Source organism: Bradyrhizobium sp. 61, from assembly GCF_023073075.1.
GTDB lineage: Bacteria > Pseudomonadota > Alphaproteobacteria > Rhizobiales > Xanthobacteraceae > Bradyrhizobium > Bradyrhizobium barranii.
This window is the reverse complement of record NZ_JADPIU010000044.1, coordinates 56,781-113,258: the sequence shown is the minus strand read 5'-3', so window position 1 is coordinate 113,258 and position 56,478 is coordinate 56,781. Positions and strand designations below refer to the sequence as shown.

51 protein-coding genes (2 of these 51 running past the window's edge) are annotated in these 56,478 nt (G+C 64.9%); 17 read left to right on the top strand and 34 right to left on the bottom strand.

Annotated elements, in window-relative coordinates:
- Window positions 1-1,423, bottom strand: partial view of an NAD(P)/FAD-dependent oxidoreductase gene (locus IVB46_RS13100; protein WP_247312966.1) — the 5' portion only. Its footprint begins 80 nt before the window's first position; only the first 1,423 of its 1,503 coding nucleotides appear in the window; its start codon is at window positions 1,421-1,423; its stop codon lies beyond the left edge, outside the window.
- Between the two features lie 125 nt (window positions 1,424-1,548).
- Window positions 1,549-2,307, bottom strand: a complete 759-nt coding sequence (locus tag IVB46_RS13095; RefSeq protein WP_247312969.1) for a trypsin-like serine protease — start codon at window positions 2,305-2,307, stop codon at window positions 1,549-1,551.
- Between the two features lie 108 nt (window positions 2,308-2,415).
- Between IVB46_RS13095 and IVB46_RS13090 the strand changes: the two genes are divergently transcribed.
- A complete protein-coding gene (locus IVB46_RS13090) occupies window positions 2,416-3,051 on the top strand; it encodes an HAD-IA family hydrolase (protein WP_247312972.1) in 636 nt (211 codons plus the stop codon).
- Between the two features lie 112 nt (window positions 3,052-3,163).
- Here the strand turns inward: IVB46_RS13090 and mtnA are convergent, their stop codons facing one another.
- From mtnA to IVB46_RS13075, 3 genes are all read right to left on the bottom strand, one after another.
- A complete protein-coding gene (gene mtnA, locus IVB46_RS13085; protein ID WP_247312975.1) occupies window positions 3,164-4,273 on the bottom strand; it encodes an S-methyl-5-thioribose-1-phosphate isomerase in 1,110 nt (369 codons plus the stop codon).
- An 18-nt stretch (window positions 4,274-4,291) separates the two neighbouring features.
- A complete protein-coding gene (locus tag IVB46_RS13080) occupies window positions 4,292-5,167 on the bottom strand; it encodes an S-methyl-5'-thioadenosine phosphorylase (protein ID WP_247312978.1) in 876 nt (291 codons plus the stop codon).
- A gap of 278 nt (window positions 5,168-5,445) precedes the next feature.
- Window positions 5,446-5,718 carry a phosphopantetheine-binding protein gene (locus tag IVB46_RS13075; protein ID WP_014491153.1) on the bottom strand — a complete coding sequence of 91 codons (273 nt, stop codon included), beginning with the start codon at window positions 5,716-5,718 and terminating at the stop codon, window positions 5,446-5,448.
- A gap of 358 nt (window positions 5,719-6,076) precedes the next feature.
- On the opposite strand from IVB46_RS13075, the gene IVB46_RS13070 reads away from it, so the two are divergent.
- The 4 genes from IVB46_RS13070 to IVB46_RS13055 all read left to right on the top strand — a co-directional run bounded on the left by IVB46_RS13070 (window position 6,077) and on the right by IVB46_RS13055 (window position 12,544).
- On the top strand, window positions 6,077-7,294 hold the full coding sequence (locus IVB46_RS13070) for an acyl-CoA dehydrogenase family protein (protein ID WP_247312981.1): 1,218 nt from the start codon (window positions 6,077-6,079) through the stop codon (window positions 7,292-7,294).
- 65 nt (window positions 7,295-7,359) lie between these two features.
- Window positions 7,360-8,340: an amino acid--[acyl-carrier-protein] ligase gene (locus IVB46_RS13065; protein ID WP_247312984.1), complete on the top strand. Its 981-nt coding sequence runs from the start codon at window positions 7,360-7,362 to the stop codon at window positions 8,338-8,340.
- Window positions 8,341-8,435: 95 nt separating this feature from the next.
- Window positions 8,436-9,311, top strand: coding sequence for an acyl-CoA acyltransferase (locus IVB46_RS13060; protein WP_247312987.1), 876 nt, complete (start codon window positions 8,436-8,438; stop codon window positions 9,309-9,311).
- Window positions 9,312-9,676: 365 nt separating this feature from the next.
- Window positions 9,677-12,544: a PAS-domain containing protein gene (locus IVB46_RS13055; protein WP_247312990.1), complete on the top strand. Its 2,868-nt coding sequence runs from the start codon at window positions 9,677-9,679 to the stop codon at window positions 12,542-12,544.
- A 32-nt stretch (window positions 12,545-12,576) separates the two neighbouring features.
- Here IVB46_RS13055 and IVB46_RS13050 read toward each other — a convergent pair whose 3' ends face one another.
- On the bottom strand, window positions 12,577-12,876 hold the full coding sequence (locus IVB46_RS13050; protein WP_038942196.1) for a hypothetical protein: 300 nt from the start codon (window positions 12,874-12,876) through the stop codon (window positions 12,577-12,579).
- 126 nt (window positions 12,877-13,002) lie between these two features.
- Window positions 13,003-13,473, bottom strand: a complete 471-nt coding sequence (locus IVB46_RS13045) for a MarR family winged helix-turn-helix transcriptional regulator (protein ID WP_166347826.1) — start codon at window positions 13,471-13,473, stop codon at window positions 13,003-13,005.
- A 97-nt stretch (window positions 13,474-13,570) separates the two neighbouring features.
- Here IVB46_RS13045 and IVB46_RS13040 point away from each other — a divergent pair, with 97 nt between their 5' ends.
- Window positions 13,571-13,939: an antibiotic biosynthesis monooxygenase family protein gene (locus IVB46_RS13040; RefSeq protein WP_247312993.1), complete on the top strand. Its 369-nt coding sequence runs from the start codon at window positions 13,571-13,573 to the stop codon at window positions 13,937-13,939.
- Window positions 13,940-14,189: 250 nt separating this feature from the next.
- Here IVB46_RS13040 and IVB46_RS13035 read toward each other — a convergent pair whose 3' ends face one another.
- Window positions 14,190-15,884: a bifunctional diguanylate cyclase/phosphodiesterase gene (locus IVB46_RS13035; protein WP_247342912.1), complete on the bottom strand. Its 1,695-nt coding sequence runs from the start codon at window positions 15,882-15,884 to the stop codon at window positions 14,190-14,192.
- Window positions 15,885-16,105: 221 nt separating this feature from the next.
- Between IVB46_RS13035 and IVB46_RS13030 the strand changes: the two genes are divergently transcribed.
- Window positions 16,106-16,366, top strand: coding sequence for a hypothetical protein (locus tag IVB46_RS13030; RefSeq protein WP_247313000.1), 261 nt, complete (start codon window positions 16,106-16,108; stop codon window positions 16,364-16,366).
- Window positions 16,367-16,458: 92 nt separating this feature from the next.
- Here the strand turns inward: IVB46_RS13030 and IVB46_RS13025 are convergent, their stop codons facing one another.
- From IVB46_RS13025 to mtgA, 3 genes are all read right to left on the bottom strand, one after another.
- Window positions 16,459-17,094 carry a hypothetical protein gene (locus tag IVB46_RS13025; RefSeq protein ID WP_247342917.1) on the bottom strand — a complete coding sequence of 212 codons (636 nt, stop codon included), beginning with the start codon at window positions 17,092-17,094 and terminating at the stop codon, window positions 16,459-16,461.
- Between the two features lie 143 nt (window positions 17,095-17,237).
- The gene (rpmF, locus tag IVB46_RS13020) at window positions 17,238-17,420 is read right to left on the bottom strand and encodes a 50S ribosomal protein L32 (RefSeq protein ID WP_028149139.1); all 183 of its coding nucleotides are present in this window, start codon (window positions 17,418-17,420) and stop codon (window positions 17,238-17,240) included.
- A gap of 169 nt (window positions 17,421-17,589) precedes the next feature.
- Window positions 17,590-18,264 carry a monofunctional biosynthetic peptidoglycan transglycosylase gene (gene mtgA / locus IVB46_RS13015; RefSeq protein ID WP_247313003.1) on the bottom strand — a complete coding sequence of 225 codons (675 nt, stop codon included), beginning with the start codon at window positions 18,262-18,264 and terminating at the stop codon, window positions 17,590-17,592.
- A 161-nt stretch (window positions 18,265-18,425) separates the two neighbouring features.
- Between mtgA and IVB46_RS13010 the strand changes: the two genes are divergently transcribed.
- Entirely contained in the window at window positions 18,426-19,349 is a 924-nt protein-coding gene (locus IVB46_RS13010) for a polyprenyl synthetase family protein (RefSeq protein ID WP_063980019.1), read from the top strand.
- 214 nt (window positions 19,350-19,563) lie between these two features.
- Window positions 19,564-20,250, top strand: coding sequence for a DUF1345 domain-containing protein (locus IVB46_RS13005; protein WP_063980020.1), 687 nt, complete (start codon window positions 19,564-19,566; stop codon window positions 20,248-20,250).
- Between the two features lie 16 nt (window positions 20,251-20,266).
- Here the strand turns inward: IVB46_RS13005 and IVB46_RS13000 are convergent, their stop codons facing one another.
- Window positions 20,267-22,099: a caspase family protein gene (locus IVB46_RS13000; protein WP_247342909.1), complete on the bottom strand. Its 1,833-nt coding sequence runs from the start codon at window positions 22,097-22,099 to the stop codon at window positions 20,267-20,269.
- A 172-nt stretch (window positions 22,100-22,271) separates the two neighbouring features.
- Window positions 22,272-22,700 carry a GFA family protein gene (locus IVB46_RS12995; protein ID WP_063980022.1) on the bottom strand — a complete coding sequence of 143 codons (429 nt, stop codon included), beginning with the start codon at window positions 22,698-22,700 and terminating at the stop codon, window positions 22,272-22,274.
- Between the two features lie 94 nt (window positions 22,701-22,794).
- On the opposite strand from IVB46_RS12995, the gene IVB46_RS12990 reads away from it, so the two are divergent.
- The 3 genes from IVB46_RS12990 to IVB46_RS12980 all read left to right on the top strand — a co-directional run bounded on the left by IVB46_RS12990 (window position 22,795) and on the right by IVB46_RS12980 (window position 25,845).
- Window positions 22,795-23,169: a nuclear transport factor 2 family protein gene (locus IVB46_RS12990; protein WP_007598116.1), complete on the top strand. Its 375-nt coding sequence runs from the start codon at window positions 22,795-22,797 to the stop codon at window positions 23,167-23,169.
- Window positions 23,170-23,318: 149 nt separating this feature from the next.
- Entirely contained in the window at window positions 23,319-24,188 is an 870-nt protein-coding gene (gene bla, locus IVB46_RS12985) for a class A beta-lactamase (protein ID WP_247313012.1), read from the top strand.
- A gap of 46 nt (window positions 24,189-24,234) precedes the next feature.
- Complete coding sequence (locus tag IVB46_RS12980; protein ID WP_094184376.1) at window positions 24,235-25,845, top strand: Na+/H+ antiporter; 1,611 nt, start codon at window positions 24,235-24,237, stop codon at window positions 25,843-25,845.
- Between the two features lie 96 nt (window positions 25,846-25,941).
- Here IVB46_RS12980 and IVB46_RS12975 read toward each other — a convergent pair whose 3' ends face one another.
- The 8 genes from IVB46_RS12975 to IVB46_RS12940 all read right to left on the bottom strand — a co-directional run bounded on the left by IVB46_RS12975 (window position 25,942) and on the right by IVB46_RS12940 (window position 34,193).
- Window positions 25,942-26,757, bottom strand: coding sequence for an N-acetylmuramoyl-L-alanine amidase (locus tag IVB46_RS12975; RefSeq protein WP_247313016.1), 816 nt, complete (start codon window positions 26,755-26,757; stop codon window positions 25,942-25,944).
- 3 nt (window positions 26,758-26,760) lie between these two features.
- Window positions 26,761-26,901 (bottom strand): hypothetical protein, encoded by a 141-nt coding sequence (locus IVB46_RS12970; protein ID WP_247313019.1) that lies wholly within the window; start codon window positions 26,899-26,901, stop codon window positions 26,761-26,763.
- 160 nt (window positions 26,902-27,061) lie between these two features.
- Window positions 27,062-27,493 (bottom strand): hypothetical protein, encoded by a 432-nt coding sequence (locus IVB46_RS12965; protein WP_063980026.1) that lies wholly within the window; start codon window positions 27,491-27,493, stop codon window positions 27,062-27,064.
- Between the two features lie 81 nt (window positions 27,494-27,574).
- Entirely contained in the window at window positions 27,575-30,205 is a 2,631-nt protein-coding gene (locus IVB46_RS12960) for an SUMF1/EgtB/PvdO family nonheme iron enzyme (RefSeq protein WP_247313021.1), read from the bottom strand.
- Window positions 30,206-30,342: 137 nt separating this feature from the next.
- The gene (locus tag IVB46_RS12955; RefSeq protein ID WP_247313025.1) at window positions 30,343-31,239 is read right to left on the bottom strand and encodes a TauD/TfdA family dioxygenase; all 897 of its coding nucleotides are present in this window, start codon (window positions 31,237-31,239) and stop codon (window positions 30,343-30,345) included.
- Between the two features lie 175 nt (window positions 31,240-31,414).
- Complete coding sequence (gene ispG, locus IVB46_RS12950; RefSeq protein ID WP_063980029.1) at window positions 31,415-32,698, bottom strand: flavodoxin-dependent (E)-4-hydroxy-3-methylbut-2-enyl-diphosphate synthase; 1,284 nt, start codon at window positions 32,696-32,698, stop codon at window positions 31,415-31,417.
- A 12-nt stretch (window positions 32,699-32,710) separates the two neighbouring features.
- A complete protein-coding gene (locus IVB46_RS12945) occupies window positions 32,711-33,664 on the bottom strand; it encodes a DMT family transporter (RefSeq protein WP_247313206.1) in 954 nt (317 codons plus the stop codon).
- A gap of 34 nt (window positions 33,665-33,698) precedes the next feature.
- Window positions 33,699-34,193 carry a transcriptional repressor gene (locus IVB46_RS12940; protein WP_038943833.1) on the bottom strand — a complete coding sequence of 165 codons (495 nt, stop codon included), beginning with the start codon at window positions 34,191-34,193 and terminating at the stop codon, window positions 33,699-33,701.
- 155 nt (window positions 34,194-34,348) lie between these two features.
- Here IVB46_RS12940 and IVB46_RS12935 point away from each other — a divergent pair, with 155 nt between their 5' ends.
- The 3 genes from IVB46_RS12935 to IVB46_RS12925 are packed head-to-tail and all read left to right on the top strand — an operon-like array spanning window position 34,349 to window position 37,560.
- Complete coding sequence (locus tag IVB46_RS12935; RefSeq protein WP_247313028.1) at window positions 34,349-34,831, top strand: MarR family transcriptional regulator; 483 nt, start codon at window positions 34,349-34,351, stop codon at window positions 34,829-34,831.
- Complete coding sequence (locus IVB46_RS12930; RefSeq protein WP_063980031.1) at window positions 34,824-35,999, top strand: HlyD family secretion protein; 1,176 nt, start codon at window positions 34,824-34,826, stop codon at window positions 35,997-35,999. Before IVB46_RS12935 ends, IVB46_RS12930 begins: the two co-directional genes overlap by 8 nt.
- A 4-nt stretch (window positions 36,000-36,003) precedes the next feature.
- Window positions 36,004-37,560, top strand: coding sequence for an MDR family MFS transporter (locus tag IVB46_RS12925; RefSeq protein ID WP_063980032.1), 1,557 nt, complete (start codon window positions 36,004-36,006; stop codon window positions 37,558-37,560).
- Between the two features lie 132 nt (window positions 37,561-37,692).
- Here the strand turns inward: IVB46_RS12925 and IVB46_RS12920 are convergent, their stop codons facing one another.
- From IVB46_RS12920 to pcaF, 6 genes are all read right to left on the bottom strand, one after another.
- Window positions 37,693-38,781 carry an ecdysteroid 22-kinase family protein gene (locus IVB46_RS12920; RefSeq protein WP_247313209.1) on the bottom strand — a complete coding sequence of 363 codons (1,089 nt, stop codon included), beginning with the start codon at window positions 38,779-38,781 and terminating at the stop codon, window positions 37,693-37,695.
- 48 nt (window positions 38,782-38,829) lie between these two features.
- The gene (locus tag IVB46_RS12915) at window positions 38,830-40,521 is read right to left on the bottom strand and encodes a methyl-accepting chemotaxis protein (RefSeq protein WP_247313031.1); all 1,692 of its coding nucleotides are present in this window, start codon (window positions 40,519-40,521) and stop codon (window positions 38,830-38,832) included.
- Between the two features lie 264 nt (window positions 40,522-40,785).
- Entirely contained in the window at window positions 40,786-41,388 is a 603-nt protein-coding gene (gene pcaG / locus IVB46_RS12910; protein WP_247313034.1) for a protocatechuate 3,4-dioxygenase subunit alpha, read from the bottom strand.
- 1 nt (window position 41,389) lies between these two features.
- Window positions 41,390-42,091 (bottom strand): protocatechuate 3,4-dioxygenase subunit beta, encoded by a 702-nt coding sequence (gene pcaH / locus IVB46_RS12905; protein ID WP_247313038.1) that lies wholly within the window; start codon window positions 42,089-42,091, stop codon window positions 41,390-41,392.
- Window positions 42,092-42,210: 119 nt separating this feature from the next.
- The gene (locus IVB46_RS12900; protein WP_247313041.1) at window positions 42,211-43,104 is read right to left on the bottom strand and encodes a dioxygenase; all 894 of its coding nucleotides are present in this window, start codon (window positions 43,102-43,104) and stop codon (window positions 42,211-42,213) included.
- A gap of 99 nt (window positions 43,105-43,203) precedes the next feature.
- The gene (pcaF, locus tag IVB46_RS12895; RefSeq protein ID WP_247313044.1) at window positions 43,204-44,412 is read right to left on the bottom strand and encodes a 3-oxoadipyl-CoA thiolase; all 1,209 of its coding nucleotides are present in this window, start codon (window positions 44,410-44,412) and stop codon (window positions 43,204-43,206) included.
- 216 nt (window positions 44,413-44,628) lie between these two features.
- Between pcaF and mutS the strand changes: the two genes are divergently transcribed.
- Window positions 44,629-47,367, top strand: a complete 2,739-nt coding sequence (gene mutS, locus IVB46_RS12890) for a DNA mismatch repair protein MutS (RefSeq protein WP_247342905.1) — start codon at window positions 44,629-44,631, stop codon at window positions 47,365-47,367.
- A gap of 123 nt (window positions 47,368-47,490) precedes the next feature.
- Here the strand turns inward: mutS and IVB46_RS12885 are convergent, their stop codons facing one another.
- The 7 genes from IVB46_RS12885 to IVB46_RS12855 form a co-directional block, all read right to left on the bottom strand.
- Entirely contained in the window at window positions 47,491-49,167 is a 1,677-nt protein-coding gene (locus IVB46_RS12885) for a PAS domain-containing methyl-accepting chemotaxis protein (protein ID WP_247342902.1), read from the bottom strand.
- Between the two features lie 439 nt (window positions 49,168-49,606).
- Window positions 49,607-50,323, bottom strand: coding sequence for a hypothetical protein (locus tag IVB46_RS12880; protein WP_247342898.1), 717 nt, complete (start codon window positions 50,321-50,323; stop codon window positions 49,607-49,609).
- 101 nt (window positions 50,324-50,424) lie between these two features.
- Complete coding sequence (locus IVB46_RS12875) at window positions 50,425-51,240, bottom strand: hypothetical protein (RefSeq protein WP_166347789.1); 816 nt, start codon at window positions 51,238-51,240, stop codon at window positions 50,425-50,427.
- 177 nt (window positions 51,241-51,417) lie between these two features.
- Window positions 51,418-51,927, bottom strand: a complete 510-nt coding sequence (locus IVB46_RS12870; protein WP_028149375.1) for an OsmC family protein — start codon at window positions 51,925-51,927, stop codon at window positions 51,418-51,420.
- 54 nt (window positions 51,928-51,981) lie between these two features.
- A complete protein-coding gene (locus tag IVB46_RS12865) occupies window positions 51,982-52,767 on the bottom strand; it encodes an ABC transporter ATP-binding protein (RefSeq protein WP_166347783.1) in 786 nt (261 codons plus the stop codon).
- Window positions 52,768-52,771: 4 nt separating this feature from the next.
- Window positions 52,772-53,617 (bottom strand): ABC transporter permease, encoded by an 846-nt coding sequence (locus IVB46_RS12860; RefSeq protein WP_085404060.1) that lies wholly within the window; start codon window positions 53,615-53,617, stop codon window positions 52,772-52,774.
- A 235-nt stretch (window positions 53,618-53,852) separates the two neighbouring features.
- Entirely contained in the window at window positions 53,853-54,824 is a 972-nt protein-coding gene (locus IVB46_RS12855) for an aliphatic sulfonate ABC transporter substrate-binding protein (RefSeq protein ID WP_247313053.1), read from the bottom strand.
- Window positions 54,825-55,012: 188 nt separating this feature from the next.
- Here IVB46_RS12855 and IVB46_RS12850 point away from each other — a divergent pair, with 188 nt between their 5' ends.
- Window positions 55,013-56,478: the 5' portion of a [protein-PII] uridylyltransferase gene (locus tag IVB46_RS12850; protein ID WP_247313056.1), read on the top strand. Its footprint extends 1,327 nt past the window's final position; 1,466 of the gene's 2,793 nt are visible here — the first part of the coding sequence; the start codon lies at window positions 55,013-55,015; its stop codon lies off the right edge, out of view.

The following is a 56,478-nucleotide window of genomic DNA, read 5'->3' as shown; positions in this document are numbered from 1 at the left end:
GCCATTCCGGCTTGTCGCCGCGCTTGGGGAGCAGGTCCATGTTGCGCATGATGTAGCCGGGGTTGAAGTTTTCCGGATCGATCCAGGGCAGGATCGGCATGTTGTGGTCTTCAGCGCGCAGCCTGACTTCGACCTTCTTCGTGCCCTTGGCCTTCATGTGGCCGAGCAGCCGGCAGACGAAATCGGCGACGACGTCGACGCGCAGCGTCCAGCTCGCACGGAAATAGCCGAACACCCAGACCATGTTCGGCACGCCCGTGAACATCATGCCGCGATAGGTCACGGTGTCGCCGAAGGCGAGCGGCTTGCCGTCGATCTCGAAGGCGATGTCACCGAGCGCCGCTAGATTGAAGCCGGTTGCGGTGACGACGACGTCGGCTTCCAGCAGCTTGCCGGACTTGAGCTGGATGCCGTTCTCGACGAAACATTCGATCTCGTCGGTGACGACGGAGGCCTTGCCGCTGGCGATGCCCTTGAACAGATCGGCATCGGGCACAAAGGCGATACGCTGCCGCCACGGCCGGTAGGTCGGCGTGAAATGCGTTTCGACGTCGTAGTCCGGACCGAGAACCGCGCGGATCTGGTCGATCAGATCCTTTTTCACCTGCTCCGGCTTGGCAATGCAGAGCTTTGTGAAAGCATCCTGCTCGAACAATATTTTGCGGCGGACGATCTCGTGGATCCATTCCTCGTCGACCTGAAGCCGGCGCAGCTCCTCGGCGATCTCGATGGCGTTGCGGCCGAGCCGGAAATAGGTCGGCGAACGCTGCAGCATGGTGACATGCGCGCAGGCGTCGGCGATGTTCGGCACCAGCGTCGCCGCGGTCGCGCCCGAGCCGATCACGACGACCTTCTTGTTCGCGAGGTCGATATCGTCGGGCCAGCTCTGCGGATGGACGATCCGGCCCTTGAAGCGGTCCATGCCCTTCCATTCCGGCGTGTAGCCCTCGGAATGGCGATAATAGCCCTGGCACATCCAGAGGAAGTTGGCGGTGAACGTTCTCGCCTCGCCGGTGTCGGTCGTCGTCGCCTCGATGGTCCAGAGATTTTGCTCGCTCGACCAACTCGCGGAATTGATCTGGTGCTTGTAGCGGATGTGCGGGGCGATATCGTTGTCGTCGATCACCTCGTTCATGTAGGCGAGGATTTCCTCGGCGGTCGCGATCGGCGGTCCGACCCAGGGCTTGAAACTGTAGCCGAAGGTATGGAGATCGCTGTCCGAGCGAATGCCGGGATAGCGATGCGTGCTCCAGGTGCCGCCGAACGTCGCCTGCGTCTCCAGGATGACGTAGCTCGTGCCGGGAAGCTGCTTTTCGATGTGATAGGCGCTGCCGACGCCGGAGATGCCGGCACCGACGATCAGCACGTCGAAATGTTCAGAGGCCTGCTTGGTTGTGGCGTGACTGCGGACAGCGACATTCATTGTTGCTTCTATGCCTTGCTTGTTTTTGTGGCCGCCCTTGACCGGACGGCGCGTTTCCTCCGCGACGGGCATGGTCGCCCATCGCGCTTCCACTTCAAAATGACACAGATCAATTCGCGGTCAAACTATAACGCCGCACCCCAGCTCCGCGCGGTCTGCAAAATCCAGTCGCGATAGAGCGTGAGCGGCGTGACGCCGGTCAATCCGCCGCAGCCGGCGGCGCCGTTCGGTCCCGTGGACCAGCTGATGACGCCGACGAGCACCGGACCGTTCGGCTTGTCCTCGAACACCGGACCGCCGGAATCGCCGGTGCAAGCGCCAATTCCGTCGCGAACACCGTTGGTTACGGGATCGACCAGCCGGATCTGGAACGTGCCGGGCTGGCCTGTGGCCACGAGCCCGGCAACGCGCGTCGCGCCGCCGCTCTTGCCGTCGCCGCGCACGGTGACGCCGATACCGGCGATGACGAACCGGCTGCCGACCTGGATTGGAATAGTCGGCGCACCGACCGACATCGTCGATTTTCCCTTGAGTGGAATTTCCAGTTGCAACAATGCCACGTCCGCGGTGGCGCGATGGGCCTGCATTGCCTGCATGTTGAAGTTGGGATGGATCGCGACGGTGCGCACGTTCAGCAATTGCGGCGCACCGTCAGCGCCGCGATCGACGATCTTGTAGTCCGCGCCGGGCTGCACACAGTGGGCAACCGTCAGCACGACCTTCGGGGCGATCAGGCTGCCGGTGCAGAAATTGCCCCGCGAGCCGACGATGGTGACGACCGCGCGCGCGACACCATCGGCCTGCGGCGTGCCGCCGCCGACGATGGCGTGTGCGGGCGTGGCGAGCAGCAGCGCGGCTGCGATGAGGGTTGCAAGCTTCTTCATGGGAACACGCCTTGGCGTCAGCATCGGTGACGGCGGGATTGCTTCAGACTGGCCCTTGCCGATAGCGCATGCTAGCGCTCTTGGGAAGGAATTGACGAGGGCGGGATCTTGACGATCGAGGCTGTGATCTTTGATTTTGGCGGCGTGCTGACGAGCTCGCCGTTCGAGGCGTTCGCGCGGTACGAGACCGAGCGCGGTCTCCCCGTCGACATCATCCGGCGCACCAACGCCGCCAATCATCTGGAAAACGCCTGGGCCAAGTTCGAGCGGGCCGAGGTCGATATCGACACCTTCGACAAGCTTTTCGCCGAGGAATCTCGCGCGCTCGGCGCGGAGGTGCGCGGCCGCGACGTGCTGCCGCTGCTTCAGGGCGATCTGCGTCCCGAGATGGTCGAGGCCCTCAAGCGCATCAAGGCGCAATTCAAGACCGGCTGCATCACCAACAATCTGCCTGCCAACGCGATCGGCAGCATGACCGGGCGCTCACTCTACATCGCCGAGGTGATGGTTCTGTTCGACCACGTCGTCGAATCCGCCAAGATCGGCTTGCGCAAGCCCGACCCGCGCATCTACAGGATGATGGTCGAGACGCTGAAGGTCGATCCGAAGAAGTGCGTCTATCTCGACGATCTCGGCGTCAATCTCAAACCCGCACGCGAGATGGGCATGACCACGATCAAGGTGACGAGTGGGGCGCAGGCGATTGCGGAGCTTGAGACGGCGACGGGGCAGAAGTTGGGGTAGGCTGGCTCATCGTTGCGAGGCACGAAGCCGTAGGGTGGGCAAAGCGGAGCGTGCCCACCACAAGCAGATGGTGGGCACGGCGCTTTCGCGCCTTTGCCCACCCTACGGCAGCCTACTCCGCCGCAGCGGCGATCCGCTCGGGAAAGGCGGCCGCCAGCGATGCTCTATCCGGCTTCAGCACACCGCGCTCCGTGATGAGACCAGTGACCAGCCGCGCCGGCGTCACGTCGAACGCGTAATTCGCGACCGGCGAGCCGTCCGGCACGATGCGCACCGTCTCCAGCCGGCCGTCCGCGGTGCGGCCGGTCATGTCGGTCACCTCCGTGCCGCTGCGCTGCTCGATCGGAATGTCGCGGATGCCGTCATCGACGGCGAAATCGATCGTCGGCGACGGCAGCGCGACATAGAACGGCACGCCGTTGTCGTGCGCGGCAAGCGCCTTCAGATAGGTGCCGATCTTGTTGCAGACATCGCCATTGGCGGCGACGCGGTCGGTGCCGACGATGGCGAGGTCGACCATGCCGTGCTGCATCAGGTGTCCGCCGGTGTTGTCGGGGATGACCGTGTGCGGCACGCCGTGATGGCCGAGCTCCCAGGCGGTGAGCGAGGCACCCTGGTTGCGCGGACGGGTCTCATCGACCCAGACATGGATTTTGATGCCACGCTCATGCGCCAGATAGATCGGCGCCGTTGCGGTGCCCCAGTCGACGGTGGCGAGCCAGCCGGCATTGCAATGGGTCAGCACGTTGACCGTCTCGCCCGGCTTCTTCTTTGCGACGATCGCCTCGATCAGTTTCAGGCCGTTGCCGGCGATGCCGCGGTTGATCTCGACGTCCTGCTCGACGATCTCGTCGGCGCGCGCGTAAGCCGCCTCCGCGCGTTCAACCGGATCGACGGGCGCGAGCGCCGTGCGCATCTCGTCCAGCGCCCATTTCAGATTGATCGCGGTCGGCCGCGCCACGACCAGCGTGTCATAGGCACGCTTGAGGCCAGCGTCCGAGGAATCCTCGCGCATGGCCAACGCCATGCCGTAGGCCGCGGTTGCACCAATCAGCGGCGCGCCGCGCACCAGCATGTCGCGAATGGCGACCGCAGCGCCTTCGCATGAAGTCAGCTTCGCGATGACGAACTCATGCGGCAGGCGGCGCTGGTCGATCGCGCCGACCGACCAGCCATCGCGCTCGCGCCAGATGCTGCGGAAATGCTTGCCGTCAACCTTCATGGCATTCTGCCTTTCGTATCACGCTCGCAGGATGCGCCCGGCCACCGCATCGAGCTTCTTCAAGAGCTCGGGATCGCGCGCCTCGGGCGCCGTGATCAACGCGGTGTCGAGCGCGCGGTCCGAACCGATCGGGCACGGCTCGTGCTCGCGCGGAAAATCCGTCGCGAGCCGCGCCACCAGCGCCTTCGCCTTGTCGGCGTTCGAGGTCAGCACGCGGATGATGTCCTGGACGGTGACGGCGTCGTGGTCGGGATGCCAGCAGTCGAAATCCGTCACCATCGCGACCGTGGCGTAGCAGATCTCCGCCTCACGCGCGAGCTTCGCCTCGGGCATGTTGGTCATGCCGATCACGGAATAGCCCGATGTCTTGTAGGTCATGCTTTCCGCATAGGTGGAGAATTGCGGCCCCTCCATGCAGACATAGGTGCCGCCGCGCGCAAACGCGATGCCCTCGGCTTCAGCTGCCGCCGCAAGATGGATGCGCAGGCGCGGCGAGACCGGATGCGCCATCGACACATGCGCGACACAGCCCCGACCGAAGAACGAGCTCTCGCGCTTGTGGGTGCGATCGACGAACTGGTCGACGAGAACGAAGGTGCCGGGTGGCAGCTCCTCCCTGAACGAGCCGCAGGCCGAGAGCGAGATCAGGTCGGTGACGCCGGCCCGCTTCAGAACATCGATGTTGGCGCGATAGTTGATGTCGGAGGGCGACAGCCGGTGACCCTTGTCGTGCCGCGGCAGGAACACGATCGGCAGGCCGGCAATCGAGCCGCGCCGCAGAGGGGCCGACGGCTCGCCCCAGGGGCTCTTGATCACTTCTTCGCGCGCACCCTCGAGACCCGGCAGATCGTAGATGCCGGAGCCACCGATGATGCCCAATACCGCCTGCGTCATGCCTGCTCCACCCGTTCGCCATGTGCGACATGGTTAAGCTATGCCAGTTTTGCGGCGGTTTTGGAACGGGGGCGGTGGGGCGATGCCGGTGCTGTGAGGGGCCTGGGGTGCTCGCCTCACTCTCAGTGTCGTCCCCTCGAAAGCGGGGACCCATAGCCACAGGGCGCAGTTTGGCGAGGATTCGTCGTTCTGTACTGCGACCTTCAACGATCGATAGATTCCGCGGTATGGGTCCCTGCGTTCGCAAGGACGACCCGGGGAGAGATAGTTACGTCTAATTAAGCCGCGGCGGCCAGCTGCAGCTGGGTCGCGACCATTCGCTCCAGCGTCTCGACCGACTGGAAGTTCTCGGGCGTGATCTCGGACTGCGGGATGGTGAAGTCGAACTCGGCTTCGACGCCGAGCATCAGATTGACCATGTCCATCGAGGTCAGACCCGCATCGACGAGCTTCGCCTGTGGTGTGATGTCCGCGGTGAGCGAGTTCTGCTCGAGGATGCCCTTCACCAGCTTGATGATGCGATCGCGCACGTCGGTATCGAAGGCCTGCATCGGTAAATTCCCATCTGTCTATTCAACGGTCGGACCGGTTGCCGACTACGATGGGCGCGACGGTCCGATCCCACAATGGGCGCCACCATTACTTCGCCTTTCTTAGTAAACGATGACTCAGATTGTCTGGAATTCCGGGTTCTTCCAGATCCCTAACGCGATCGCGGAATTGTCGGCGATGCAAACAACCCGAACTTAACTGTTCGTTCGGAATTTGGCTTTGTTTACCCTCTATTTCATCGACGAATTTGAATTAAATCCGTAGCCTCGTCTCACAAGCAAAATGGTCGGAGGATCGCTTGCACGGCATCGCGAATGATGCCGGCGGTCCTGAACGGCAAACCGGAGGCGGACGAGTATGAACGTGCGTGAAGCAGTCCTCACTGTCGACGAAACGCAAACGAGCTTTCTCGAACACGGCCCCTCCCTCATCGAACGCGCTACCCGGACGGCCGCTGCGGCGGCTGCCGATGCGGACGAGGTCGATCGCGGCGCCCGCTTCCCCCACAAGGCTTTCGAGGTCGCGCGTGAGCAGAAACTGCTCGGCGTCATGATCCCGGTTGAGTTCGGCGGCCTTGGCGCTTCGATCTACGACGTTACCGACATCTGCTACACGCTCGGGCGCGCCTGCGCCTCGACCGCGATGATCTATGCGATGCACACGACCAAGGTCGCCTGTGTCATCAGGCACGGCCATGGCATCCCCTGGATGGAAACGATGATGCGCCGGGTCGCCCGCGACCAGTGGCTGCTCGCCTCCTCCACCACCGAAGGCCAGAACGGCGGCAACATTCGCGCCAGCGCCGCGGCAGTCGACCACGCCGGCGACGCAGTCTCGCTGGTGCGCGACGCCACCGTGATCTCCTACGGTGCGGAGGCCGACGGCCTCGTCACCATCGCCCGCCGCGCCACCGAGGCCGCCGCCTCCGACCAGGTTCTGCTGGCGCTCGCCAAGGACGATTATTCGCTGAAGCAAACGCAGGGCTGGGAGACGCTTGGCATGCGCGGCACCTGCTCGACCGGCTTCGAGCTGAAGGTCGATTGCCCGGCCGACCGCATCTTCCCGGAATCTTATGACAAGATCCATGCCCAGACCATGACGCCGTTCGCGCATCTGTGCTGGTCCTCGGCCTGGGCCGGCATCGCGGCTGCGGCCGTGACCCGTGCGCAGGCTTTCGTTCGTAAGGCGGCCCGCACCTCGGGCGGCCAGATGCCGCCGGCCGCGGCGCATTTCACGGCCGCGAAGATGTCGCTGGCCAAGCTGCGCGCGCTGATCGCAGCCAATGTCGACACCTTTGCCCGCGCCGAGCATGACGAGCGCGCGCTGAGCTCGCTCGATTTCCAGTCCTCGATCACGCTGTTGAAGGTGCAGGCCTCCGAGCTCGCGGTCGAGACCGTGATGCATGCGATGCGCACCGCGGGCCTTTCCGGCTACCGCAACGACGGCGAGTTCACCATGGGCCGCCACCTGCGCGACGTGCTGTCCTCGCCGATCATGATCAACAACGACCGCATTCTCGCCAACGCCGCCACGTCGACGCTGATGAGCGGCATACCGGCAAGCCTTCGGGACTAGAAAGCCTTCGCGACTGACGAGCCTTTCGGCCAAAAAGAACAATTTCAGATAGCAGGAAGTCGAACATGAACATTGCTGTTCTCCCCAGCTCGCCCGAGACCGCGCCGCAAATCGCAGATCCGCTCGATCATCTCGCCGACAAGCTGTTCCACCCCATGGGCTCGGACGGCGTCTACGCCCGCACCGCGCTCTATGAGGGCGTCGTCGAGCGTCTCGCCGCGCTGATCACGAGCCATCGCGAGACCGGCACAGAGGTCATGCGCTTTCCGCCGGTGATGAGCCGGGCCCAGCTCGAGAAATCCGGCTATCTCAAGAGCTTTCCGAACCTGCTCGGCTGCGTCTGCGGCCTGCACGGCACCGAACGCGAGATCAACGCGGCGGTGAGCCGCTTCGACGCCGGCGGCGACTGGACTTCATCGCTCTCGCCGGCCGACCTCGTGCTGTCGCCCGCCGCCTGCTACCCGGTCTATCCGATCGCGGCGAGCCGCGGACCTTTGCCGAAGGGCGGCCTGCGCTTCGACGTCGCCGCCGACTGCTTCCGCCGCGAGCCGTCGAAACATCTCGACCGGCTGCAATCGTTCCGGATGCGCGAATATGTCTGCATCGGCAGCCCCGACGACGTCGCCGATTTCCGCGAGCGCTGGATGGTGCGCGCGCAGGCGATCGCCCGCGACCTCGGCCTGACCTTCCGCGTCGACTATGCCAGCGACCCCTTCTTCGGCCGCGTCGGCCAGATCAAGGCGGTGAGCCAGAAGCAGCAGCAGCTCAAGTTCGAGCTCCTGATCCCGCTTCGCTCGGAGGATCAGCCGACCGCCTGCATGAGCTTCAACTATCACCGCGAGCATTTCGGCACGACCTGGGGCATCCTGGACGCCAATGGCGAACCGGCCCACACCGGCTGCGTCGCCTTCGGCATGGACCGCCTGGCCGTCGCCATGTTCCACACCCACGGCACCGATCTCGCCGCCTGGCCCGCCAAGGTGCGGGAGATCATGGGCATGCAGCCGTTAGCCACGGCCGATGCCCATGGTGAAGGCTGGCGCTAGAGCATGATCCGGAAAAGTGCGGGGCGGTTTTCCGAAAAGATCGTGCTGAAACGATAGAGCGAACGAGGCCTCCCATTTCCACGGGTAAAACGAGCGTGATCCACACCAAGGTCCGATGCCGCGAGATCACCGAGGCCGACGTCGATGCGGTCGCGGACCTGCTGACGCGCGGCTTCGTCGGCCGCTCGCGCAATTACTGGATTCAGGGGCTGCGCCGACAGGCCTTCCGGCCCGTGCCGGAGGGCTATCCGCGCTTCGGCTACATGCTCGACAATGACGGCGCGCCCGTCGGCGTGCTGCTGCTGATCTACACGGCGCGAAAGCACGGCGAAGAGGCCGCCATCCAGTGCAATTTGTCGAGCTGGTATGTCGATCCGGCCTACCGCAACTACGCCCCGCTGCTGACCAAGATCGCGCAGCGGCACAAGGATGTCACCTATCTCAACATCAGCCCGGCGCCGTGGACCTGGCCGATCATCGAGACGCAGGGCTTCCGTGCCTATTGCCACGGCATCTTCTTCTCCGTGCCCGCCCTCGCGCGCCCTCCGCGCTGGAGCAAGATCGAGGTCATCTCGCAGCACGCCAAGGCGATCGAGGGGCTGACCGACGACGAGACGCAGCTCCTCACGCGGCATGCCCGCTACAATTGCCTCAGCCTGGTCTGCCGCACGCCCAAGGGGACGTCCCCCTTCATCCTGCAGCCGGTGCGCATCCGCCGCGGCTTCATCGCACCGCCCGCGATGAAGCTGATCTATTGCCGCAGCGCCGCCGAATACGCCGCCTGCGCAGGCCGCATCGGCCGGCTGCTGCTGCGACTCGGCAAGATCTCGGTGGCGATCGATTCCAATGGCCCGATTCCCGGCCTCGCCGGCATCTACACCGAGCGGCGCGGCCGTAAATATTTTAAGGGTCCGCACCGGCCGCAGCTCGGCGACCTCACGGACACGGAACTCGTGCTGTACGGGCCGTAAGGGACGCTCGGGCCAAGAATGCGCTGTCGTCCCTGCGAACGCAGGGACCCATACCGCGTGATCTACCTGTGAGCCCAGACGCCGGTACCGCGGGAAGACCATTCAGGATCAGTCTTCGCCAAACTTCTCCCTAGGGTTATGGGTCCCCTGCGTTCGCAGGGACGACAGCGGAGTTTGTCGTGCGCTTACGGCCAACTCTGGCTTGCAGATATCTCGGCATTCGCGCGCTTGGCGCACGCCGCTCCGCATCCCCAGTCACCCTCCGTAAACTACTGCGCTTAAGGGATTTTTCCGGCCTCTTCGTTACGCTCAGTGGCTGAATTACGTTGCGTTAAATCTATTGCCGGCCGAGACCCGTCGATCCCATGACGCCGATCCGCGATAACGAGCTTGGTGCACGCCGCGCAGAGGGCCCGCAGGCCCTCGTCGGGCTGAGCCAGCTTGCGCTCGATCACATGGAGCAGGGCGTCTGCGTCTACGACGCCGACAACCGGATCGTGCTGGTCAACCAGAGCTATCTGTCGCTGTTCGACATGTCGGCCGACATCGTGCATGTCGGCACGAGCTACCGCGAGGTGCTCGCACACAGCGCGGCGCGCGGCAACTTTCCGCAACACGAGATCGACGCGCTGTATACGAAGCGAATCGCGCAGATCGCAGGCGGGAAGCCCTTCCGCACCGAACAGACACTCGCGAGCGGACTCGTCATGGCGCTCGAGCTGAAGCCGCTTCCCGGCGGCGGCTGGATGACGATCTGCGATGACGTCAGCCGCCTCGCCCGGCTTGAGGCGGAATTGCGCCTGCAGACGGAGCGCAGCCAGCACGCGCTCGCCAATATGTCGCACGGCCTCATCATGTACGACGCCGACAGCCGTGTCGTCGTCTGCAACGAGCGGTTCCTGAACCTCTACAATCTCGATTCCGACATCGTGAAGCCGGGCGTCTCGCATTGCTCAGTGATCGAACACTGGATGTCGCGCGGCAACCTGCCGGGCATGTCGGCCGACGAGTTCCATGACACCAGGCTGGAGGATGTGCGCAGCAGAAAGGCGAAGACCCTGCTGGTGATGCGCCATGACGGCCGGATGGTGCAGGCGGTGTCCCGCTTCCTGCCCGACGGCGGCTGGGTGACGGTGCATGAGGACGTCACCGAGCGGCTGCAGTACGAAGAAGCGCTGCGGCAACAGAACTTCATCCTCGATGCGGCGCTGGAGAACATGGCGCACGGGCTCGCCTTCTACGACAGCGACATGCGCCTGCGCGTCTGCAACACCACCTACCGCAAGATCTATCGGCTGTCGCCGGAGGAAACCAGGCCTGGCACGCATCTCGGCGAGCTGATCGAGCGGTCGATGGTGAACGGGGCGTTCACTTCCGAATACAGTCCGCAACAGCTGCTGGAAGCCGCCAGCGCGAGGATCGCGAACCACGATTCCTCGCCGATGCGCCGGCGCATGTCGAACGACACCGTGATCTCGGTGCGCTACTGCGCGCTGCCCGAGGGCGGCTTCGTCGCCACCTACGAGGATATCACCGACCGCGAGCGCGCGATCGAAGAGCTGAGCGAGCAATACCGCCGCTTCGACGCCGCGCTGAACAACATGAGCCAGGGCCTGTGCATGCTCGATGCGAGCCTGCGCGTCATCGTCTGCAATCGCCGCTACATCGAGATGTATGGGCTGTCGCCCGATGTCGTGAAGCCCGGCGTCTCGATGCGCGAGATTATGGAGCATAGCTGCGACCTCGGCATCCATCCGAACACGACCGCCGCGAGGATCTATGCCGACTATGTCGAAAGGCTGCGCGAGGGCGAACACACGCTGCACCGTCACCTGAACGACGGCCGCATCATCAAGCTCAATCACAAGCGGATGGAGCACGGCGGCTGGGTCGTCACCTATGAGGACGTCACCGAGCGCCACAAGGCCCAGGCCCGCGTGGCGCACATGGCGCAGCACGATTCACTGACCGACCTGCCCAACCGCACGCTGTTCCGCGAGAAAATGGGCGAGGGACTGAACCAGGTCGCGATCGCCGGCGGTGCGATGGCCGTGCTGTGCTTCGACCTCGATAATTTCAAGACGGTCAACGACCGCCTCGGGCACGCCGCCGGCGATCGGCTTCTGCGCTGGGTCGCGGCACGGCTGAAGGAGAATGTCGGCGAGCATGACACCGTCGCCCGCCTCGGCGGCGACGAGTTCGCCGTCCTCCAGCGCGGACCGCAGCCGCAATCGGCGGAACGGCTCGCCCGCCGCCTGGTCGAGATCATCGGCCACCCGCCGCCGCTGGAAAGCCAGTCGATCCATGTCGGCGTTTCCGTCGGCATCGCGATCGCGCCCGATCACGGGCTCGATGCCGACGAGCTGATGAAATGCGCAGACCTTGCGCTGTACCAGGCCAAGGCCAAGGGGCGCGGCGCCTACCAGCTGTTCGAGCCCGAGATGGAGGAACAGGCGCGCGGCCGGCACGCGCTGGAGCACGATCTGCGTGGCGCGCTTGAGGCACGCGAATTTCACCTCGTGTTCCAGCCGCAGGTGCGGCTCGACACCACCGAGCTCACCGGTTTCGAGGCGCTGCTGCGCTGGAAACACCCCTCGCGCGGCTTGGTCTCGCCGGCCGAATTCATTCCTCTCGCGGAAGAGAACGGGCTGATCGTCCCGATCGGCGAATGGGTGCTGCGCACGGCCTGTGCGACCGCGGCGTCCTGGCCCGATGTCACCGTCGCGGTCAATTTGTCGCCGGTGCAGTTCCGCTCGCGCGGACTGGTGGCGATGGTCACGAGCGCGCTTGCGGAAGCCGGCCTGCCGCCACGGCGGCTCGAGCTCGAGGTCACCGAGACAGCGCTGCTCGACGACAGCGAGGCGACAATCGAGATCCTGCACCAGCTCCGCGCTCTTGGCGTGCGCGTCAGCCTCGACGATTTCGGCGTCGGCTATTCCTCGCTGAGCTATTTGCGCAAATTTCCGTTCGACCGCATCAAGATCGACCGTTCCTTCGTCGGCACGCTCGGCGAAAGCCCGGAGAGCGTCGCAATCGTTCGCACCATCGCGAGCCTCGGCTCCGTGCTCGGCGTCGAGACCACGGCGGAGGGCGTCGAGACGATCGAGCAGCTCGACTTCGTCCGCGAATGCGGCTGCACCGCAGTCCAGGGCTACTATTTCGGCAGGCCGTGCCCGGCAGCCGAGGTCGGCCACACGATCGAGCGACTGAACGCGGTCAGGCGCGTGGCGTGACGCTCCGCTTCACCTCGTCGCTCTCTCTATCGTTACGCCCGACACGACCTCAGGCGATTGAGCGTGGCACGATCGGCCGATGCGAGCGCATTGCTCCACTCCCGTTCGGAGAGGTCTCCGACCAGGCTGGAAAGGCTGATGGCAAGCGCACGAAGCCGCGCATTCTCCTCAAGAAGCAAAAAAACGTCGTTCGACGGGGATTCATCGTCCGAAAAGCTAGCGCCTTCGCAGAGCTGCTGCGACAAGAGTTCGAAAGACTCATCACGCACGATATCTTCGGCAGTGGAAATCAGCTTCTGTCTCTTATGACGCATTAAATCTTCATCACTCATGGCAAATTCCCCAACTCAGGACATGCCTCCAACCGCATTTGGATACATCGATTGAGTCGGCGGCGGATTTGAGTCCGAAATGGGCTCACACGATGTACGCCTCGTGTCCCCCGGCGCCTCGCTTGCTTACTCGTTCGCTTCACCGGCGTCTTTCAGACCGGCTCGCAGTGCGGTCACGACGCGATGGGCCACGTCGATATCCCTGACCGACAATCCATCCGCAAGGCCGTTGACCCAGGGGACCTGCAACCGGCCGGCGGCGTCGTAAACCTGCCTGCCCTTGTCGGTGAGCACCACGAGCTGCGCCCGGCGGTGATGCGGGTTGGTCTCGAACACGACGAGACCATCCCGCGCGAGATCGTTGACGATGCGCTGCACGTTCTGGCGATTGGCGCCGAGATTGCGGGCGAGCCAGGCGACCGGCTCCGGGCGCTCGGCGTCGGCGATCGCCCCCAGGATCTGCCAGCGCGCACTGGTGAGGCCGAGCGACGTCACCAGCCGATCGCCAGCGGTCAGAAGCAGGCTGTTGGCGCGGAACAGGTCGAGGATGAGGCCGGTCAGGGCTTCGCCCGCCGGGGTCCGCTTGGTCTTGTTCATTTGGCACCATTGATCCGTGTTGACATCATAATGTCAATTATCTATATCCGGGACTGTCGAATTGACATTATGATACCAAATTGACCGGAGCAATGTCATGCCCCTCATGCGTCCCCTCGACCCTGCCTTCCCGATCGACCGTCAGATCGCGCTCGAAACCGGCCCCGTGGTGCTCGTCAACGTGTTCACGCTCGACGCCGAGGATGAGCAGAGCTTCCTCAAGACGTGGCAGGACGACGCCGCCTTCATGAAGCGCCAGCCCGGTTTCATCTCCACCCAGCTTCACCGCGCCGTCGGCGACAGCCCGACCTACCTGAATTACGCGGTGTGGGAATCCAACGCGCATTTCCGCGCCGCTTTCACCCACCCGGAATTCCGCGCAAAGATCGCCGCCTACCCCGCATCCGCAGTCGCGAGCCCGCATCTGTTCCAGAAGGTCGCGGTGCCCGGTATTTGCGTCGCGTAGCTGCGCGCCTCCCACTCAGCTGTCATGCCCCGGCTTGCCGCCTTCGCTGAAGCTTCGGCGGCCGGGCGAGCTTGTGGCCCGGCGTAGCCTTGGCGGAGCCGGGACCGGGGCATCCAGTACGCCGCGGCCTCTCGGCTTAAACACAACTGTCTCTGGAATACTGGATCGCCCGATCAAGTCGGGCGATGACAGCGAGCATGCGGAAAGCCCCCGCAGCTCGTCATTATCCGACGAAGCAAGGGACGCAGCTCTATCCTGCCGCTGGCAGTGCGCTGTCCGGCGGCGTGCCCCATGGGCGGTCGGCTGAGGCGAGCCCGATCAGGCGGCCCTGGATGTAGTCGCAGCCCCAGTCGCGCAGCATGGCGGCGGCCTCTTCGTCCTGCACCCACTCGGCGACCGTCTTGATGTCGAGGCGGCGGGCGAGGTCGATCAGGGTCTGCACGAAGGCGCGGTCGTCGGCGGAACGGGTGATGTTCTGCACGAAGGCGCCGTCGATCTTGACGATGTCGACGCCGAGCTTGCGCAGGTTTCGGAACGAGGTGTAGCCGGCGCCGAAATCGTCGATGGCGATGCGGCTGCCGAAATTCTTCAGCCGCGTGACGAAGCCGCGCACGTCATCGATGTCCTGGATCGCGACCGTCTCGGTGATCTCGACGATCAGCCGCTCGGCGACGCCAGGATGGGCCAGCATCAGCGACTCAATTCCCGCCCACCAGTCCGGATCCATCGTCGTATCAGGCGAGATGTTGAGGCTGAGGCAGATGTCGGGCGCGGCCGCGAGCTCGGCGACCACGAGCTCGAGCACGCGGTGATCGACCAGGCGGATCAGGCCGAGCCGTTCGGCAACCGGCACGATGTCGGGCGCGAGCAGCACCTGGCCGTCGCCCTGGTCCATCCGCACCAGGCATTCGTGGAACGCGCACTCGCGCGAGGCGGCCGCGACCACCGGCTCATAGGCGAGCTTGATGCGGCGCTCGTTCAGCGCGGTGACGATCTCGTCGGTGACACGGATGTTGACGCGGCGCTGTGCGTCGCGCGCGGCATCCGGGCGCCACGCCGCGAACGAACCGACGCGGCGTTGTTTTGCCGCGTCCAGCGTCTCATGGGCGCGATTGACGGCCTCGTCGGTGCTGCGGGCATAGCGCGGCACGCTGACCGCGCCGATCGACGCCGTGACCGAGACCGGGCCGGATTTGGTCGGCACCACCTCGTCGCGGATGCCGGCAAGGAAGCGCTCGGCGGCGACGTTCATGTCATCGACGGTGCAGTTCTTCAGGATCAGGCCGAACTTGTTGCCGGAGAAACGGCCGAGCACGTCACCGCCGCGCAGGCGCGCGCGGATGCGCTTGGCCACGTCGAGGATCACGGCGTCCGCGACATCGAAGCCGAAAGCGTCGTTGACGCGGGCGAGATGATCGATGCCGACCAGCATGAAGGCTGCGGTCGAGCGGAAGCGGGTCGTCTCCTCGATCGCCTCGGCCAGCGCCGCGATCAGGTGGGAACGATTGAGCTCACCGGTCAGGGGATCGAGCCGGGCCAGCTTGGTCAATTCCTCGTCGCGGGCGTGGCGCTCATTGTTGATGCGGATGGAGCCGATCGCGCGCACCGGGCGACCATCGGGGCCGGCGAACCAGCGGCCGGTCTCCTCGATCCAGACCTCGGGATCGGCGGCGCTCATGCGCACGCCATATTCGACCCGGTAGGGCGTGCCGTCGGCGCCGTGCACTGGCGAGGTCTGCGCCAGCGCGGCGGTCCGCAGCGTCTGCGCGGGCTCGATCAGCTTGGCGAATTCGGCGCCAGTCGCGAGCCGCTCGGGCGGGATGCCGGGAAAGACGCTGGCGACCTGCTCGCCCCACACGATGGAATCGCTGGCGATGTCCCAGGCGAAAACGGCCTGACCAAGAGCGGCCAGGATGTCGGAGGCTTGCGGCAATGCAGGGGTCAAAATCGCCTCGTTTCGGGACAGCGGGGAGTCCTGAGTCGGCACAGAATACGGCCAGATTCGACTCCGACTCTAGGCAAAGTTCATAAACAATTTGGAAACCATGTTTCGCAGGCCCGCGGAACCAAACCGGCCCGGCCGGCATAGGCCTTGCGAGTACATGACACGCACCGGCGCCAGCGTCTCGAAACGCGACAGGCCTCGCCGGATCAACGGTGATTGCGATGTTAAGTACTGATCGATCGGAATGCGCGGACAACGGCACGGGCACGGCCCTGGTGCCGCTGCTGCCGACGTTGCAGTGGGTCCACAAGGCGCCGCTGCCCCGTCCCGATCCGAGCTTCGTCACCCAACTCATCGCCAATGCCGAGCACCTGCCCCAGGCCAGCCGGCTCCGCCGCGCCTCGTCCGAGGATGCGCAGATGGCCTATGGCGACAAGCACCCGCTCGGAAGCGTCACCGCGCGCACGCGGCAGGTGGCTTAAGCACGACGAATTTTCTGAGAGAGGCGGTGCCCTTCACCTCTCCGCGCAAGCGGGGCGAGGGAGCGCACCGCCATTGCTGCGGCGACTCACGATCAGCGCGGCGCGTCGGGAGACGACGGCGTGCCGTTGCCCGGCTGCAAATCCGGCGAGGGAATTTCCGGCGAGGGCGGGTTCACCGGCTTCGGCGCGGGATGATCCTTCAGCACGGATTCGGCGACCGACTGCGCTGACGGCGCGGGTGGCACCGCCGGCGCAGACACCGGCTCGAACTTGGGTTCGGGCGCCGCGTCGTCCGTTGCCGCTTCGGCCTGGCGCTTGGCCTTGCGCGGCGCCGGCACTGTCGTCTCCGCGACATAGGTGACGCGGCGGCGCGTGCGCTGGGCGATACCGCCGAGGAAATCGGCCATCGCGAGCAGCACCAGCAGGAAATAGGTGGAGTTGCCGAATTTGGGCCACATCACGAATTCGGCCGCGGCAGCACCGAACACGATCAGCGACAGCAGATGATCCATCAGGAATTTCGAGCCGGGCCGCGCGCCTTTGACCACCTCTAACAGCAGCAACACGATACCGAGCGCGAGCATCACGTCGGCAAGCGTGACCGGCCAGGTCTCGCCCGTGATCATCGGCACCTTGAACAGCACGTCCGTAAAGGACACGGACGGCATCAGGAAGGCGATGATGTTGTAGACCGCGAGCGGGATCAGGAGCAGCGGGAAACCGACCATCGGCGAAATGCCTTCTCGATCAAGATATCCGGACAGGACAATGCGGCCGCGAAGCATTAGCTCCGCCGCCGTCATTGTCATATCTCATTGGGTGGCCGAAATCAGGCAGGCGAAATGATCCTGCCCGGAGAAAAGTCCTAAATTCAGGACTCTTTCTTCTTCAGGACCTGACGGCCCTTGTACATGCCGGTCTTGAGGTCGAGATGGTGCGGACGACGGAGCTCGCCGGAGTCCTTGTCTTCCGCATAGGTCGGCTTCTTGATGGCGTCTGCCGAGCGGCGCATGCCACGACGCGACGGCGAGGTTTTTCTTCTCGGAACGGCCATTTCAATATCCTCTAGGGATTGGTGTTGTCAGGGCATCGTCCGCGAGGGGACGGCTCAGCACCCGCAAACCGAGGCGAGCTGAATGCCGATCAAGGCCGGGCTTATAGAGGAAGGCTGGCCGTAAATCTAGGCTTTTGGACCGGAAAATACGTCCGAAAAGGGCCCAAAATCAGCGATTTTCCCGCCAGCAGGTCAAAAGCGAGTTCGCCTGCGCCCTCGCCACATAGGTCCCCGCCAGCCGGCGGACGCCAGGCCCGGGAGTCCGGGCGCTCCGTTTGACCGGATTGGGCAGGATCGAGGCCAGAAGTGCCGCCTCCCGAGGCGAGAGGTTGGCCGCCGATTTGCCAAAGGCATAGGCGCTGGCCGCCTCGACCCCAAACTGGCCCTGCGGGCCGAGCTCGGCGATGTTGAGGTAAATCTCAAGGATTCGCGCCTTGGGCAGGACGAGATCGATCCACAGCGCCAGCGGAAATTCCAGCGCCTTGCGGACGAAATCCCGCCCCTGCCAGAGGAACAGGTTCTTTGCCACCTGCTGGGTGATGGTGGAGGCGCCCCGGAAGGGCGTACCGTCCTCCTTCGCATCGTCGATCGCCTCGCGCAGCGCGCCCCAGTCGATGCCGTGATGCTTGCAGAAATGGGCGTCCTCGGCCGCCACCACCGATCGCAGCAGCGAGGGCGACATCGCGGCCAGATCAATCCACTCCCGATGCATCGGCGCACCCCGGAGCGACCGCCAGGCCATCAGCGTCGAAACGGGATGGCCGGTGCGGTAGAACGGCGCGATCACGTAGGGCGCGAGAGCCACGACCACGAGCGCTACCAGCAGGATCTTGACGATGCGCAAATCGACCTTTCCGGCGCAAAATGAAACGCGGCCACGGATCCCGCCATTAAGTCTGTGATAATTCGGGCCTTTTCCAGCACTTTTTAGGCCTTCCAAACGATTGACTGGGGCGGGCGCATAAAGGATTGTCCCGCCGAATTTTAGTTCTGGAGCCCTTCTTGATGACCGGCACGTCCCCGTCCGATTTCGCCAAACGCCTGGACAAGACCGCTGATGACACCGAAGCCCTGCTTGGACGCCTGCTGGCGGATGACATCCTGCACGATGAGATCGCCCGTCCCAAGCGACTGATGGACGCAATGCGCTATTCGAGCCTCAACGGCGGCAAGCGCCTGCGCCCGTTCCTGGTGGTCGAGAGCGCGGCCGTGTTCGGCGTTCCCCGCGAAGCGGCGCTGCTCGTGGGCGCCGCGCTCGAATGCATCCACTGCTACTCGCTGATCCATGACGACCTGCCGGCGATGGACAATTCGGACCTGCGCCGCGGCCGCCCCACCCTGCACAAGAAGACCGATGACGCGACCGCGATCCTCGCCGGCGACGGCCTGTTGACGCTCGCGTTCGACATCGTCACCCGCGATGAGATCCACCGCGACGCCAATGTACGCCTCCTGCTGACGCGCGCGCTGGCGCGCTGCGCCGGCATCGGCGGCATGGTCGGCGGCCAGATTCTCGATCTCGCCGGCGAAGGCCGCTTTGGCGGCAACGAGCCGATCGATGTCGCCCGCATTCAGCAGATGAAGACCGGTGCGCTGCTGCGCTACGGCTGCATCGCCGGCGCGATCCTCGGCCAGGCCTCGCAGAAGGAATACCAGGCGCTCGACGATTACGGCCGCGCGCTCGGCGAAGCCTTCCAGATCGCCGACGATCTGCTGGACGTCGAAGGCGATGCGGCGGCGCTCGGCAAGCCGGCCGGCGCCGATGCCGCGCTGGGTAAGACCACCTTCGTCACCCAGCTCGGCATCGAAGGCGCCAAGCAGCGCGTGCGCGACCTGCTCGCGCGGGCCGACGGCGCCGTGTCGATCTTCGGCGACCGCGCCGCCGTTCTTCAGGCCGCCGCGCGCTTCGTCGCCGAGCGGAAGAACTGATGTAGTGCACGATCTTCACCTCGCCCCGCTTGCGGGGAGAGGTCGATATTCAGGCGCAGCTTGAATGTCGGGTGAGAGGGAGCCTCCGCGAATCCAGCTCTCACCGTCCTTGCGGAGGCTCCCCCTCACCCCGACCCTCTCCCCACAAGCGGGGCGAGGGAGCAGGCCGCCGCTGCGGCGACAACGAGAGTTGAGCGAGAGGGCTGGAGCCATCATGGCCACCGACAAAGACGATCCCGTCCTCGTCCGCTTCCGCAAGATGTCGCGGCCGATGCGGCTGATTTACGCGCGGCCGCGTACCTTTATCGCGCTCGCTGCCGGCATCCTGGTCTGCTTGCTGCTGCCGGGATCGCACCGGCTGGTGACGCGGCTGCTGTTCGGCTGGGATGCGTTGATCGCGGTTTATCTCGTGCTGGTCTACGCGATGATGCTGTGCAACGACCAGCAGCACATCCGCCGTAGTGCCGCAATGCAGGACGACGGCCGCTTCGTGATCCTGTTGGTGACGGCGATCGGCGCCTTCGCCAGCATCGCAGCGATCATGTCTGAGCTCGGCACGCCGCATCGCGGGGCGTGGGAGTTGACCATCGCGATCGCCACCATCGCGCTGTCATGGGCCGCCGTGCACACGACCTTCGCGCTGCATTACGCCCATGATTACTACCGGCACCCGCCGGGCGGATTGCAGTTTCCGAGCGGCGATAAGGAAGATCACGCCGATTATTGGGACTTCGTCTATTTCTCGTTCGTGATCGGCATGACCGCGCAGGTCTCCGACGTCGGCATCACCGACAAGACCATCCGCCGCACCGCGACCGCGCATGGCATCGTGTCGTTCATCTACAACACGGCGCTGCTGGCGCTGACAGTGAACATCGCGGCAAGCGCGATCTCGAACTGACGTCGATGGCGCGATCCTAGTTGCACACCTCGGCATTGGCGTCGTTGCCGGGGCCACCGCCGCCGCGATATTCGAGATGACAGCCGCGGTTGACCGGGCGGCAGCTGCCGCCATTGCAGAAAATCTGCCCGCCACCCGAGGCGCGGCCGGCGCTCGCGGCAGCCGCAATGCCCGCGGCGGCACCATAGCCGCCCGCCGCGCCACCGGCCTGACGGCGCTGCCGTGCGGAACGCTCATCGCCGTCGTCGCGCTTGGCGGTTGCGCGCTTGGCCGTCGCAGGCTTGACCGTCGCAGGCTTGGCGATGCGCTGCTTCTCGCACGCATTGTCGTCGTTGATCGCATAGCCCTCGCGGCAAACGATCTTCGTGCACGTGTCGCCGTCGGCCTTGAAGCCGTGCTCGCAGACCAGCGGGCAGACGCGCGACGGCTTTGACTTGACCGTATCGAGCGCATCGGTGCTCGCCACTTTCACGTCGAGCCTGGTGCCGGCGTAACGGTTGAACTGCGACAGCGAGCGCCGCGAAGTCGTATTCCAGTTGCCATCGGCCTGCCCGGAGAAGCAGCCGACGCGGCCGAGCTCGGTCTGCACCAAGCGGCTGAGGTCGACCGGCGTGGTCGTCGGCGTCAGCGAAGCGACGCTGGTGCCGGCGGGGCTCGCCGTGCTGGCGGGTGCCGCACCTGGCGCCGCGGCGGCGAGGTTGACGCGCTGCTGCTCGGCCGCGGCCGCCTGCTGCTGCACCTGCTCCTTGGCCTTCTGCGCGGCGAGCTGCGCCTGCTCGGCGGCTTTCGCATCAGCCGCGGCCTTGGCCTGCGCATCCTTCTGCGCGCCGTGGGCGGCAAGACGATCGCGTTCGGCCTCGGCCTGCTTCGCCTTCTCGGTGGCCGCCGCATGGGCCTGCTCGGCACCGATTTTTTCGACCTGAAGCTTGGCGAGATTCGCATAGAAGCCGTCAGGATGCTGGGCCAGGAATGCCTCCCAGGCCGGCCTGTTGCCAACCTGGAGCGCGAGCTCGTAGTCGCGGCGGATATCGGCCGCCTGCGGGTTCGCAATCGGCGCCACCGGAGCGGCCGCGACCACCTTAACCGGCACCAGCGGCACGTCCTCGCCGCCGAGCGAGCCGTACACGAACGGCTCCTGCTTGTTGCCGGTCGATTTGAGCACGTCGTCGCGCACGAAGCCGAAGGCGCGACGGACATCGAGGCCCGGCGTCGTCAGATGCTTCGACAGTGCCATAGTAAAGGGGCTGTTGGCGCCATCGCCGTCCTGCGCCGTGAAGCCGGCCTTGGCCGAATACGCGATCAGCGTGTTGGGGCTGTTCGGCTCGACCTGGGCCAGGCCGCGGCCGATGCCGCGCGAGACAACCGTGCGCTTCATGGTCTTGCCGAACGGATTATCGCGGCAGGCGTCGAGGATCACCAGGCGAAGCTGCTTGGCGGGCTCGACCGTGACCAGGACGCGGTCGAGCGACAGCCCCTGGTCGTAGACATCTGTGTCGCGTTCGAGCTTGGCGTCAACAGGGATCAGATAGTTCGAGCCTTCGACCTCGATGCCGTGGCCGGCATAGTAGATCACGGCGATGTCGGCATCGCGCGTCGCATCGGCAAAATCGCGCAGCACGCGCCGCGTCTCCAACGCGGACAGATCATGCCGGGACTCCACAATTTCGAAGCCGGCGTCCTTCAGCGTCTTCGCCATCACTGCACCGTCATTGACGGGGTTCGCGAGCGACGGCGCGTACTGATACGACGAGTTGGCAAGGACCAGCGCCACGCGCTTTCCGGCGAGAGCGGGCGCAGCGCCGAACAAGAGAGCCAGAAAAAGCGGACAAAGTCCGAGCAGGCTACGCATGACAGAACTTCCAGAGATCGGGAGCAATTCGGTCGCCCTTTGGGGATTGCCTTAGCAGAATCCGCCATCGCATTTGTGATGGAGATCACGAAGACGATGCCTGCAAACTGCCAAGGAACTCTTTAGTCTCGCCAGAGCGATGGCGGTTCGCTGGCGCAGGCCAAGTATGCGCTCAGTCACCCCCGATGTGTCCCCGGTATTGCGGCAGCTCGTCCGTGATCTCATGCCAGGGCGCCTTCGAGCCCACGAAAATGTGGGCGCTCGGCCGGATCGAGGGGGCGTCAACCAGGGTTCCCATGGCGACATGGACCCATTTTCCCTCGCGCACCCGGGAATAAAGCAACGAGCCGCAGCGGGCGCAGTGCGCGTCGTGGGTTGTGTCGTCGCCATAGATGAGGCGCTGGTCCTCGCCACGGACGATGCGGAGCTTGTCCTGCACGATCCCGGCGAACGGCTTGAAGGCGGAGCCGGTGGTGCGGCGGCAGTTCGAACAGTGGCAGTTCAGTGCGTAAGAGAACGCGTCCGCGACCTCGTAGCGCACGGCACGGCAATAGCATTCGCCGGTGAGGATACGAGCGTTCGAATTTTCTGATCCGGTCATTCCAGCGTCCTCGCCCAATTGGCGCAGACACCCATAGCGCATTTTGATGTGTACGACTAAGTTCGCCCCAAGCCATCATTCAAAGGGATGACCCATGAGCCAGAACCGTTCGAGCGTCGAAGCTGTCGTGCAATCCTATTTCGACGGACTTTACGAGGGCGATGCCGAAAAACTCGGCGCCATCTTCCATCCCTCCGCCGATTTGCGCTGGGTCGAGAAGGGCGAGCTTCAGGTGCTGACCGTGCCCGACTGGCTCGACCGCGTCCGCAAGCGCCCCTCCGGCAAGGCCGAAGGCAAGCCGCGCGAGGATTTCATCGTCACCATCGACCGCTCGGATGACAAGACCGCCTTCATCAAGGTCAGGTGCCAGCTTCCGCCACGCTTTTTCACGGATTATCTGGTGGCGATGAAGCTCGCCGACGGCTGGCAGATCGTGTCGAAATCGTACCGGTATGACCTGAGGGAGTGAGGGGGACGACCCTTCCGCTGCCCGAATTCTGACGAACTCGCCTTTGATTTTCCGTCATTGCGAGCGAAGCGAAGCAATCCAGTCTGTCTCCGCGGAAAGATTCTGGATTGCTTCGCTGCGCTCGCAATGACGATGTCTGAAAGTCCCCTATGCCTCTCGACCGCCGTACCCTGCTTGCCTCGCTGTGCTGGATGGCCGCCTCCCCCGCGCTCGCCGTAGACGCACCGCCGGAGCTCGAATCCTACGAGCGCGAGAGCGGCGGGCGGATCGGGGTCTATGCCGAGAACCTCGCGACAGGCGAGAAGCTCGCATGGCGCGCCGACGAGCGCTTCGTCATGTGCTCGACATTCAAGGCTTCGCTCGCGGCCTGCGTGCTGGCGCGGGCCGATCGCGGCGAGGAGCAGCTTGCGGCCATGATCCCCTACGGCAAGGCCGACCTGCTCGACTACGCGCCGGTCGCCAAACAAAATCTCGCCGCCGGCACGATGTCGGTGACCGACATGTGCAAGGCGATCGTCGAGCTCAGCGACAACACCTGCGCCAACCTGCTCTTGGCGCGGATCGGCGGCCCCGCCGCGCTCACGGCCTTCTGGCGATCGCTCGGCGACACCACCTCGCGGCTCGACCACAACGAGCCCGAGCTCAACCGCTCACCGCCCGGCGATCCCCGGGACACCACGACGCCGGCGGCGATGGCCGGCAATCTGAAGCGGCTGGTGGTGGGCGAAGCACTGTCGCCGGCCTCGCGGACCCAGCTCACCGAATGGATGGTGGGCTGCAAGACCGGCGCCAACCGGCTGCGCGGCGGCCCGCCGGCAGGCTGGAAGATCGGCGACAAGACCGGCAACAACGGCAAGGATGCGTCGGGCGATATCGCGGTCGTCTGGCCCAAGCTCGACAACAAGGCGGATGTACCAATCCTGATCGCGGCCTATACCCAGGGCGGCAGGCCCAACGCCGCGCAGATCGAAGCCGTGTTCGCGCGCGTCGGACGCATGGTGGCCGAACGGCTGGCGTGAGCCGCGACGCATTGACCTTTTGGCCGCTTCCGGGCCAAGACAGGCCATGATCGCAGCGAAATTTCAGACCTTTCTCATCCTGCTCACGGTGCTGGCCGGCACCGCGCTGGTCGCCCGCCGCTTCAACATCGCACCGGCCATTCTCCTGATGCTGTCCGGCGTCGGCCTCGCCTTCGTGCCGGGCATGCCGCCGGTGGAACTGCCGCCGGAACTGGTGCTGCTGATGGTGCTGCCGCCGCTCATCTACTCGGCGAGCGTCGCGATGAGCTGGCGCGAGTTCAGGAACAATCTGCGGCCGATCGTGCTGCTCGCGGTCGGCGCGGTGATCTTCACCGCGGCGCTGGTGGCTGCGGCCACGCATTATGTGATCGGCCTGCCCTGGACCATCGGATTCCTGCTGGGCGCGATCGTCGCTCCGCCCGACGTGGTGGCGCCGCTCGCGATCGCGCGCCGCCTGAACATACCGCGCCGGCTCCTGGTCATCCTCGAGGGCGAGGGACTCGCGAACGACGCGACCGCCCTGATCCTCTACCGCTTCGCGCTTGCGGCCATCATGGTCGGCCATTTCTCGCTGCCGCTGGCGGCCGGCGAGTTTGTCCTCATCGTCGCCAGCGAAATCGCCTTTGGCATCGGCATTGGCTGGCTATCCCTTCGCTTCCGCAAATGGTCCAGGGATCCGCAGGTCGAGCTGACGCTGTCGCTGATCACGCCCTACGTGTCCTACTGGCTGCCCGAGCATCTCGGCGGCTCCGGCGTGATCGCGACCGTGGCCTGCGGCCTCTATGTGAGCTGGAACGGGCCGCTGCTGATCTCGGCGTCGACCCGCCTGCAAGGCATCTTCTTCTGGGACCTCATCATCTACCTGATCGAGGGCCTGCTGTTCCTGCTCACCGGCTTCCAGATGCGGGCACTCTACGAGAAGTCGAAGGCGTTTCCGCTCGACGATATCATGATCGCGACCGCGGTGGTTTTGGCGGTCATCGTCATCGCACGCTTCGTCTGGCTGTACCCTGCGATCTATCTGCCGCGGATATTGAGCAAGAGCCTGCGCAAGCGCGACCCATCACCGCCATGGCAATGGCCGTTCGTGCTCGCCTTCACCGGCGTGCGCGGCGCGGTGTCGCTGGCGGCCGCGCTGGCGCTGCCGTTCACGTTGCCGGGCGGCGAGGCCTTCCCGTATCGCGACCTGATCCTGTTCGTCGCCTTCGGAGTCATCTTCGTGACGCTGATCGGCGTCGGCCTGACGCTTCCGCCGGTGGTGCGCTGGCTCGGTGTCGCCGAGGCCGGCCGCAACGAGCATGTCGCCGAGCACGAGGCCGAGATCGCGGCACGCCGCCAGGCGCTCGAGGCGGCGCTGAAGTCGCTCGACGCAATGACCGAGGAAAAGGATGTGTCGGACGAGGTGATGCGGCTCCTGCGCGCGCGTCACGAGATTCGTGTCAACCAGCTTCCGGATTCACTCGACCCCAACCACCACGACGTCTCCGCCGCCGGCACCGCCCTGACCCGCGACCTGATCGTCGCCGAGCGAAAGTTCATCCACGACCTCCTGCGCGACGGCCAGATCACCGACGAGACGCGGCGCCGGATCGAGCGCGACCTGGACCTGGAAGAGGCAAGCCTGGCGAACAGGGAGTATCGGGGGGTGCCGTTGTAGCCTTTTCGTCATTGCGAGCGAAGCGAAGCAATCAAGACTGCTGCCGTGGAACGACTCTGGATTGCTTCGCTTCGCTCGCAATGACGGCAGCGCCAACTATCGCATCTTGCAAAATTCCCCGACCCCCGCCGCAACGGCGCCCGCAATCAACTCCTGCCGCTCCGACGAGTTCATCTCCATCTCCTCGTCGCGGTTGATGATCGAGCCGGCTTCGAGCAGCACAGCCGCGCTTCGCGTTCGCGACAGCACGACGAGCCCGTCATAGCGGTAGACGCCGACATCCTTGTCGAGCAGCTGGCGCCGGTAGCGGCCCATCACCGGCAGGGTGTATTGGCTGGCATAGTGCAGCCCCTGCTCCTTCAACTGCCTGCCGATCATCCGGGCCAGCTTCAGGCTGCTGGTGAAGTGTGGATTGCGCTCGGACACGAACAGCGAGTGACCCGAGAAGCGGTCGCTGAAATAGCTCTTTGCGCCGTCGAATTCCCAGGTCTCGAGCAGCTTGTCCGGCACTGAGTCGTGATGGATCGACAGCACGAGATCGGCCCGGCCGTCATTCGCGGCACCGACGCGCTTGAACAGGCTCGGCCGCGCCTTGCCGTCGGTGACGAGCAACCGGGTTGCAGTAAAGCCTTCGGATTTGAGTTTTGCCGTGACCAGCCTTGCGAGCCGGAAGTTGAAGCCGAACTCCGGATCATTGCGCGCGCTCAACGCGCCGTAGGAGTCCGGGGTGTGCCCGACGTCGACGACGATCCGGAATTTCGGCATCTCACATTTGGCTGGTGCGGGCGCAGGCTTAGGTCTGGCTTTCGCAACCTTCCGGGCCGGGGCAGCACGGCCCGCGTCGATCGACGGAAGCAACAGTGCGACCAGCGACACGAGGAGAATTGTGACGATGCCCCGTCCTAACGACAAGTCCTACTCCGCTGCCGCGATCCGCGGCCTGCCGACGAAGCCTGCGATATCGCCGAAGCGCCGCACGACGATCCCAACAATTCGCCCATTTCCCGTCCCGGAGCCGGACTCGGTCAGGAACTTGTTGTCCTCGGCGCGGAGCATGGCGGATCCTCCCGATTTGATTTTCGGGAAGATTGGCGCGGACGCGGGAAGACGTCAACGCAAGAACCGCTTCGTGAAGTGGGTTGGCGCAGCGTAATCGCCGCCTTTATCGCAGGCCGAAGGGGGCAGATCTTAGGGCTCCTATCCGCCCCCATCGCAATTACCTGACGGTGACGGCGACTGTGTATACCTTGCCATTATCCGGGTCGGTAGGGTCCGCCGTCACGCGCCGATACGTGAAGGAGTCTTCACCGACATAACCCTTCTTGGATTGGTACACCACGCTGGTCAGCCGCACGGTCTTGGCCTCTCCGCTTCTCAATTTGCGTTGCCCGGTGCTCGCTCGCGTCGTCACGGCACCGCTCTTCGGCGGAGTCACGACTTCAATGCTGACGGGCCAGACCTTGCCACTGCTGTCGACGCGCCAGTGTCCGCCGCATTTGCAGATTTCCTTTGCCTCGCCCGATTTCACGACGAGCGACGTGTTCCCCCCGCCCGCATGTGCGCCACAGAGGATTCCGAAGAACAGGACGAGCCCCGCGGTGATTTTGATCAAGAGGGCCGACGGTAGGCGTACCGGGTAGGTTGTCATTTCATAAGTCTCCAATGAAAAAATCTTAGAGTTATTGTATGGGATTGTTCCGGCTGGCGAGGCCGATGCACTCGTGCCCGGCTATCTCAAGGTTCTCGCGACTCGAAATCCAACGTTGCTCACGCGTCCTTCGGACTGCACGCCGTAACGGCTCCCCGCTTCGACTGCATCCGCCTTGCTGACCCAGGAGCCTCCCCTGAGGACACGCTGCTCGCATCGGCCTTTCAGCCAAGGACTCCCGTCCACAGGCGCGCCCTCATAAGTGTCGTTGACGCAATCCTCGACCCATTCCCAGATATTGCCGTGCACCTGATAGAGGCCCCACGGATTCGGCTGGAAGGAATCGACAGGAGCCGTCTTTTGCCCGGAGGCACCCTTTGCATTCTTGTCCTGGCTGGCCCTGTCATCGTAGTTGGCCTGGCCCCGAGACACGGAGACTCCCCACCAGAACGATGACGTCGTTCCCGCGCGCGTCACATATTCCCGCTCGGCTTCGCTCAGGAGGCGGTACGTCTTGCCGGTGCGGGCCGACAACCAGGCTGCATAGCTCTTGGCATCCGACCAGGAAATGTTGATCGCCGGTCGTCTCCCGCGGCCCCAACCGTTGTCCCAGGGCTTGTACCCATTGCATCCCCCATCGGCGACGCAGGCGTCCCATTCCGCAAACGTGACAGCGTAACGGCCAACCGCGAATGAATGGGCGAACGTCACCTTGTGGCGAGACGATTCCGCGGTGCGTTTCGATGCACTCTCCGACGTCCCCATCATGAACGCGCCCGGTGGGACCACAACCATCTCCGGACACTTTTCACATTCCTTGAAGCTGGCCTTCTGCTTCAGAGCCGCCTCTTCCGAATCAGACAACACCTTGATGCCGATCGCAGTCAGTCCTTCGCGCCGCGGGGTCGTGTCTGGAGCCAGAAGCGTGGCGTTGGTGGAGGCCACCTGCACCGCCTGTAACGCCTTGAACCGTTCGCGCGCCTCTGCGGAGCGCGCGCTTTCGGGAAATTTGCTCAGAAACTCTTCGAACATCGCCGGCGAGCGCCCATCCTTGATCGCATTCCAGACGATCTCATCGGTCGCGGGCGAGGCCGGCGGCGGTGCAGCTGCCGCCGCGCGTTCCTTCCACAGCTCGTCACGACGCGACAGCGCGGCAGAGACGTGCGAACTGCTGGAATATTTTGCGGAATACTCCTCGAAGATCGCGGGGTCGTGCGACTCCTTGATCGCGTTCCAGACGATCTCATCTGCAGGCGGAGGTGGCGGCGCTTGAGCAGCAGCGATCTCCTTCCTCAGGTCATCCCCGCGCTGTCGTGCGGCCGCGATGTGCGGGCTCGCCGCATATTTACTCACGAACTCATCGAAGATCGCGGGATCGCGCGATCCCTTGATCGCGGCCCAGACGATGTCCTCGGCGGCGGGAGGTGGCGGAGCTTGCGTGGCGGCAATCTGCTTTTTCAGCTCGTCCCTGCGCGCCTTGGCGTCCGCCAGATGCGGGCTTGCCGGAAATTTGCTGGCGAAATCCTCGAAGATTGCCGGATACGTCGAGCCTTTGATGGCATCCCAGACGACCTCGTCGGCGGTCGGAGGCGGTGGAACGCGGGCGGCAGCGGCGGCGATCTGCTTTTGCAGCTCGTCGGCACGCGATTGCGCCTCGGCTCGATGCTTGCTGGCTGGAAACTTGCTGAGGAAATCATCGAAGATCGCGGGATAGTTCGAATCCCTGATCGCCGTCCAGACGATTTCGTCGGCGGTCGGCGGCGGGGGTATGCGCGCGGCAGCCGCAGCTTGCGCCTGCTTGAGCTCATCACGCCGTGATTCGGCCGCCTTCAGATGTGGCGTCGTCGGAAACTTCGCGATGAACTCCTCGAACACGGCCGGATAGGTCGAATCCTTCACGGCGTTCCAGACGATGTCATCCGTCGTTGGCGGTGGCGGCAGTTTCGGTGCATCGACGATCGAGATGACAGAGCCGCCCAGTGATCCATAGACGAACGGCTCCTGGTGACGATTGGTGACCTTCAGCACTTCGTCGCGAACTCGGCCGAATGCAATCCTCAAGTCCAAGCCGGGAGCGGCGATGTTGTGCAGCAGCGCGGCCGTGAAAGGACTGTTTTTGGCATCGCCGTCCAGCGCAACCGATCCGGCCTTGGCCGCGAAGGCAATCAGCGTATCGGATATCGCGGGCTCGACCTTGGCCAACCCGCGACCGATCGATCGGGACGCTATGGTTCGCTTCATGGTCTTCAAGAACGGGTTGTCCCGGCACGCATCCAGGATGACGAGGCGAAGCCGCCTGGTGGGCTCGATCGATTTCAGAATGCGATCGAGGGAAATAGCCTCATCCTCGATGTCGAAATCGCGGGACAATTTCGCGTCGACGGGGATGACGTAGTTTGCACCATCGACCTCGATGCCATGGCCGGCGAAATAGACGACGGCCACGTCGGCATCGCTTGCCATCTCGGCGAAATCGCTGATCGCGCGCCGCATGTCTGAAATCCCAAGATCACGGCGGGCATCGACCGCGGAGAATCCTGCAGATCTGAACAGGGAGGCAATCTCGGCGGCGTCATTCCGGGGATTCGGAAGGCTCGGGACATTCCGGTACGACGAATTGCCAATCACCAGAGCGACGCGCTTCTCGGCCAGCGCCTGCCCCGCGAACCCGTAAAAAACGAGCGCAAGAATGGTAGCCGCCACCCAGCGCATAATTCCCCCCAAATCGCCCTTTGCGAGTATATCGCTGGTTGTAGCCCCTGCAAGCAGCACCGCGAGCCCACATCATTCGACGGGGGCGATCCCAAGTCCGTGATTCAGGTCACTGAGCGATTGGCGACGGTGGCCGTTTAAATCGGCCTTTCCCCCTTCACCGTCACGCGCGTGCCCGAGCGCGTATGCGGCCAGTAGTCCCACATCGCGCGGTGCTGGGTGCAGCGGTTGTCCCAGAAGGCGATGGCATGCTCGGTCCAGCGGAAGCGGCACTGGAACAGCGGGTTCTCGGCGTGCTGGTAGAGGTAGGCGAGCATCGCATCGCTCTCGTCGCGCGGGATGCCGTTGATGTGGCGGGTGAAGCCGCGGTTGACGTAGAGCGCCTTCCTCCCCGTCACCGGGTGCGTGCGCACCACCGGATGCTCGGCGCTCGGATAGGACGGACGATCGGCGACGCCGTAATTGGCGTAAAGCCCGCGATAGATCGGCTCGCCGTCATGCAGCGCGGTCAGCCCGTCGAGATACGCCTTCATCCGGTCCGACAGCGCCTCATAGGCCGCGTACATGTTGGCGAACAGCGTGTCGCCGCCGCGCGGCGGGCACTCCTTGATGTAGAGGATCGAGCCCATCGGCGGCTCGAGATCGCAGGACACGTCCGAATGCCAGCCCTCGCCGTTCGCCCGCGGCGAGTTCTTGTCGGCGTAGATCTTCATCAGCGCGGGATCTTCGTCCTCGTGCGGCGCGGCGGGATGGAAATGCAGCTCGCCGAACTTGCGGCCGAACGCGAGATGCTGTTTTGGCGTGATGTTTTGATCGCGGAAGAAGATGACGAGGTTTTCGGCGAGCGCGCGGTGGATCTCGTCCATCTGCCGGTTCGAGCGGGCATCGCCATCGACGAGGCTGCCGATATCGACGCCGGATATTTCCGCGCCGATGATGGGGGTGAGCTTTTCGACCGCGATGGTCTCGTAAGCCGCGCCGTCTTCGGCCGTGTGGCGGTAGCGCGGACCTTGCTTGCCGGATAGCGAGCTCATGGGTGTTGCTCCCAATCATTGTTGATTGGGGACATCGTAGCCCGGACGGAGCGAAGCGCAATCCGGGAACGGTCGCTCCGCGGTGGGCAGCGCCCCGGATTTCACGGTCGCGCAAAAAATAAGGCGGGTTACGCTTGCGCTAACCCGCCCTACAATTTCAATGTTCAGTAGGCGCTTACTCCGCCGCGGTCACCGGGACCTTGGCGCCCTGGCCGTAGCGCTGGTCGATGTAGTCGATCACCAGCGCCTTGAAGTCGGCGGAGATGGTGGGGCCGCGCAGCGTGCGGAACTTCTTGCCGTCGACGAACACGGGCGCGGCCGGCGCTTCGCCGGTGCCCGGCAGCGAGATGCCGATATTGGCGTGCTTGGATTCGCCGGGGCCGTTGACGATGCAGCCCATCACCGCGACGTTGAGCTCTTCGACGCCGGGATATTTGGTCTTCCAGCCCGGCATCTCGTCGCGGATGAACGCCTGGATCGAGCTCGCCAGCTCCTGGAACGTGGTCGATGTGGTGCGGCCGCAGCCGGGGCACGCCGCAACCAGCGGCACGAAGGTGCGGAAGCCCATGGTCTGCAGCAATTCCTGGCCGACCTGCACTTCGCGGGTGCGGTCGCCGCCGGGCTCCGGCGTCAGCGAGATGCGGATGGTGTCGCCGATGCCCTGCTGAAGCAGGATGCCGAGCGCGGCCGACGAGGCCACGATGCCCTTGGTGCCCATGCCGGCCTCGGTGAGACCGAGATGGATGGCGTAATCGGAACGCGCCGCGAGATCCTGATAGACCGCGATCAGATCCTGCACCGCGGATACCTTTGCGGACAAGATGATGCGATCCTTGGGCATGCCGAGCTCTTCGGCGCGCGCGGCCGAGAGCAGCGCAGACTGCACCATCGCCTCGCGCGTCACCGCACGCACGTCGCGCGGATTGGCGGACGCGGCGTTCTCGTCCATCAGCTTGGTCAGCAGCTCCTGGTCGAGCGAGCCCCAATTGGCGCCGATGCGGACCGGCTTGCCGTTCTTGTTCGCGATCTCGATGATGTCGGCGAACTGGGTGTCGCGCTTGTCCTTGAATCCGACATTGCCGGGATTGATGCGATATTTGGCGAGCGCCTCGGCGCAGGCCGGATAGGCCGCGAGCAGCTTGTGGCCGATATAGTGGAAGTCGCCGATCAGCGGCGTGGTGATGCCACGCTTGGCGAGGCCATCGCGGATGTGCGGAACGGCGGCAGCGGCCTCCTCACGGTCCACGGTGATGCGGACCATTTCGGAGCCGGCGCGCGCAAGCGCTGCGACCTGGGCGATGGTGCCGTCGATGTCGGCGGTGTCGGTGTTGGTCATCGACTGCACGACGATCGGCGCACCGCCGCCGACGGCGACGTCGCCGACCTTGACCTGGGTGGTCCGGTGCCGGGGCGCCGGGCCCGCGATGTCGGAATCAATGGGGTTTTCGAGCTTGTTCATGGGGTCCAAATATCAGGTTTTGGTGACGTTGAGCAATGCATCGCGCGGCGCCGCAGCCGTTGAGCTGGGACGGTTAACCAGAAAAAGCCCAGCAATTACAAGGATCGCAGCGGCCCCGAATGTCAGGCTCAAGGTGTCGTGCATGATGAAATAGCTACCCACCACGCCAAACAAAGGGGTGATGAAGGTAAAAGCCGACAATTTGCTGGCCGAATAGGTCTTCACCAGCGCGAACCAAAGCGTGAACGTGGTTCCGACCACCCAGATCGCTTGGAAGGCCATCAGGCCGAGCGACAGCGGCGACGGGGTCTGGGTGATGGTCTCCCCAAACAGCCAGGCGGCGGTGCCCAGAATCGGGATCGAGGTCGCGACCTGATAGCCGAGTGCTTTTTCCGGCGCCGCGAAGCGCAGCCGGGTGCCCTTGGCAACCAGCGTGGTCGCCGCCCAAAGCCCTGCGCCGGCCACGATCAGGAGATCGCCGAGCAGGATGTGCGAATCCACATTGGGCTGCGGCACGCCGATCGCGAGCGCAACTCCGGCAAAGCTCACGGCCAGCCCCAGCCATTGGGTGCCGCCGAGCCGCTCGCCGAGCACCTGGTAGGACCCGAGCGCGACGAAGAACGGCGCCGTGTAGAGGAACACCACCGCGCGCGAGGCCGAGGTCAGGCGCAGGCCCTGGAAAATCAGCACGAACTCGACGCCGAACATCAGCCCGGCGATCAGGCCGGCCTTCCACGTGCCGTCGCGCTCGAAGAATTTGACGCCGCGCAAGCTGCCGATAATGAACAGCACGGGCAACGCACCCATCGAGCGGATCATCGCCTGGAGCATCGGCGGCACCTCCGGCAGCACCAGCTTCACTGCGATCTGATTGAAACCCCAGGTCAGGCACAGCATGAGCATCAGGGCGATGGCGCCGGCACTGAGGGGGCGACCGGCGGACGGTATGGCTTGTGGTGCGGACATTTCTTCCCGAATACCGGCTTGCGCCGTTGTTGCTTTATGCAGCTTTCTGACAATGGGCGCAGACGCCCGTAATCTCCACCACGGACAGTTTTGGTGCGAAGCCTGAGCTGCGCGCGGCGGCATTGAGGTCCTTGGCGAAGGATGCCGACGGGATCTCGCCGACCAGGCCGCAGCGCTCGCAGATCAGGAACGCCACCGCCGAGGTCGCGTCGTGGTCGTGGGCGGCGCAGGCGAGATAGGCGTTGCGGCTTTCGATGCGGTGCACGAGGCCGTTGGCCATCAGGAAATCGAGCGCACGGTAGACCGTGATCGGCGCCGGCCGCGGCATCGACTTTGCCAATTCGTCGATGATCTCATAGGCGCCGAGCGGCCGGTGGCTGGACAGCAGCGCCCCCAGCACCTGGCGGCGGATCGGCGTGAATTTCTGCGCGCGAGCCTCGCAAACCGTCTCGGCGTGCGCCAGCGCGTCCGCGGTGCAGCGGCCGTGATCGTGGTCAGGCGTCGGAAATGCCGGCTTTGCGAGGGTCATGTGGCCTGCCTTCTAGCATTTCGGCCGCGGAACCCAAAGCGCGACCGGGAATGCGCCTGTCAGCCATGCTCTTGCTGCGGGACAGCGTCCCGCTAATCCGCCACGAAATAATCATAAGCTTGCTTATTATAGTCAAGCTCATTGGAGATAACGTTATGACCCGCGGGTCCGTCGACCAGAACTTCCTGTTCACGCTCGGTGAACTCTACCGCCTCTTGCGGGTCTATGCCGACAAGGAGGCATCGCGCTTCGGCATCACCCGCGCGCAATGGGCGGTCCTGGCCAAGGTCGAGCGCAGCGAGGGCATGAAGCAGTCGGAACTCGCCGAGTTGCTGGAGATGCAGCCGATCACGCTGACGCGCCTGATCGACAAGCTCTGCGACAGCGACTGGATCGAGCGCCGCAGCGACGCCTCGGACCGCCGCGTCAAGCGCCTCTATCTCAAGAAGGCCGGCCGTGTGCTGCTTGGCAAGATGAGCGGCCTGAAATCGGAACTCACGGCAAACGCACTCGACGGCATCAGCCCGGCGGACGCCCACCGCCTCCTCACCCAACTCGAATCCATCAAGGAAAACGTGCGTAACGCGATCCAGACATCCGGCGCGGAACAAGCGCGTAAGGAGCAGCGCTATGGCTGATCAGGTCCTCAAGTTCCAGCCCGAGCAGAAGAGCGACAGCGGCAAGCCCACCAAGAAAGCCGGCACCGATCCGCGCCGCCGCCTGGTGGCGGGCCTGCGCCGCTATCGCCGCTTCCTGCTCCTGGTCGTGCTGCCGCTCGTCGTCGCCGTCGGCGGCCTCACCTTCTATCTGAACGGCGGCCGCTACGTCGGCACTGACGATGCCTATGTCGGCGCGCAGAAGGTCCTGGTGACGCCCGACATCTCCGGCAAGATCCAGAAGGTCGTCGTGAGGGAAGGCCAGATCGTCAAGCAAGGCGACGAGCTGTTCGAGATCGATCCCGTGCCGTTCCGCCTCGCGGTGGACGAGGCGAGGGCGCAGCTGATGCAGGCGCAGTCGACCTATGACAACCTCCGCGCCAACATCAAGATCTACGGCGACATGCTCAACCTTGCGCAACAGGGCGTCGACCTGAAGCAGCGCGACGTCGAGCGCAAGCAGGCGCTGGTGAAGAACAGCTACGGCTCGCAACTCGACCTCGACAACTCCGCGAACGCGCTGGTCACATCAGGTTCGATCGCGCAATACGTCAAGCAGCAGATCTCGACGGCCAAGACGCAGCTGCTCGGCGACACCGACCTGCCGCTGGAGAAATTCCCGCCTTACGCGCAGGCCAAGTCCAAGCTCGACAATGCCGAGCGCAATCTCGACCACGCCGTGGTGCGGGCATCGATGGGCGGCGTTGCGACGCAGGTCGAGCAGATTCAGCTCGGCCGCTACGTCACCGCCGGCACGCCGGTGTTCTCCATCATCGACGTCGCCCACCCCTGGGTCGACGCCAATCCGAAGGAGAGCGACCTCACCCACGTCACCGAGGGACAGCCTGTGACCCTCGAGGTCGACGCGTTCCCGAACCACGTCTTCAAGGGCAAGATCGGTTCGCTCTCGCCCGGCACCGGCGCGCAATTCGCGATCCTGCCGCCGCAGAACGCCACCGGCAATTTCGTCAAGGTGGTGCAGCGCGTGCCTGTCAGGATCTATTTCGACGAGACCGACAAATACGTGCGGAAGCTGAAGGCCGGCATGAGCGTCTACGCCACCATCGACACCGGCCACAAGCGCTCGCTCGCCGGCCTGTTCGGATTGTCGGCGACGGCGAACCAGGACAAAGACCAGGACAAGGACTGATCCGATGTCCGGCCCCAATGCCAGCCTGATGGTCCCCGGCCTGCGCAGGAACATGGTGACGATCTGCGCCATGACCGCGACCATCATGCAGGCGCTGGACACCACCATCGCCAACGTCGCCTTGCCCTACATGCAGGGCTCACTGTCGGCCTCGCAGGACCAGATCAACTGGGTCTTGACCTCCTACATCGTCGCCGCCGCGATCATGACGGCGCCGGTCGGCTGGATCGCCAACCGCTTCGGCCGCAAGCGCATCTTCATCATCTGCGCCGCCGGCTTCACCTTCGCATCCGTGCTGTGCGGCTTGGCGCAGGACATCAACCAGATGGTGCTGTTCCGTCTGCTGCAAGGCGTGTTCGGCGCGGCCCTGGTGCCGCTGTCGCAATCGGTCATGCTCGACTATTACACGCTCCAGGAACGCGCCAAGGCGATGTCGATCTGGGGCATGGGCGTGATGATGGGCCCGATCATGGGCCCCTCGCTCGGCGCCTGGCTGACCGAGACCTATTCCTGGCACTGGGTGTTCTTCGTCAATCTGCCGTTCGGCGCCATCACCGTGCTCGGGCTGATCGTCTTCATGGACGAGACCAAAAAGGACATCAGCCTCAAGTTCGACTGGTTCGGCTTTGCCGCGCTGGCGATCGCGATCGGCTCGCTTCAGCTCGCGCTTGACCGCGGCGAGCAATTGGGCTGGCTCGAATCCGGCGAGATCATCGCAGAATTCATTGTGTCGGCCGTCGCCTTCTACTTCTTCCTCGCGCACTCCTTCACGACGTCGACGCCGTTCATCCGCTTCGCGCTGTTCAAGGATCGCAACTTCGTCACCGGCTGCATGTTCATGGTCGTGATGGGGCTCGTGCTGTTCTCGACCATGGCGCTGGCCTCGCCCTACATGCAGAACGTGATCGGCTATCCCATCATCACCGCCGGCCTGCTGCTGGCGAGCCGCGGCTTCGGTACCTTCTTCGCCATGATGCTGGTTGGCCGCATGATGCGTTATTTCGAGGCACGCACACTGATCATCACCGGCCTGACGCTGACCGCGGGCTCGCTGTTCCAGATGACCGGGTGGACCGACCTGACCCAGGTGCCGGAGATCGTCACCGTCAGCGTCATCCAGGGCTTCGGCTTCGGCCTCGTCTTCGTGCCGCTCTCGACGGTGGCGTTCCTGACCCTGTCGAACGAGCTGCGCACCGACGGCACCGCGATGCTGACCCTGATGCGCAACGTCGCGAGCTCGGTCGGCATCTCCGTCGTCATCGCCGAACTGACGCAGGGAACGCGGAGGACCTACGCGATCCTGTCCGAGTACATCAACCCGTTCAACCACGCGCTCCAGATGCCCAGCGTCAGCGGCATGATCAATCTCTCCACCGACGCCGGCCGCGCCATGGCCGACAGGATGGTCAGCGTGCAGGCGCAGATCATCGCCTTCGCACACGACTATATGCTGGTGATGATCTTCATCCTCTGCACCATCCCGCTCGCCTTGCTGATCGGCTCGACCAAGGCCACGCTGCGCAAGCAGGCCGCGGGGCCGGAACATGCGGTGATGGAGTAACCACAGGTGTCATGCCCCGGCTTGACCGGGGCATTCAGTACGCCGCAGCTTCTCCGAATCCCACAACCGTCTCTGGAATACTGGGTCGCCCGGTCAAGCCGGGCAACGACAGCGAACAGGTGGCACGAGCTTCTACAACAACTCCTCGCAGCCCAAATCGTCCACCGCCATCATCACCCGCTCCAGATTATTCCACCAGATCAACGGCGGGATGTTGATGCTCCACTGCCAGACCGGCTTGGTGATGTGCCAGAGCACGGACCAACGGTAGTCGCGATCGAGCGCACCTCGCGTGTAGCCCGTGATGCCGCTTTCGATCAGCGTGTTATGATAGAAATTGAGCAGCGAGCGTTCGAGCGCCTGCCGTCGCTCCGGGTACCATTGCATCGCCATCATGTAGGCGAGATCGTTGGTCGGGACGTCGATGCCCCACAGGTCGAAGTCGAAGATGCGCGCGGTATCGGCGACACCGGTGCGGGGCAGCAGGAAATTCCAGCTATGGGCATCACCATGGGTGATGCTGAGATGACGGCGCGAATGATAGCGCTCGGATAGCCGGGCCGACTGATCGATGAGGCGACGGTAGATGAGGCGTCGCTCCTCGCTGAGACGGTCACCGAGCAAATCGGCAAAGCGGTCGTAATGACCCGCGAACGCCTCCATGTGCTGCGTGCTGTCTTCGGTGCTCGCCCAGCTGCCGACGGTCTCGCCGAGATCGGGATGGTCCCACCAGGCCGCATGCCAGCGCGCCAGCGTCGTGACGATCGCGATCGCCTGCTCGCGTGACGGCGGCAGCGGCCATTGCGTTGCGACCTCGTGGCTGTCGGTGAGATCCTCGAGCAGCAGGTGCCAGGCGAGGCTTTCTTCGTCGAAATGCGCGTCGAAGCAGCGCGGCACCAATCCCAGCGGCATCTTCGGCGCAGGCTGCGTGTAGTACGCCACCTCGTGCCGGCCGGCATTGGCGAGCGTCTGCGCAAACGCGGAATTGGCGGTCTTCAGGATCAGCGATTGCGGCGCACCGGCGGATTCCCCGACATAGCGCAGGCCGAGGCGGACGATGTGTGACACGACGGTGTCACGCTGATGCAGCACCTTCACCTCGCGCACGGCGCCAGCGTCCAGCACGCCACCCCTGCGCAGCGCAGCCGTCAGTTGGGCGGGCTCAACGACCGCCGGCAGTTGTGGAGGTGTCATGACCACGATGCCCCTGTCCCGCGCAATACTGCACGATCACGACCCCACGCACCAGCCGCAGACCCGGCGCCCGGCTCAAGCCGCTGCGGTCGAGTCGCGCACGGTCCGGACGACGACCGACCGCAGCGATTCCAGGTTGGCCGCCATGCCCGCGATCGCCTGCCTCACCTCCGTGGCGCGCGCGTCCACCGAGGCGGCGTCGCGGCTGACATTGGCGATCTTGGCCGAGACCTCCTTCGCAGCGGATGCCGATTCGGAAATCGACCGCGCGATCTCCCGCGTCGCGGAGTCCTGCTCTTCCATCGCCGCCGCGACCGAGGTCGCCACGCCGTCGATCTCGACGATGTGGCCTCCCATCGTCTCGACGGCATCGACCGCGGCCTGGGTCGAGGCCTGAACCTCGGCGATCAGGCGCCCGATCTCTTCGGTGGATTTGGCGGTCTGGTCGGACAGGGATTTCACTTCGGCCGCAACCACCGCAAAGCCGCGGCCGGCCTCGCCGGCCCGCGCGGCCTCGATCGTGGCATTGAGCGCCAGGAGGTTGGTCTGGCCGGCGATGCCGCCAATGAGGTCGGAGACCTCCGCAATCTTCTTCACCGCGCCCGCCAGCGCCTGGATGGTCGAACGCGCCTGCTCGCGGCCTGCGACCGCCGATTTCGTGACCGTGCTGGTCCGCGCCACCTGCGTTGCGATGTCCCGGATCGAGGCGCTCAGTTGTTCAGCGGCGGCCGAGACGGTCTGCGAGCTGCCCAGCGCCTGGGTGGACGCCGAGGCCACCGCCTGCGACTCCGCGGACAGCGACCGGGCGATCTCAGACAGGCTGGAGGCGGCCCGTTCGACACCCTGGCTCGCCACGCTCGCGGAATCGACCGAGCGGCCGGTCTCGCGCTCGACGGTCTCGGCCATCTGGTGCAGGGCGCCGCGCTTGGCAGTCGCGGCCTCCTGCTCCTTCCGCAACTGCTCCTCGCGCAGGCGCGAATTCTCGATCGCCCCCTGCTTGAACACCTGGAGCGCACCCGCCATCGAGCCGACCTCGTCCTGGCGGTGCGCGAAGGGGATGTCGGCGGCGAGATCGCCGGTCGCGAGCTTCTGCATCGTGTCCGTCATGCGCACGATCGGGCGCACCACGCCAAGCGCGACGCCGAGCAGGCCTGCGGCAATGAAGGCCAGGACGGCTGCGGAGACGCCGAGTAGAAAGTAGAGGATCGAGCTGTCGCGCTCGGCCGCCAGCTTCTCCATGTCGGCATTCTGCTTGTTGGCGCTCTCGACGATGCTGTCGATGACGGCGCGGTGCGCGGTGTAGGCGTCCTTGAGCTGCGCATAGGCGCGTTCGGCGCCGGCCACGTCCTTGGCTTTGAGGGCCGGCAGGAGCTGGTCGGACAGAAGCTTCCAGAACTTCTGCACCTCGGCGTCGGATTTCGACACCAGCGCCGTCTTCAGATCGGTGGAGAGGCTGGAGGTGGTCCAGAATGCCTTGCGCTCATCGTAGTCCTTGCGGAGCTGGACCAGGCGTTCGCCATGGGCCGACAGCTGGTCCGGCTCGCGCATGGCGAGCGTGGCCTCGAGATAGGCTTCGATCACATATTCGGGCGGCGGCAGGATGTCCGCGATGAGGTCGTTGCCGAGCTTGATGTCGGAATAAAGCGGACCGCCGACCTTGAGCTCGCGCAGGGCGTAAAGGCTGGTCGAGACGACGGCAGTAAAGCCGATGGCGAGCACGATCCCGAATGCAATGACCGCAGAAGAAAGCGAGAGACGAATTTTCATGAAACAATCCAATGGCGCAGGTCGAAATCCGAACGGACCCTAAACAACTGCGGTAAACACGGGATTGCTTCGCGCGGAAATTGTATCCCGCGGGCACCGGAAAATTACGAAAACAGGACGTCAGTCGGTCGTTTTTGCGTCAGCGAGACCGACTCGGGGCACGAACAGAAACGTCTCAGGCCCGATGAAACGCAGCAACCAGCTCAGTTGCGCTGGATGAGAAACGCGTGGCGGCTGTCGATATCGCCGCCACGCGTTGCTGCCTCACATGTCGAAGAACACCGTCTCGTCGTCGCCCTGAAGCCGCAGGTCGAGCCGATAGACCGCCTTCCCCGCCTCGCGCGTCGCGATCAGCGTCGCGCGGCGATCGGCCGGCACCAGTCCCAGCACGGGATCGGCGGCATTGCCGGCCTCGCCGCTGAAATAGATGCGGGTGTAGAGATGCCGCAGCATGCCGCGGCCGAACACCGCAAGCACGATGTGCGGCGCCTGCGGCTTGCCGTCGGGATCGGGCACCGCGCCCGGCTTGACGGTGTCGAAGGAATAATTGCCGTCCTTGTCGGTGCCGCAGCGGGCAAAGCCGCGGAAGCTGGCATTGGGCAGCGCGCGCTTGTCCTGGGGGTCGGCGAAGCGGCCCTGCGCATCCGCCTGCCAGATCTCCAGCATGGCGTCGGGCACCACGACGCCGTCGCCGTCGAACACGCGGCCTTCGATGCGGACGCGATCCCCGGTGACGTCGGGCGTCAGCGTCGAGTTGGTGAACGCGTCGTTCCAGGCGTATTCGCCGGTCGGTGTCAGGCCGTATTTGAAGAACGGACCGACGGTCTGCGACGGGGTGATCCCGTCTGGCTTCACAGAATCCTGCACCTTAGTGGTTCTCCATGGGCGTGGCGTTCTTGCCGCGCAGCACGATGTCAAAGCGGTAGCACAGCGCCCATTCGGGCTGGGTGTTCTCGAGGTCGAATGACGACACCATCCGCGCCCGCGCCTTCTCGTCCGGCACCGAGTTGAAGATCGGGTCGAACGGGAACAGCGGGTCGTTCGGGAAATACATCTGCGTCACGAGGCGCGTGACGAAGGAATGGCCGAACACCGACAGATGGATATGCGCGGGACGCCAGGCGTTATGGTGATTGCCCCAGGGATAGGCGCCAGGCTTGATGGTGACGAAACGGTAGTAGCCGGCGGCATCGCTCACGGTGCGGCCCGCGCCGGTGAAGTTCGGATCGAGCGGCGCCGGATGCTGGTCGCGGACATGGACGTAGCGGCCGCAGGAATTGGCCTGCCAGATCTCGACCAGCGAGTTCGGCACGCCGCGGCCGTCCTCGTCGCGCACATGGCCGTGCACGATGATGCGCTCGCCGATCGGCTCGCCGGTATGCTGGGTGGTGAGATCGGCATCGCCCTCGCGCACGGTCTCGTGGCCGTAGACCGGGCCGGTCAATTCCGACAGCGTGTGGCGCATCGGGATCAAGGGCTTGTTCGGCGCGCGCTTGATCGAGCTCTTGTACTCGGGCGACAGCGGCAGCGGATGCGCCTTGTTGCTGTCGACGGGATAGATGAATGTCATTGGCGAACTCCTCCCCGGCCATTTTGCTCCGGCCGGTCAACGCTTCCCCCGATCATTATAGAACATAACTAATCTAGGGAAGCGGGTTTGGCGGGCGTTCTGCGCCCGGCAGGGCCACGCTATTTGATCGGCGGACGCGGCAACACGGCCTCACCGGCCTCCAGCCGGTAGGTGTGGTCGAGCGAATACCAGGGGGTCGGGACATCTCGTGCGATCGGATGCGGCGTGGCGTGGCGCTGGAACTTGCCGATCAGTGCCTGCGTCACCCCGAACTGCACGTCGCTGTCGATATGCGGGTCGGCGGGGTCGTAGACCTGCGAGATCAGCACCTTGAATCCGGGCTTGAAGATCAGCGCGTGCAGATGCGCGGGCCGATAGGGATGCCGGCTCTGCGCCTCGAGGAGGCGCCCGACCACGCCGTCGGTGGGAATGGGGTAGCCGACCATCATCACCGAGCGGAAGGCGAAGCGTCCGTCCTGGTCGGTCGTGAACTTGCCGCGCAGGTTCATGTCGGCCTGATCAGGGTCCTGGTTCTCGTAGAGACCGACCGGCGAGGCGTGCCAGACATCGACCTCCGCATCGGCGACGGGACGGCCGTCCCTGTCGACGACGCGGCCGCTGACGAACAGCGGCGCACCGGGCGTTTCCGAGCGGACGATCGAGCCGCCATTCTCGACCCGCGGCGAGTTCAGCCGCCAGAATGGGCCGAGCAGCGACTGATCGGTTTCGGTATTACCCTGATCACCGTTGTTGAGCAGGCACACCAGCGGCGAGACGCCGAGCGAGCCCGCCATCAGCACGACTTCGTTGTGCGTGTCGGTCGTGAGCTTGCCGAGCTCGGCCACGATCGCGGTCGCGTCCCGGAACTCCTTCTCAGTCAGGCGGACATCGCGGACGAAGGCGTGCAGATGCTTGACCAGGGAGACCATGATCTGGCGCAGCCGCGGATCGGACGTCCGCTCCATCACCGCCAGTGCAGCGGCCGTGACGTCCTGCTCGCGCTCGATGATCATGCTCGTCTCCGGATTACCCGTCATTCCGGGCGCGAGTGAAACGAACGAGCCCGGAATCTTCGCCTCTCCCCGCAAGCGGGGAGAGGGAGAGGAGAGAGTTTAGTTCAACTTCTCGATCGCGACCGCAACACCCTGGCCGACGCCGACGCACATGGTGGCCAGCGCGAGCTTGCCGCCGCGCTTTTCCATGCCGTGGACGGCGGTGAGCGCAAGGCGCGCGCCGCTCATGCCGAGGGGATGGCCGAGCGCGATGGCGCCGCCATGCGGATTGACGAAATCGGCATCGTCGGCAACGCCGAGCTGGCGCATGCAGGCGATGCCCTGCGAGGCGAAGGCCTCATTGAGCTCGATCAGGTCGAAATCGCTGATCTTCTTGCCGAGGCGTTCCATCAGCTTGCGGGTCGCCGGCACCGGGCCGATGCCCATGATGCGCGGCGGCACGCCGGCCGAAGCGAGGCCGAGGATGCGGGCGCGCGGCGTGAGGCCATGCTTCTTCACGGCGGCTTCAGAGGCCAGGATCATCGCGGCGGCGCCGTCGTTGACGCCGGAGGCGTTGCCGGCGGTCACGGTGCCGGGATTGCGCACGATCGGCTTCAGTTTTGCCAGGCCCTCCAGCGTGGTCTCCGGGCGCGGATGCTCGTCCTTGTCGACCGTAATCGGGCCGGCCTTGCCGCCGGGGATGGTGATCGGCGTGATTTCCTCGGCGAAATAACCCGCCGCGATCGCCGCGCCTGCGCGCTGCTGCGAGCGGATGGCGAAGGCGTCCTGGTCGGCGCGCGAGACCTGGAATTCCTCGGCGACGTTCTCGCCGGTCTCCGGCATGGCGTCGACGCCATACTGCGCCTTCAACAGCGGATTGATGAAACGCCAGCCGATGGTGGTGTCAAAAATCTCGGCGGAGCGCGAGAAGGCTTCCTGCGCCTTGCCCATCACGAAGGGCGCGCGGGTCATGGATTCGACGCCGCCCGCGATCGCAAGCTCGATCTCGCCGGAGCGGATGGCGCGGCCGGCCGCACCGACCGCGTCGAGGCCGGAGGCGCAGAGCCGGTTCAGGGTCTGGCCGGGAACCGAATCCGGCAGGCCCGCAAGCAGCAGCGCCATGCGCGCGACGTTGCGGTTGTCTTCGCCGGCCTGGTTGGCGCAGCCGAAGAAGACTTCGTCGACCTGTGCCCAATCGAGATTGGGATGCTTGGCTATCAGCGCCTTGATCGGGGCCGCCGCGAGGTCGTCGGCGCGCACCTTGGCGAGCGAGCCGCCGAAACGGCCGATCGGGGTCCGCACGGCATCGCAGATAAAGACGTCACGCATCGTTGTTCTCCCTGAATGCCGCGGTCCGGCCCAAATTCTTCAATGTCCGCGGAGTTTTAGGAGGGCGCCCGCGGCAGGTCAATTGACGGTTTCTTGCTTGTTCCGAGGGGGGCGCACGCTGCCAATGCATGCCGTGGTGCGGACAACGTGGAAAACCTCCCCTCGCCGGCCAAACCGGTAGGAGCAGGAGGCGAAATTTTGTAGGTTGCGCCGCCCATGACAATGCAACAGCCGATACCTGTGCCGCCCCCTGACGAAGCGCCCACGCCGCCGGCGGAAGCCATCGCGCGCGTCACGCCGATGATGGAACAGTACCTTGAAATCAAGGCGGCGCATCAGGGCCTGCTGCTGTTCTACCGGATGGGCGACTTCTACGAGCTGTTCTTCGAGGACGCCGAGATCGCCTCGAAGACGCTCGGCATCGTCTTGACCAAGCGCGGCAAGCATCAGGGCGCCGACATCCCGATGTGCGGCGTGCCGGTCGAGCGTTCCGAGGACTATCTGCATCGCCTGATCAGCGCCGGCCACCGGGTCGCCGTGTGCGAGCAGACCGAGGATCCCGCCGCCGCCAAAGCGCGCGGCAACAAGAGCGTGGTGCGCCGTGGCGTGGTGCGGCTGGTCACGCCGGGTACGCTGACCGAGGACACGCTGTTAGACGCGCGCGCCAACAATTATCTGCTGGCGATCGCGCGTGCCCGCGCCTCCGGTGGCGGCGACCGTTTTGGGCTTGCCTGGATCGACATCTCGACCGCCGAATTCACGGTGATGGAATGCTCTAGCGGCGAGCTCGCCGCGACGCTGGCACGCATCAATCCGAATGAGGCGATCGTCACCGACGCGCTCTACAATGACAGCGAGCTCGGACAGACCTTGCGCGAGCTGCCGGCGGTGACGCCGCTGACCCGCGACGTCTTCGATGGCGCCACTGCCGAAAAGCGCCTGTGCGATTATTTCGCCGTCGCGACCATGGACGGGCTGGCGCAACTGACGCGGCTGGAAGCCACTGCTGCCGCCGCTGCCGTCACCTATGTCGACCGCACCCAGGTCGGCAAGCATCCGCCGCTGTCGCCACCCGCGCGCGAGGCCTCGGGCGCCACCATGGCGATCGATCCGGCCACCCGCGCCAATCTCGAGCTGACGCGAACGCTCGCGGGTGAACGGCGCGGCTCGCTGCTCGATGCCATCGACTGCACGGTGACCTCGGCCGGCTCGCGCCTGCTGGCGCAGCGGCTGGCCGCGCCGCTGACGGACGCGCCCGCAATCGCGCGGCGGCTCGATGCCGTGAGCGCCTTCGTTGCGGACTCCGCTGCGCGTGAAGACATCCGCAGCATCCTGCGCGGCGCGCCCGACATGTCGCGGGCGCTGGCCCGCCTCTCGGTCGGCCGCGGCGGACCGCGCGACCTCGCCGGCCTGCGCGACGGCATCATCGCCGCCGACCAGGTGCTGACGCGCCTCGGCGAGCTCGACCAGCCGCCGCAGGAGATCGCGGTGGTGATGGCGGCCCTGCAGCGTCCGTCGCGCGAGCTCGCATCCGAATTTGCCAGCGCGCTGGACGAGCAGCTGCCGCTGATCAAGCGCGACGGCGGCTTCGTGCGTCAGGGCTACGAGCCCGCGCTCGACGAAACGCGAAGCCTGCGTGACGCCTCGCGTCTGGTGGTGGCCTCGATGCAGGCGCGCTACGCCGATCATACCGGCGTGAAGGGCCTCAAGATCCGTCACAACAACGTGCTCGGCTATTTCGTCGAGGTCACCGCGCAGCACGGCGACAAGCTGATGTCCGCGCCGCTGAATGCGACCTTCATCCATCGCCAGACGCTGGCGGGCCAGGTGCGCTTCACCACCTCGGAGCTCGGCGAGATCGAGGCCAAGATCGCCAATGCCGGCGACCGCGCGCTCGGCCTCGAGCTCGAGATCTTCGAGCGGCTGTCCGCGAAGGCGCTTGATATCAGCGACGATCTGCGCGCCGCTGCCCACGCCTTCGCGCTGCTCGACGTTGCGACCTCGCTGGCCAAGCTCGCGATCGACGACAATTATGTGCGGCCGGACGTTGACGGCTCCCTCGGCTTTGCGATCGAGGCGGGCCGCCATCCCGTGGTCGAGCAGGCCTTGAAGCGCAATGGCGAGCCATTCATTGCCAATGCCTGCGATCTCTCGCCAACACCGGCGCAAAAATCCGGCCAGCTCTGGCTGCTGACCGGTCCCAACATGGCCGGTAAATCGACCTTCCTGCGCCAGAACGCGCTGATCGCGCTGCTGGCGCAGATCGGCAGCTTCGTGCCGGCGACGCGCGCGCGGATCGGCATCATCGACCGCCTGTTCTCGCGCGTCGGCGCCGCCGACGACCTCGCGCGCGGCCGCTCCACCTTCATGGTGGAGATGGTCGAGACCGCGGCGATCCTGAACCAGGCCGGCGAGCGCGCGCTCGTGATCCTCGACGAGATCGGCCGCGGCACCGCGACGTTCGACGGCCTCTCCATCGCCTGGGCCGCGATCGAGCATCTGCACGAGAGCAACCGCTGCCGCACGCTGTTCGCAACGCATCATCACGAGCTGACCGCGCTCTCGGCCAAGCTGCCGCGGATGTTCAACGCCACCGTGCGCGTGAAGGAATGGCAGGGCAACGTCGTGTTCCTGCACGAGGTGCTGCCGGGCTCGGCCGACCGCTCCTACGGCATCCAGGTGGCCAAGCTTGCCGGCCTGCCGCCGGCCGTGATCGCGCGTGCGAAATCCGTGCTGGCGAAACTCGAAGCCCAGGACCGCGGCCAGACCGCCCGCGCGCTTGCCGACGACCTCCCGCTGTTCGCGATGCCCTCGCGCGCCGCCGCCGAAGCCGCACCGCCGACCGAGGCCGAGCTATTGATGGACGCCGTGAAGGCCCTCCACCCGGACGAGATGTCCCCGCGCGAGGCGCTGGATGCGCTCTATGCGTTGAAGGCCAAGCTGCCGAAGCAGTGACGGTGCCGTAGGGTGGGCAAAGCGCAGCGTGCCCACCATTCAACGACCAATTCGCGGAAAGATGGTGGGCACGGCGCGCGAAGAGCGCGCCTTTGCCCACCCTACGACTTCTGCGCGCTTGGCTTACGCCCTTGCCGCCATCGCGGCGGCTTCCGCGGCGGCGCGCTGCATGCTGGTCGACATCTCGTTCGTGACCGTGCTCTGCTCCTCGACGGCGGCGGCTGTCGAGGTGACGTATTCGCTGACGTTGTTGATGGCCTGCTTGATCGAGCCGAGCGCGCTGACGACGTCGCCGGAGATGCCGTTGAGGCTGCCGATCTCCTGGCCGATCTTGTCGGTCGCCTGTCTCGCCTGATTGGCGAGGCTCTTCACCTCGGAAGCGACCACCGCGAAGCCGCGGCCAGCCTCGCCGGCGCGCGCCGATTCGATCGCGGCGTTGAGCGCGAGCAGGTTGATCTGACTGGTAATGCTGTTGATCATCTCGATGATACCGCTCATCGCCTTCGCCGCCTCGGTCAGCCGCTGCGCCTGCGCGTCGGCAGAGGCAACCTGCTCCACCGCGCTCATCGCGGTCTCGCGGGACTTGGTCATCGCTTCGGAGATCTCGCGCACCGACGCGTTCAGCTCCTCCGAGCCTGCGGCGACCGATTCCATCATGCCGCGGACGCGCTCATTGCCCATGCGGACCAGCACCTGCCGCGTGGTGTCAGTGGCGTATTTCACGACCTTGAACGGCTTGCCGTTGAGATCGAGGATCGGGTTGTAGGAGGCCTGGATGTAGACCTCCTTGCCGCCCTTGCCGATGCGCTTGTATTCAGCCGCCTGGTACTGGCCGCGATTGAGCGTGGCCCAGAACTCGCGATAGGCAGCGCCGTCGCGCTCCGACGGCTCGACGAACATGCTGTGATGCTTGCCCTTGATCTCGGCCAGCGAATAGCCGAGCGTGCCGAGAAAATTGGCATTGGCGGTGATGATCGTGCCGTCCATGTTGAATTCGATCACGGCCTGCGCCTTGTCGATCGCCGAGATCTGACCAGCGAGGTCGGCGTTCTTTAGCTTCTCCGCGGTGACGTCGGTCGCAAATTTGGCAACGCCGAACGGCTTGCCGTTCTCGTCGAGCAGCGGGTTATAGGAGGCGAGGATCCAGACCTCGCGGCCGCCCTTGCCGATACGTTTGTATTCGCCCGCCTGGTATTCACCGCGGTTGAGCCTGGCCCAGAATTCGCGATAGGCCGCGCTGTCGCGCTCAGCGGGGGCTACGAACAGGCTGTGATGCTTGCCCTCGATCTCGGCCAGCGAATAGCCGAGCGCCTGGCAGAAATTCTGGTTCGCAGTCACGATAGTGCCGTCGAGCTTGAACTCGATGACGGCCTGGGCGCGGCCGATGGCGGACACCTTGGAGGCTTCCGTCATGGCATTGATCTTCTTCGCGGTGATATCGGTCGCGATCTTCACGACCTTGATCGGCTTGCCGTCGCCGTCAAGCACGGGATTATACGACGCCTCGATCCAGATCTCGCGACCGCCCTTTGCAATCCGCTTGAACTCCGCGGCCTGGAACTCGCCGCTCTTCAACGCGGACCAGAACGCCTTGTACGCCGCGCCGCCTCGCTGATCGGCGGGCACGAACATGGAGTGATGCTTTCCCTTGATCTCCTCCAGCCCATAGCCCAGGGCCTTCAGGAAATTCTCGTTCGCGGTGAGGATGGTGCCATCCAGTGCAAATTCGATCGTCGCCTGCGAACGGCCGATGGCGTCGAGCTGTGCCTGGGCATTTCCATGGGGATTACGACCAAACATCAAAACATCTCCAGAATGGATCGCATGGCGCCGCAGCGCAACGCGCCTCAAAGACAGGCGAGCGGACGCCCTCGGACAGACCGAGCGTTGGAATATGACTAGCTGTGAACTATGTGGGTCCGTTCACGCGTACAGAGGACCCGCCTTGATGCCCATGTCCGCCCAAACGCGGAAACGACAACCGACGAGTAGCTTTACGGGGAATGCACCAAATTTAGATTAATGCACCTATCGGAATCGGGCAGCCCATCTCCGAAGAAATACGGAGTGATGGAACCGAAAATGGCCGGCGGAAGAAACGGCCGAAACGCGAATTAGCAACGATCAAATCGATACTTAGCGACGTCGCGACATGAACGGATTGCGGCCCCGCGCGCGCTTTTCCGCGCGACTACCGTCCAGGATGCTGCCCCATTAACGCAACGCCTTCCGGCGGCCGTCAGCGGCCCACCCTGGCAAACGGCTCGATCAGCTTCAAGGTGGCGGCGAGGCGGATGCTGCGCTTGCCGGCGAGCGCGATCGCTTCCATGTCGGCGCCCTTGTCATCGCAGTGGCCGGAGAAGCCGATGCCCACCTCATAGCCACCGAACAAGGGATGCTCGCTCTTTGCCAGCGTGTGTTCCTGATTGACGAATTCACCTTTCCAGCGACCGTTCGCCGAAGAATAGGCGCCGAGATAATAGAAGAAAGCATCGCCGCCGAGGATGCGGCCGTCGAGCAGCAACATCACGCCGGTATGGCCACCGGTAATTCCATCCAGCATCCGGATGTCGATCGAATAGAGTCCGCTGACGATGCCGCCATCGCCGACCGCACCGGGCGGGGGAACGTCATCGTCGCCGAGCGGCGTCATCACGGCGCGAAACACCGAGGCGTCCTCGACCACTTCTCCCTCGAAGCGGTAGAGCTTGCCCTGCGGTCGACCGCGAATGCTGATTGTGACGGCGTCGGAACTGACCAGCGACCTGTGCTGCGGCGACCGGCTGTGGCGCTTCGTCCGGAGCCTGGCGACGATTTCGCCGTCCACAATTTCGTAGGTGCCGAAGTGGGCGAAGGCCGTGTTGCCGCCAAGCATTTTCCCGGCATGGGCGTACAGCACGCTGCGGCCGGAGCCGTCGTTGATATCGTATTCGACCTTGTACAATCCCTCCACCACACGCCCCGATCTTGCTCTGTTGCCAGTTTAGCGGGTCTGCCAGCCCGGGTAACTAACTATCCTGACGCAGGGTTGAGGTCCCAAGCGTAGCGTATCTCGCCTTACGAAGCGCGGCGCGGCTGATGCATCGGCCTCTTCCGTCGTCCCATCCACCACAGCGTCAGGTTCCAGCCGATGCAGGTGGCGAGTGCGCAACTCAAGCCGATCGCCGAACCGAACTGCGTGACGGCGACGTGCAGCACCGCAATTGCCAGACCGAAGCCGAGCAGGCCCCAGGCGGAGTTGGCGAGCACGGCGGCGGTCGGCGGGCCGCCGATGCGCGGATGCAGGATCACCATCATGCTGGTGAACACGATCGGGTAGAGCGCGATGACGCCGCTCACCCGCGGGCCGACCCAGCCCGAGGTCGAGACCACGATCGCAACCAGCGTCGCGACCAGCGAGGCGCGGAATGGAATGTCGTACCAGCGACGCGTCACCAGCGGCATCTTCACATGGCGGTACCTTGCGAGCAGCGGAATGCAGATGCCGAAGGCGACCAGGTTGACGGCGAGCCCGGCGGTCAACGTCCAGTCGAACAGGCGGATGATGGAGGCCAGCACGATCCACACCGCGACCGCGCTGCCGGCGCTCACCAGCAGATTGTTCCGCTGCGCCAGCACGACATAGGTGAGCCCAAGGACGATCGTCGCGGCGTTGACCGGAAGGCTCGACAGCGCGCCTTGCGCGATGAAGGCGGCGTCATGGTCGAGCGCGAGGAAGACGTAGGAAGGACCGGCCGAGATCGGCAAGGTCGCCACCAGTCCGCCGATCACCGGACCGGTGCGCTCGGCAATGAACGACGCGGACACGACGAACGCCGCGGCGATCGCCATGCGCAGGACGAGGAGGATGATGAAGTGGAGCTCGGGGGGCATTTTTTGCTTCTTACCCAGCCCTGAAGGGGGAGGGTCGGCTCATATGGAGCGTAGCGAAATATGAGACGGGGTGGGGTGACAGTCTCTCGACGGATACGGCGCCCGAGTGGAGAGATCACCCCACCCCGCTCGCGCTGCGCGCGATCGACCCTCCCCCTCAAGGGGAGGGTCAGGAAGTCACATCCGCTGCATCGACACCGAAACCTTTGGGCCGTTCTTGATGGTCTGGTAGACCACGCAATAGCGCTCGGTGAGTTTCAGCAGCAGATCGAGCTTGTCCTGCGGCGCGTCGGTATCGACCTCGAAGCGCAGCCGGATCTCGGCGAAGCCGACCGGGGTCTCCTTGTCGACGCCGAGCGTGCCGCGGAAATCGAGATCGCCCTCGGCATAGACGTTGCCGGTCTTGAGCGGGATCTCGATGGCGGTCGCGACCGATTTCAGCGTGACGCCGGCGCAGGCAACCAAGGCTTCCAGCAGCATGTCGCCGGAGCAGAGCTCGAGGCCGGAGCCGCCGGTCGCGGGATGCAGGCCAGCCATTGCGATGGCGCGGCCGGTCTCGACCTTGCAGGCGATGCCTTCGCTGTCGGTCGAGCCCTTGGCCTTCAGCGTGATCATCGCGGTCTTGGGATCGGTCTTGTAGCGTTCCTTGATCGGGGCCTGCATCTGGCGCAGTGCTGCGGCGTCCATCTTGTTCTCTCCCGGAAAAATCGTCCCTCGATGTACCGGCTCAGAGAGAAAATGTCACCACCACATGGCCTGACCGGGACCCTGGGTTGCGTCACGGTCGGGCACGTTGCGGTCGAGCGAACGGTCGAGTGACGTCAGCACACTTCGCTTGAAATTCTCGAACAGCGGCGAATTGCGGTCGCGCGGGCGGCCCAGATTGATCTCGATCTGGTCGAACAGCCGGCCCGGCCGCGGCCGCATCACCAGCACGCGGTCGGCCAGCACCACGGCCTCGTCGACGTCATGTGTGACGAGGATGAGCGTCGGCCGCGTGTCGGCCCAGAGGTCGAGCAAATGATCCTGGAGATCCCTGCGGGTGAAGGCGTCGAGCGCGGAGAACGGCTCGTCGAGCAGCAGCACTTCCGGCTGCGGTACCAGCGCACGCGCGATCGCGACGCGCTGCGCCTGCCCGCCCGAGAGCTCGCGCGGCCAGGCCTGCGCCTTGTCAGCGAGCCCGACGCGGGCGAGCGCGCGCGCCACCTTCTCGCGCCGCTCGGTCGCGGGCAGATCGGCAAGGCCGAAGCCGATATTGTCGGCGACGCTGAGCCAGGGCAAAAGCCGCGGCTCCTGGAAGATGATGCCGATTTTTGCGTGCGGCGAACTGATCGCCTCGCTGTCGAGCGTCACCGTGCCTGCGCTCGCGCGATCGAGGCCGGCAATGGCGCGCAGCAGCGTGGACTTGCCGCAGCCGGAGCCGCCGATGATGGCGACGATCTCGCCCTGTTTGATCTCGGCGGAGAAACGCGCCAGCGCCTGCACGCCGTTGGGATAGGTCTTGCTGACCCGGTCGAGCGCCAGCATCGCGTTACGCTCCCTTCGCGCGCCCGAAGGCGTCCTGCCAGCGAAGGAACGGCGCGGCTCCGACCTCGATCAGCCAGTCGGTGAGCTTGCCGAGGATGGCGAAGATCACGATCGCGGCCAGAATCTGCGCGGGCTTGCCGAGCTGCTGGCCGTCGAGCAGGAGATAGCCGAGGCCTTCCGAGGCGCCGATCAGCTCGGCCGCCACCACGAACATCCAGCCCAGACCAAGGCCGACACGCAAGGACACCACATAGGCCGGCAGCACCGCGGGCAGCAGGATGCGGCGGATCATGGCGAACCCGGAGAGACGGAAGGTGCGGCCGACCTCGACGATCTTGCGATCGACGGAAAGGATCGCGCCCATCACGCCGAGATAGACCGGGAAGAACACGCCGACCGCGATCAGCGCGATCTTGGAGGTCTCGAAGATGCCGAGCCAGAGAATGAACAACGGCACCCAGGCCAGCGAAGGGATCGCACGTAGCGCCTGCACGGTCGGATCGAGCAGCCGCCGCGCCAACGACCAATAGCCGGAGATGGCACCGAGCACGGTGCCCGCGATCACGCCGAAGGCGAAGCCGAGACCGACCCGCCATAGCGTCGCGGCGATGTGGCGGACCAGCTCTCCGGAGCGGGCGAGCTCGGTGATGGTCGCAAAGACGCGCGAGGGCGGCGGCACCAGACGGCCGTTGGACCAGCCGGACCAGACCACCAGCTCCCAGCCGAGCGCGAGGATGAGCGGCAGCAAGATTCCAAGCAACGGCCGCGCATAACGCGACAGCCGCGAGGGCGCGGCGGCGCTTTCGGCCGGTTCTGAGGTCTGTTGCAGCACTGGCGCGTCGGAGATCATGGCCGGTAGGAAGCGCGTCTGGTCGGGGAATGCAAGGGCGCGCGGCAATCTCGGTTGTCGCCCGGGACAAGCGAAGCGTAGATCCGGGGCCCATAACCACAGGGCGATATGGTTACGGGGACCCGAATTGACGGCCTTCGCGCCAAACCACGCCCTGTGGTTATGGGTCCCGGGCTCGCTCTGCGCCCCGGGACGACAGCGGAGTTTGTTGCGCGCGCCTGCCTCTTGCGCAGAACTAGTTCGTCGGCAGCGGGACCTGGTCGTCGATCAAGGCATCCAGCGTCGCCTTCACGTCGACCTTGGCGTCGACGACGCCGGCCTGCTGCAGCGCAAGGCCGGCAGCGAGGATCGACTCGCGCTGGGGTGCGCCGATGCGGCTGTGGGTGAGCTCGGTGCGCTCCTTGAGCTGCTTGTCGACGACGGCGTCCGGCAGCTTGGTCACGGCGATGAAGGTCTTCTTGAGATCATCGTAATTCGCCAGCGAATATTTGCGCGCCTCTTCATACACCGCGAGCACGCGGCGGGCGGCGTCCGGATAGTCCTTCAAGAACTGCTCGCGCACATTGAGGATGCCCCAGGTGTTGGCATCCGCCTTGCGATAAAACAGTTGCGCACCTTCCTCGACCTCGGCCTGCGCCATCATCGGATCGAGGCCGGCCCAGGCGTCGACGTCGCCGCGGATCAGCGCGGTCTTGCCGTCGGCGTGCTGGAGCAGGACCGGCGTGATGTCCTTCTCAGTCAGGCCTGCACCGAGCAGCGCGCGCACAAGGAAGATGTGCGGATCGGTGCCGCGCGTCACCGCGACGCGCTTGCCCTTGAGATCAGCAACGCTCGCGATCTTGGAATCCTTTGATGTCACCAGCGCCGTCCATTCGGGACGCGAATAGACGTAGATCGACTTGATGGGGTTCCCGTTGATCTTCGCCACCAGCGCCGCCGAGCCCGCGGTCGAGCCGAAATCGATCGAGCCGGCGTTGAGGAATTCGAGCGCCTTGTTAGAGCCGGCCGACTGCACCCAAATGATGCTGATACCGTCCTTGGCGAATTCCTTTTCCAGCAGCCCCTTCTGCTTCAGGACCATCGACACTGGATTGTAAGTCGCCCAGTCGATGCGGATTTCCTTGAGCGGATCCGCCGCCCGTGCCGCAGGGGTCATGGCGAGCGCAACAGCCCCCGCCAACAGAATGCGTCGTGTAATCCCGGTCATGCCCAGCCTCCTCAAAAACTTCATTGTTTTTCAATGAGTTATTTCTAGAGGTCAACGAGAAAATCGCTATCCCGAAAGCCCCTCGGCCGAGAACGATTTTGCCCGAGGCCGGCCTTTTCCAGCATGGAACGACTATTGCCAGAGAATGGCGGGTGACAGCGCCTGTCACCTCTTATATCCGGTGAGACATGGACAGCGTCGCGACTGAGCACAAGGCCGAGGTGGACGATCGCTTCGACACCGCGCGGATCACCGCCGCGGTCGATGCGCTCGCCGAGAAGCATCAGGGACGTGAGGACACGTTCCGCACCGCCATGGCGCAATTGCTCAAGGCCGAGCTGATCGCGGCGCGCGCCGCGGCGCAGGCGATCCTGCTGAAGGACCGTCACGGAAGGCGCTGCGCCGAGCGGCTGTGCCACGTGCAGGACGAGATCATCCGCATCCTGTATTCGGCGGCGACCCGGCATCTCTACCGCTCGCCGATCCCGAGCGGCGCGGAGCGCATGGCGGTGGTCGCGACCGGCGGCTATGGCCGCGGCCTGATGGCGCCGGAATCCGACATCGATCTCTTGTTCATCCTGCCCTACAAGCAGACCGCCTGGGGTGAGCAGGTGGCCGAAGCCATTCTCTACTGTCTCTGGGACATGGGGCTGAAGGTCGGACACGCCACGCGCTCGGTCGATGAATCGATCCGGCAGGCGCGCGGCGACATGACCATCCGCACCGCGATCCTGGAAACGCGCTTCCTGACCGGCGACCAGCCGCTCTATGACGAACTGGTCGCGCGCTTCGACAAGGACGTGGTGCAGGGCACGGCGTCCGAATTCGTCACCGCAAAGCTCGCCGAGCGCGAGGAGCGCCACCGCCGCGGCGGCCAGTCGCGCTACCTGGTCGAGCCCAACGTCAAGGACGGCAAGGGCGCCCTGCGCGACCTGCACACGCTGTTCTGGATCGCCAAATACGTCTACCGTGTCCGTGATACCGACGAGCTGGTCGAGCGCGGCGTGTTCGACGCGCAGGAATATCGCACCTTCCGCCGCTGCGCCGACTTCCTCTGGTCGGTGCGCTGCAATCTGCACTTCTACTCCGGCCGCGCGGAGGAGCGCCTCTCCTTCGATCTCCAGCGCGAGATCGCGGTCCGGCTCGGCTACACCTCGCATCCCGGCATGCAGGACGTCGAGCGCTTCATGAAGCACTACTTCCTGGTCGCCAAGGAAGTGGGCAACCTCACCGCCATCCTCTGCGCCAAGCTCGAGGACCAGCAGGCCAAGCCCGCGCCGGTGCTGAGCCGGATGATGGCGCGGTTGCGCCCCGCCCCCGCGAAGCGCCGCGTCCCCGACAGCGACGACTTCCTCGTCGACAACAACCGCATCAACGTCGCCGCGCCCGACGTGTTCAAGCACGATCCGGTCAATTTGATCCGGATCTTCCGCCTGGCGCAGAAGAACAACCTCGCCTTCCATCCGGACGCGATGCGCGACGTGACGCGCTCGCTCGGACTGATCAACGCGCAGCTGCGCGAGAACCCGGAAGCCAACCGGCTGTTCATGGAGATCCTGACCTCCGACAACGCCGAGATCGTGCTTCGTCGGATGAACGAGACCGGCGTGCTCGGCCATTTCATCCGCGCCTTCGGCAAGATCGTCTCGATGAT

What these genes read in the sequence shown, in the direction of transcription:
- IVB46_RS13095 (WP_247312969.1), bottom strand. Translation starts at nt 2,307, where the DNA reads ATGAAGAAGCTTGCAACCCTCATCGCAGCCGCGCTGCTGCTCGCCACG.
- mtnA (WP_247312975.1), bottom strand. Translation starts at nt 4,273, where the DNA reads ATGAAGGTTGACGGCAAGCATTTCCGCAGCATCTGGCGCGAGCGCGAT.
- IVB46_RS13080 (WP_247312978.1), bottom strand. Translation starts at nt 5,167, where the DNA reads ATGACGCAGGCGGTATTGGGCATCATCGGTGGCTCCGGCATCTACGAT.
- IVB46_RS13075 (WP_014491153.1), bottom strand. Translation starts at nt 5,718, where the DNA reads ATGCAGGCCTTCGATACCGACGTGCGCGATCGCATCATCAAGCTGGTG.
- IVB46_RS13070 (WP_247312981.1), top strand. Translation starts at nt 6,077, where the DNA reads ATGAACGTGCGTGAAGCAGTCCTCACTGTCGACGAAACGCAAACGAGC.
- IVB46_RS13065 (WP_247312984.1), top strand. Translation starts at nt 7,360, where the DNA reads ATGAACATTGCTGTTCTCCCCAGCTCGCCCGAGACCGCGCCGCAAATC.
- IVB46_RS13055 (WP_247312990.1), top strand. Translation starts at nt 9,677, where the DNA reads ATGACGCCGATCCGCGATAACGAGCTTGGTGCACGCCGCGCAGAGGGC.
- IVB46_RS13050 (WP_038942196.1), bottom strand. Translation starts at nt 12,876, where the DNA reads ATGAGTGATGAAGATTTAATGCGTCATAAGAGACAGAAGCTGATTTCC.
- IVB46_RS13045 (WP_166347826.1), bottom strand. Translation starts at nt 13,473, where the DNA reads ATGAACAAGACCAAGCGGACCCCGGCGGGCGAAGCCCTGACCGGCCTC.
- IVB46_RS13040 (WP_247312993.1), top strand. Translation starts at nt 13,571, where the DNA reads ATGCCCCTCATGCGTCCCCTCGACCCTGCCTTCCCGATCGACCGTCAG.
- IVB46_RS13030 (WP_247313000.1), top strand. Translation starts at nt 16,106, where the DNA reads ATGTTAAGTACTGATCGATCGGAATGCGCGGACAACGGCACGGGCACG.
- IVB46_RS13025 (WP_247342917.1), bottom strand. Translation starts at nt 17,094, where the DNA reads ATGGTCGGTTTCCCGCTGCTCCTGATCCCGCTCGCGGTCTACAACATC.
- rpmF (WP_028149139.1), bottom strand. Translation starts at nt 17,420, where the DNA reads ATGGCCGTTCCGAGAAGAAAAACCTCGCCGTCGCGTCGTGGCATGCGC.
- IVB46_RS13010 (WP_063980019.1), top strand. Translation starts at nt 18,426, where the DNA reads ATGACCGGCACGTCCCCGTCCGATTTCGCCAAACGCCTGGACAAGACC.
- IVB46_RS13005 (WP_063980020.1), top strand. Translation starts at nt 19,564, where the DNA reads ATGGCCACCGACAAAGACGATCCCGTCCTCGTCCGCTTCCGCAAGATG.
- IVB46_RS13000 (WP_247342909.1), bottom strand. Translation starts at nt 22,099, where the DNA reads ATGCGTAGCCTGCTCGGACTTTGTCCGCTTTTTCTGGCTCTCTTGTTC.
- IVB46_RS12995 (WP_063980022.1), bottom strand. Translation starts at nt 22,700, where the DNA reads ATGACCGGATCAGAAAATTCGAACGCTCGTATCCTCACCGGCGAATGC.
- IVB46_RS12990 (WP_007598116.1), top strand. Translation starts at nt 22,795, where the DNA reads ATGAGCCAGAACCGTTCGAGCGTCGAAGCTGTCGTGCAATCCTATTTC.
- bla (WP_247313012.1), top strand. Translation starts at nt 23,319, where the DNA reads ATGCCTCTCGACCGCCGTACCCTGCTTGCCTCGCTGTGCTGGATGGCC.
- IVB46_RS12980 (WP_094184376.1), top strand. Translation starts at nt 24,235, where the DNA reads ATGATCGCAGCGAAATTTCAGACCTTTCTCATCCTGCTCACGGTGCTG.
- IVB46_RS12970 (WP_247313019.1), bottom strand. Translation starts at nt 26,901, where the DNA reads ATGCTCCGCGCCGAGGACAACAAGTTCCTGACCGAGTCCGGCTCCGGG.
- IVB46_RS12965 (WP_063980026.1), bottom strand. Translation starts at nt 27,493, where the DNA reads ATGACAACCTACCCGGTACGCCTACCGTCGGCCCTCTTGATCAAAATC.
- IVB46_RS12960 (WP_247313021.1), bottom strand. Translation starts at nt 30,205, where the DNA reads ATGCGCTGGGTGGCGGCTACCATTCTTGCGCTCGTTTTTTACGGGTTC.
- IVB46_RS12955 (WP_247313025.1), bottom strand. Translation starts at nt 31,239, where the DNA reads ATGAGCTCGCTATCCGGCAAGCAAGGTCCGCGCTACCGCCACACGGCC.
- ispG (WP_063980029.1), bottom strand. Translation starts at nt 32,698, where the DNA reads ATGAACAAGCTCGAAAACCCCATTGATTCCGACATCGCGGGCCCGGCG.
- IVB46_RS12945 (WP_247313206.1), bottom strand. Translation starts at nt 33,664, where the DNA reads ATGTCCGCACCACAAGCCATACCGTCCGCCGGTCGCCCCCTCAGTGCC.
- IVB46_RS12940 (WP_038943833.1), bottom strand. Translation starts at nt 34,193, where the DNA reads ATGACCCTCGCAAAGCCGGCATTTCCGACGCCTGACCACGATCACGGC.
- IVB46_RS12935 (WP_247313028.1), top strand. Translation starts at nt 34,349, where the DNA reads ATGACCCGCGGGTCCGTCGACCAGAACTTCCTGTTCACGCTCGGTGAA.
- IVB46_RS12930 (WP_063980031.1), top strand. Translation starts at nt 34,824, where the DNA reads ATGGCTGATCAGGTCCTCAAGTTCCAGCCCGAGCAGAAGAGCGACAGC.
- IVB46_RS12925 (WP_063980032.1), top strand. Translation starts at nt 36,004, where the DNA reads ATGTCCGGCCCCAATGCCAGCCTGATGGTCCCCGGCCTGCGCAGGAAC.
- IVB46_RS12915 (WP_247313031.1), bottom strand. Translation starts at nt 40,521, where the DNA reads ATGAAAATTCGTCTCTCGCTTTCTTCTGCGGTCATTGCATTCGGGATC.
- pcaH (WP_247313038.1), bottom strand. Translation starts at nt 42,091, where the DNA reads ATGACATTCATCTATCCCGTCGACAGCAACAAGGCGCATCCGCTGCCG.
- IVB46_RS12900 (WP_247313041.1), bottom strand. Translation starts at nt 43,104, where the DNA reads ATGATCATCGAGCGCGAGCAGGACGTCACGGCCGCTGCACTGGCGGTG.
- pcaF (WP_247313044.1), bottom strand. Translation starts at nt 44,412, where the DNA reads ATGCGTGACGTCTTTATCTGCGATGCCGTGCGGACCCCGATCGGCCGT.
- mutS (WP_247342905.1), top strand. Translation starts at nt 44,629, where the DNA reads ATGACAATGCAACAGCCGATACCTGTGCCGCCCCCTGACGAAGCGCCC.
- IVB46_RS12885 (WP_247342902.1), bottom strand. Translation starts at nt 49,167, where the DNA reads ATGTTTGGTCGTAATCCCCATGGAAATGCCCAGGCACAGCTCGACGCC.
- IVB46_RS12875 (WP_166347789.1), bottom strand. Translation starts at nt 51,240, where the DNA reads ATGCCCCCCGAGCTCCACTTCATCATCCTCCTCGTCCTGCGCATGGCG.
- IVB46_RS12870 (WP_028149375.1), bottom strand. Translation starts at nt 51,927, where the DNA reads ATGGACGCCGCAGCACTGCGCCAGATGCAGGCCCCGATCAAGGAACGC.
- IVB46_RS12865 (WP_166347783.1), bottom strand. Translation starts at nt 52,767, where the DNA reads ATGCTGGCGCTCGACCGGGTCAGCAAGACCTATCCCAACGGCGTGCAG.
- IVB46_RS12860 (WP_085404060.1), bottom strand. Translation starts at nt 53,617, where the DNA reads ATGATCTCCGACGCGCCAGTGCTGCAACAGACCTCAGAACCGGCCGAA.
- IVB46_RS12855 (WP_247313053.1), bottom strand. Translation starts at nt 54,824, where the DNA reads ATGACCGGGATTACACGACGCATTCTGTTGGCGGGGGCTGTTGCGCTC.